The organism is Streptomyces sp. NPDC055239 (genome assembly GCF_053606205.1).
Genome location: NZ_JBSGRD010000001.1, coordinates 1,064,887 through 1,122,557, shown reverse-complemented (window position 1 = coordinate 1,122,557; position 57,671 = coordinate 1,064,887). Strand labels below are relative to the sequence as shown.

General features: G+C 69.9%; 44 protein-coding genes and 1 pseudogene (2 of these 45 only partly in view). 22 read left to right on the top strand and 23 right to left on the bottom strand.

All coding sequences use genetic code 11. The features are described 5' to 3' along the window. Positions 1 to 1,297: the 3' portion of an MFS transporter gene (locus ACWFRJ_RS04590; RefSeq protein WP_453524708.1), read on the top strand. 68 nt of this gene lie to the left of the window's left edge; 1,297 of the gene's 1,365 nt are visible here — the last part of the coding sequence; its start codon lies beyond the left edge, outside the window; the stop codon is at positions 1,295 to 1,297. Here the strand turns inward: ACWFRJ_RS04590 and ACWFRJ_RS04585 are convergent. Continuing rightward, positions 1,264 to 1,860: a TetR/AcrR family transcriptional regulator gene (locus tag ACWFRJ_RS04585; RefSeq protein ID WP_453524707.1), complete on the bottom strand. Its 597-nt coding sequence runs from the start codon at positions 1,858 to 1,860 to the stop codon at positions 1,264 to 1,266. The two genes, ACWFRJ_RS04590 and ACWFRJ_RS04585, sit on opposite strands and share 34 nt — an antisense overlap. 195 nt (positions 1,861 to 2,055) lie before the next feature. On the opposite strand from ACWFRJ_RS04585, the gene ACWFRJ_RS04580 reads away from it, so the two are divergent. After that, positions 2,056 to 3,633 carry a class I adenylate-forming enzyme family protein gene (locus ACWFRJ_RS04580; protein ID WP_453524706.1) on the top strand — a complete coding sequence of 526 codons (1,578 nt, stop codon included), beginning with the start codon at positions 2,056 to 2,058 and terminating at the stop codon, positions 3,631 to 3,633. A 41-nt stretch (positions 3,634 to 3,674) separates the two neighbouring features. After that, positions 3,675 to 4,871 carry an acyl-CoA dehydrogenase family protein gene (locus tag ACWFRJ_RS04575; RefSeq protein ID WP_453524705.1) on the top strand — a complete coding sequence of 399 codons (1,197 nt, stop codon included), beginning with the start codon at positions 3,675 to 3,677 and terminating at the stop codon, positions 4,869 to 4,871. On the opposite strand, the gene dctA is transcribed toward ACWFRJ_RS04575, so the two are convergent. The 4 genes from dctA to ACWFRJ_RS04555 form a co-directional block, all read right to left on the bottom strand. Further along, positions 4,810 to 6,252 (bottom strand): C4-dicarboxylate transporter DctA, encoded by a 1,443-nt coding sequence (gene dctA, locus ACWFRJ_RS04570; RefSeq protein ID WP_453524704.1) that lies wholly within the window; start codon positions 6,250 to 6,252, stop codon positions 4,810 to 4,812. The two genes, ACWFRJ_RS04575 and dctA, sit on opposite strands and share 62 nt — an antisense overlap. 110 nt (positions 6,253 to 6,362) lie before the next feature. Then, positions 6,363 to 7,418, bottom strand: a complete 1,056-nt coding sequence (locus tag ACWFRJ_RS04565; protein WP_453524703.1) for a tartrate dehydrogenase — start codon at positions 7,416 to 7,418, stop codon at positions 6,363 to 6,365. A gap of 84 nt (positions 7,419 to 7,502) precedes the next feature. Then, positions 7,503 to 8,387 carry a LysR family transcriptional regulator gene (locus tag ACWFRJ_RS04560; RefSeq protein ID WP_453524702.1) on the bottom strand — a complete coding sequence of 295 codons (885 nt, stop codon included), beginning with the start codon at positions 8,385 to 8,387 and terminating at the stop codon, positions 7,503 to 7,505. Between the two features lie 100 nt (positions 8,388 to 8,487). Continuing rightward, positions 8,488 to 9,852 (bottom strand): FAD-dependent oxidoreductase, encoded by a 1,365-nt coding sequence (locus tag ACWFRJ_RS04555; protein ID WP_453524701.1) that lies wholly within the window; start codon positions 9,850 to 9,852, stop codon positions 8,488 to 8,490. Positions 9,853 to 10,185: 333 nt separating this feature from the next. Here ACWFRJ_RS04555 and ACWFRJ_RS04550 point away from each other — a divergent pair, with 333 nt between their 5' ends. Both ACWFRJ_RS04550 and ACWFRJ_RS04545 read left to right on the top strand, forming a co-directional pair. Further along, positions 10,186 to 11,154 (top strand): SMP-30/gluconolactonase/LRE family protein, encoded by a 969-nt coding sequence (locus tag ACWFRJ_RS04550; RefSeq protein WP_453524700.1) that lies wholly within the window; start codon positions 10,186 to 10,188, stop codon positions 11,152 to 11,154. A gap of 108 nt (positions 11,155 to 11,262) precedes the next feature. Then, entirely contained in the window at positions 11,263 to 12,717 is a 1,455-nt protein-coding gene (locus ACWFRJ_RS04545; protein WP_453524699.1) for a glyceraldehyde-3-phosphate dehydrogenase, read from the top strand. A 65-nt stretch (positions 12,718 to 12,782) separates the two neighbouring features. Here ACWFRJ_RS04545 and ACWFRJ_RS04540 read toward each other — a convergent pair whose 3' ends face one another. The 4 genes from ACWFRJ_RS04540 to ACWFRJ_RS04525 all read right to left on the bottom strand — a co-directional run bounded on the left by ACWFRJ_RS04540 (position 12,783) and on the right by ACWFRJ_RS04525 (position 20,343). Beyond that, positions 12,783 to 14,060: a PucR family transcriptional regulator gene (locus ACWFRJ_RS04540; protein WP_453524698.1), complete on the bottom strand. Its 1,278-nt coding sequence runs from the start codon at positions 14,058 to 14,060 to the stop codon at positions 12,783 to 12,785. 75 nt (positions 14,061 to 14,135) lie between these two features. Continuing rightward, the gene (locus ACWFRJ_RS04535) at positions 14,136 to 16,742 is read right to left on the bottom strand and encodes a LuxR C-terminal-related transcriptional regulator (protein ID WP_453524697.1); all 2,607 of its coding nucleotides are present in this window, start codon (positions 16,740 to 16,742) and stop codon (positions 14,136 to 14,138) included. A 199-nt stretch (positions 16,743 to 16,941) separates the two neighbouring features. Beyond that, positions 16,942 to 17,838, bottom strand: a complete 897-nt coding sequence (gene bdeA / locus ACWFRJ_RS04530) for a bis(hydroxyethyl) terephthalate hydrolase (RefSeq protein ID WP_453524696.1) — start codon at positions 17,836 to 17,838, stop codon at positions 16,942 to 16,944. Positions 17,839 to 18,000: 162 nt separating this feature from the next. Beyond that, a complete protein-coding gene (locus tag ACWFRJ_RS04525) occupies positions 18,001 to 20,343 on the bottom strand; it encodes a collagenase (RefSeq protein WP_453524695.1) in 2,343 nt (780 codons plus the stop codon). Positions 20,344 to 20,651: 308 nt separating this feature from the next. Here ACWFRJ_RS04525 and ACWFRJ_RS04520 point away from each other — a divergent pair, with 308 nt between their 5' ends. From ACWFRJ_RS04520 to ACWFRJ_RS04510, 3 genes are all read left to right on the top strand, one after another. After that, positions 20,652 to 21,323, top strand: coding sequence for a GntR family transcriptional regulator (locus ACWFRJ_RS04520; RefSeq protein WP_453524694.1), 672 nt, complete (start codon positions 20,652 to 20,654; stop codon positions 21,321 to 21,323). Positions 21,324 to 21,435: 112 nt separating this feature from the next. Next, positions 21,436 to 24,135, top strand: coding sequence for a discoidin domain-containing protein (locus ACWFRJ_RS04515; RefSeq protein ID WP_453524693.1), 2,700 nt, complete (start codon positions 21,436 to 21,438; stop codon positions 24,133 to 24,135). Positions 24,136 to 24,215: 80 nt separating this feature from the next. After that, positions 24,216 to 24,998, top strand: coding sequence for a class I SAM-dependent methyltransferase (locus ACWFRJ_RS04510; RefSeq protein WP_453525065.1), 783 nt, complete (start codon positions 24,216 to 24,218; stop codon positions 24,996 to 24,998). Here the strand turns inward: ACWFRJ_RS04510 and ACWFRJ_RS04505 are convergent. From ACWFRJ_RS04505 to ACWFRJ_RS04470, 8 genes are read right to left on the bottom strand one after another with little or no spacing between them, the layout of a single operon-like run. Continuing rightward, a complete protein-coding gene (locus tag ACWFRJ_RS04505; protein WP_453524692.1) occupies positions 24,955 to 26,769 on the bottom strand; it encodes a hypothetical protein in 1,815 nt (604 codons plus the stop codon). The two genes, ACWFRJ_RS04510 and ACWFRJ_RS04505, sit on opposite strands and share 44 nt — an antisense overlap. After that, positions 26,766 to 27,371 (bottom strand): hypothetical protein, encoded by a 606-nt coding sequence (locus ACWFRJ_RS04500; RefSeq protein WP_453524691.1) that lies wholly within the window; start codon positions 27,369 to 27,371, stop codon positions 26,766 to 26,768. Before ACWFRJ_RS04500 ends, ACWFRJ_RS04505 begins: the two co-directional genes overlap by 4 nt. Further along, positions 27,368 to 28,243 carry a carbohydrate ABC transporter permease gene (locus ACWFRJ_RS04495; RefSeq protein ID WP_453524690.1) on the bottom strand — a complete coding sequence of 292 codons (876 nt, stop codon included), beginning with the start codon at positions 28,241 to 28,243 and terminating at the stop codon, positions 27,368 to 27,370. The genes ACWFRJ_RS04500 and ACWFRJ_RS04495 overlap by 4 nt, the downstream gene beginning before the upstream one ends. Continuing rightward, the gene (locus ACWFRJ_RS04490) at positions 28,240 to 29,199 is read right to left on the bottom strand and encodes a carbohydrate ABC transporter permease (protein WP_453524689.1); all 960 of its coding nucleotides are present in this window, start codon (positions 29,197 to 29,199) and stop codon (positions 28,240 to 28,242) included. Before ACWFRJ_RS04490 ends, ACWFRJ_RS04495 begins: the two co-directional genes overlap by 4 nt. After that, a complete protein-coding gene (locus tag ACWFRJ_RS04485; protein ID WP_453524688.1) occupies positions 29,196 to 30,479 on the bottom strand; it encodes an ABC transporter substrate-binding protein in 1,284 nt (427 codons plus the stop codon). The genes ACWFRJ_RS04490 and ACWFRJ_RS04485 overlap by 4 nt, the downstream gene beginning before the upstream one ends. Before the next feature lie 60 nt (positions 30,480 to 30,539). After that, positions 30,540 to 31,286, bottom strand: a complete 747-nt coding sequence (locus ACWFRJ_RS04480) for a cupin (RefSeq protein ID WP_453524687.1) — start codon at positions 31,284 to 31,286, stop codon at positions 30,540 to 30,542. Further along, positions 31,280 to 32,203, bottom strand: a complete 924-nt coding sequence (locus tag ACWFRJ_RS04475; protein ID WP_453524686.1) for a DUF6807 domain-containing protein — start codon at positions 32,201 to 32,203, stop codon at positions 31,280 to 31,282. The genes ACWFRJ_RS04480 and ACWFRJ_RS04475 overlap by 7 nt, the downstream gene beginning before the upstream one ends. Further along, positions 32,200 to 33,318 (bottom strand): Gfo/Idh/MocA family protein, encoded by a 1,119-nt coding sequence (locus ACWFRJ_RS04470; protein ID WP_453524685.1) that lies wholly within the window; start codon positions 33,316 to 33,318, stop codon positions 32,200 to 32,202. The genes ACWFRJ_RS04475 and ACWFRJ_RS04470 overlap by 4 nt, the downstream gene beginning before the upstream one ends. Before the next feature lie 330 nt (positions 33,319 to 33,648). Here ACWFRJ_RS04470 and ACWFRJ_RS04465 point away from each other — a divergent pair, with 330 nt between their 5' ends. The 4 genes from ACWFRJ_RS04465 to ACWFRJ_RS04450 all read left to right on the top strand — a co-directional run bounded on the left by ACWFRJ_RS04465 (position 33,649) and on the right by ACWFRJ_RS04450 (position 36,756). Continuing rightward, positions 33,649 to 34,992, top strand: a complete 1,344-nt coding sequence (locus ACWFRJ_RS04465; protein WP_453524684.1) for a Gfo/Idh/MocA family protein — start codon at positions 33,649 to 33,651, stop codon at positions 34,990 to 34,992. Positions 34,993 to 35,030: 38 nt separating this feature from the next. Continuing rightward, positions 35,031 to 35,642: a DUF1152 domain-containing protein gene (locus ACWFRJ_RS04460; RefSeq protein ID WP_453525064.1), complete on the top strand. Its 612-nt coding sequence runs from the start codon at positions 35,031 to 35,033 to the stop codon at positions 35,640 to 35,642. Positions 35,643 to 35,796: 154 nt separating this feature from the next. Continuing rightward, positions 35,797 to 36,240 (top strand): HEAT repeat domain-containing protein, encoded by a 444-nt coding sequence (locus ACWFRJ_RS04455; RefSeq protein ID WP_453524683.1) that lies wholly within the window; start codon positions 35,797 to 35,799, stop codon positions 36,238 to 36,240. Between the two features lie 123 nt (positions 36,241 to 36,363). Beyond that, the gene (locus tag ACWFRJ_RS04450; protein ID WP_453524682.1) at positions 36,364 to 36,756 is read left to right on the top strand and encodes a hypothetical protein; all 393 of its coding nucleotides are present in this window, start codon (positions 36,364 to 36,366) and stop codon (positions 36,754 to 36,756) included. A gap of 62 nt (positions 36,757 to 36,818) precedes the next feature. Here ACWFRJ_RS04450 and katG read toward each other — a convergent pair whose 3' ends face one another. Continuing rightward, positions 36,819 to 39,032: a catalase/peroxidase HPI gene (katG, locus tag ACWFRJ_RS04445; protein ID WP_453524681.1), complete on the bottom strand. Its 2,214-nt coding sequence runs from the start codon at positions 39,030 to 39,032 to the stop codon at positions 36,819 to 36,821. Between the two features lie 350 nt (positions 39,033 to 39,382). Between katG and ACWFRJ_RS04440 the strand changes: the two genes are divergently transcribed. Together ACWFRJ_RS04440 and ACWFRJ_RS04435 are read left to right on the top strand one after the other, a co-directional pair. After that, positions 39,383 to 39,799: a Fur family transcriptional regulator gene (locus tag ACWFRJ_RS04440; RefSeq protein ID WP_453524680.1), complete on the top strand. Its 417-nt coding sequence runs from the start codon at positions 39,383 to 39,385 to the stop codon at positions 39,797 to 39,799. Positions 39,800 to 39,860: 61 nt separating this feature from the next. Beyond that, positions 39,861 to 40,292: a VOC family protein gene (locus ACWFRJ_RS04435; protein WP_453524679.1), complete on the top strand. Its 432-nt coding sequence runs from the start codon at positions 39,861 to 39,863 to the stop codon at positions 40,290 to 40,292. A gap of 45 nt (positions 40,293 to 40,337) precedes the next feature. On the opposite strand, the gene ACWFRJ_RS04430 is transcribed toward ACWFRJ_RS04435, so the two are convergent. Next, positions 40,338 to 42,065, bottom strand: coding sequence for an acyl-CoA dehydrogenase family protein (locus ACWFRJ_RS04430; RefSeq protein ID WP_453524678.1), 1,728 nt, complete (start codon positions 42,063 to 42,065; stop codon positions 40,338 to 40,340). Between the two features lie 80 nt (positions 42,066 to 42,145). Beyond that, complete coding sequence (locus ACWFRJ_RS04425; protein ID WP_453524677.1) at positions 42,146 to 42,733, bottom strand: PadR family transcriptional regulator; 588 nt, start codon at positions 42,731 to 42,733, stop codon at positions 42,146 to 42,148. Positions 42,734 to 43,246: 513 nt separating this feature from the next. Here ACWFRJ_RS04425 and ACWFRJ_RS04420 point away from each other — a divergent pair. The 4 genes from ACWFRJ_RS04420 to ACWFRJ_RS04405 all read left to right on the top strand — a co-directional run bounded on the left by ACWFRJ_RS04420 (position 43,247) and on the right by ACWFRJ_RS04405 (position 46,950). Then, positions 43,247 to 44,851: a PP2C family protein-serine/threonine phosphatase gene (locus ACWFRJ_RS04420; RefSeq protein ID WP_453524676.1), complete on the top strand. Its 1,605-nt coding sequence runs from the start codon at positions 43,247 to 43,249 to the stop codon at positions 44,849 to 44,851. Next, entirely contained in the window at positions 44,848 to 45,942 is a 1,095-nt protein-coding gene (locus ACWFRJ_RS04415; RefSeq protein WP_453524675.1) for a cobalamin B12-binding domain-containing protein, read from the top strand. Before ACWFRJ_RS04420 ends, ACWFRJ_RS04415 begins: the two co-directional genes overlap by 4 nt. Beyond that, positions 45,939 to 46,325, top strand: a complete 387-nt coding sequence (locus ACWFRJ_RS04410; protein WP_453524674.1) for an STAS domain-containing protein — start codon at positions 45,939 to 45,941, stop codon at positions 46,323 to 46,325. Before ACWFRJ_RS04415 ends, ACWFRJ_RS04410 begins: the two co-directional genes overlap by 4 nt. A gap of 109 nt (positions 46,326 to 46,434) precedes the next feature. Next, entirely contained in the window at positions 46,435 to 46,950 is a 516-nt protein-coding gene (locus ACWFRJ_RS04405) for a MarR family winged helix-turn-helix transcriptional regulator (protein WP_453524673.1), read from the top strand. A gap of 42 nt (positions 46,951 to 46,992) precedes the next feature. Here ACWFRJ_RS04405 and ACWFRJ_RS04400 read toward each other — a convergent pair whose 3' ends face one another. After that, complete coding sequence (locus ACWFRJ_RS04400; RefSeq protein ID WP_453524672.1) at positions 46,993 to 48,714, bottom strand: phosphatidylglycerol lysyltransferase domain-containing protein; 1,722 nt, start codon at positions 48,712 to 48,714, stop codon at positions 46,993 to 46,995. A 166-nt stretch (positions 48,715 to 48,880) separates the two neighbouring features. Between ACWFRJ_RS04400 and ACWFRJ_RS04395 the strand changes: the two genes are divergently transcribed. The 4 genes and pseudogenes from ACWFRJ_RS04395 to ACWFRJ_RS04380 all read left to right on the top strand — a co-directional run bounded on the left by ACWFRJ_RS04395 (position 48,881) and on the right by ACWFRJ_RS04380 (position 54,020). Continuing rightward, the gene (locus tag ACWFRJ_RS04395) at positions 48,881 to 50,113 is read left to right on the top strand and encodes an alpha/beta hydrolase (RefSeq protein WP_453524671.1); all 1,233 of its coding nucleotides are present in this window, start codon (positions 48,881 to 48,883) and stop codon (positions 50,111 to 50,113) included. Positions 50,114 to 50,385: 272 nt separating this feature from the next. Beyond that, positions 50,386 to 52,101, top strand: coding sequence for a glycosyltransferase family 2 protein (locus ACWFRJ_RS04390; RefSeq protein WP_453524670.1), 1,716 nt, complete (start codon positions 50,386 to 50,388; stop codon positions 52,099 to 52,101). Positions 52,102 to 52,164: 63 nt separating this feature from the next. Beyond that, a pseudogene (locus ACWFRJ_RS04385) lies at positions 52,165 to 52,510 on the top strand (hypothetical protein). After that, complete coding sequence (locus tag ACWFRJ_RS04380) at positions 52,491 to 54,020, top strand: hypothetical protein (protein ID WP_453524669.1); 1,530 nt, start codon at positions 52,491 to 52,493, stop codon at positions 54,018 to 54,020. The pseudogene ACWFRJ_RS04385 and the gene ACWFRJ_RS04380 overlap by 20 nt, the downstream one beginning before the upstream one ends. Before the next feature lie 12 nt (positions 54,021 to 54,032). On the opposite strand, the gene ACWFRJ_RS04375 is transcribed toward ACWFRJ_RS04380, so the two are convergent. Together ACWFRJ_RS04375 and ACWFRJ_RS04370 are read right to left on the bottom strand one after the other, a co-directional pair. Beyond that, a complete protein-coding gene (locus ACWFRJ_RS04375; RefSeq protein ID WP_453524668.1) occupies positions 54,033 to 55,712 on the bottom strand; it encodes a glycosyltransferase family 2 protein in 1,680 nt (559 codons plus the stop codon). Between the two features lie 64 nt (positions 55,713 to 55,776). Continuing rightward, a protein-coding gene (locus ACWFRJ_RS04370) for a bifunctional glycosyltransferase/CDP-glycerol:glycerophosphate glycerophosphotransferase (protein WP_453524667.1) crosses the window boundary here: on the bottom strand, positions 55,777 to 57,671 show its 3' portion. 334 nt of this gene lie beyond the right edge of the window; 1,895 of the gene's 2,229 nt are visible here — the last part of the coding sequence; the start codon falls outside the window, past its right edge; the stop codon is at positions 55,777 to 55,779.

Below are 57,671 nucleotides of genomic sequence, written 5' to 3'. Positions count from 1 at the left end.
GCGCGCGTGGCTGATCACCGCGATGATCGTCGTGTTCATGCTGATCAACTACGCCGACAAGTCAGTCCTGGGGCTCGCGGCCGTCCCGATCATGGACGAGCTGGACATCAGCAACAGCACGTACGGCTTGATCTCCAGCTCGTTCTCCTTCCTGTTCAGCCTCTCCGGGCTCGTCGTCGGATTCGTCTCGTCACGCATCTCGAGCCGGGCGCTCCTCTTCACCATGTCTCTGCTGTGGGCGGTGGCCCAACTGCCCGTGCTGATCGTGGCGACGGTGCCGACGCTGATCGCGGGGCGGATGCTCCTTGGAGCGGCCGAGGGACCTGCCGCCTCGATGTCCATGCACGCGCTCTACAAGTGGTTCCCCTTCGACCGGCGTGGGCTGCCGTCGGCGCTGCAGATCAGCGGCGCCGCCCTGGGCACCCTCATCGCGGCGCCCGTCGTCACCTGGCTCATCACGGCCTTCGGCTGGCGCTCGGCCTTCGCGGCCCTCGCGCTGACCAGCCTGGCGTGGAGCCTGATCTGGTGGAGGGTGGGGCACGACGGTCCGTACGGGCAGGCGCGCCCCAGCTCCGGCTCCGGCACGAGCGCCCCGCAGCCGCCCGAACCCCGGCTCCCCTACCGGAAACTGCTCCTGAACGGCACGGTCATCGGGAGCATCGCCGGCGCTTTCGGCGCCTCATGGGCACTGGCCCTCAGCCATGCCTGGCTGCCCGCGTACTTCAGGACGCAGCTCGACATGACACCTGGTGGCGCGGCGACGGTCATCAGCGGTATATCCGCCTTCAGTTTCGTGCTGCTCCTCGCGGTCTCGCCGTTCGCCGACGCGCTGCGCAGGCGGGGCGTGTCCAGCCGGTGGGCGAACGGCGCGCCGCAGGGGATCGCGGTCGTCGTCGCCGGGCTCGCCATGGCGAGCTTCTCCTTCGTGGGGGACGGCTGGCTCCAAGTCCTGCTGATCGCGGTGGCGTTCGGGGGGAACGCCGTCGTCTTTCCCCTGCACTACATGACGACCGCCGCCGTCGTCCCGGCCCACCAGCGCGGAGCGCTCTTCGGCATCGTCGCCGCGACGGGGACACTGCCCGGACTCGTCGCCCCCTATCTCACCGGGCGCCTGCTCGACACGGCGGACTCTCAGAGCGCGGGGTATACCGGTTCGTTCCTGCTCTCCGCGGGAGTCATGCTCCTGGCCGGGCTTACGGCACTGGTGTACATACGGCCGGAGCGCGACGCCCGGCGGCTCGGCCTCACCCCCGACGAGCCCGCTCAGACCGGCGCGTCGAAACCGCTGGCCCAGTAGCGGCCGCGCAGGGCCAGGTCGAGCAGCTGGCGCACGACTTCCTCGGCAGGCATCGGCGGCGTCTCCTGCTCGGCCCACCACCGCAGCACGGTGACCTGCTCGCCCACCCAGACGCGGGCGAGGAGGTCGGCGTCGATGCGCGGCTCGACGCCGTTGCGATCGGCGCGGGCGCGGAACTCATCGGCGGTGGCCCGCGCGCAGGCGTCCACGAACATCTGCAGCGGTTTGCCGTCGCCTTCGCCGCGCAGCACGATCCGGTACAGATCGCGCTCCTCGCGGGCGTGCCGCAGCATCTCGAGGACCGGCTTACCGGTGAAGCCGACGGTGCTGTCGGCGATGGTCGGGCGCAACCGCTCGGCGAGATCGGCGAGCAGGTCGGACGTCACGCGCGCGAAGAGGTCCTCCTTGTCCTTGAAGTGCGCGTAGAAGGTCGCGCGTGCCACGTCGGCGCGCTCGGTGATGTCCTCCACGGTCAGCGCGGTGAAGCCGCGCTCCAGGACGAGCTCCACCAGCGCCGAGCCGAGAGCCCGCCGTGACCGTCGCGTACGCCTGTCCTCGGCCATCAGTGGCCCTCCTCGCCCGCAGTCGTGATTGCCGGCCCAGTCTAGAAGACTCTTGACAGTTCAGAGGTTACTGAACAAGCTGTCTGTTATTGAGCAACTTGTTTATTTTTACTCATGCTTTCGTGCTCTGCTCTGCTCCGCCCTTCTCTCCCCTCCCCTCCCCGCCCCGCCCCTGCACCGCTCCGGAGAACCGTGATGAACCTCGGCACCTATCTGACCCGCAGCGCCAGCTACTGGCCGCAGGCGACGGCCCTCGTCTGCGGTGACCGCTCGTGGACCTTCGACCGGCTGAACACCACGACCAACCGTCTGGCCTCCGCGCTGATCGCCCGCGGCCTGCGCCCCGGCGACGCGGTGGCCTCGCTCGCCTGGAACCGGGGTGAGCTGGTGGAGGTCGAGTTCGCCCTCTACAAGGCGGGGTTGATGCGCGCACCGATCAATGCCCGCCTGGGTCGCGGGGAGATCGCGCACATCCTGCGGTACGCCCCCGTGCGCGCCCTCGTCTTCGACGCGGCGCACCGCGAGGACGCCCTCGCAGCGATCGCCGAGGCCGGAACCGACTGCCTGCCGGTACCGCTCGACGCCCCGTCCGTCGCCTCGCCCGAGAAGGACACGGCGGCGGTCCCCTACGAAACACTCCTCGCCGAGGGCCGCGAGGAACCGGTCGCCATCGACATCGACGAGCACGCCCCCTGCGTCCTGAACTTCACCTCCGGCTCCACCGGCGCCCTGAAAGCCGCCGTGCAGACGGTCGGCAACCGGCTCGCGAACATGCGCAAGCAGCTGATGAGCGACGAGTCACGCCCACGGCCCGGCACCCGCTACCTCGCCTGCGGCCCCATCACCCACGCCACCGGCATGGGGCTGCTCGCCGGGGTGTTCGGCGGCTCCACCACGTACGTCCTGCCCACCTGGAGCCCCGAGGCCTTCGTGGAGGCGGTGGAGAAGGAGCGCATCACCGCGACGTTCCTCGTGCCCGCCATGCTCAACATGGTCCTGGCTCACCCCGGTGCCGCATCGCGCGACCTTTCGTCACTGACCAGCGTACGGATCGGTGGCGCGCCCATCTCGCCCCAGCGCCTGCGCGACGCCGTGGAGTTCTTCGGCCCCGTCGTCGCCCAGGGATACGGCCTGGGCGAGACGACCAGCGTGGTCGCAGGACTGAGCAGCGAGGAGATCGCCCACGCGGTCAAGGAGGACCCGGAGCTTCTGCAGTCCTGCGGCCGGGCCTCGTACGACACCGAGATCCGCGTCGTCGACGAGAGCGGCCGTGAGCGTGCTCCGCGCGAGATCGGCGAGGTCATCGTGCGCGGACCCGACTGCGTACGGGAGTACTGGCAGGAGCCGCAGCTGTCCGCCGAGACCTTCCGCGACGGCTGGGTGCACACCGGCGACCTGGCATGGATGCGTGAGGACGGCTATCTCTTCCTCGTCGACCGCATGAAAGACATGATCATTTCCGGCGGGTTCAACATCTACTGCACCGAGGTCGAGTCCGCCCTCTACGAGCACCCCGCCGTACGGGAAGCCTGTGTGGTCGGCGTGCCGGACGAGACGTGGGGCGAGGCCGTCAAGGCCGTCGTCGTGGCGGAGCCCGGCGCCACCGTCGGCGCGGACCAGCTCATCGCCTTCTGCGCCGAGCGCCTGGACCGCCTCAAGAAGCCGCGCTCCGTGGACTTCGTCGCCGAACTCCCCCACAACCGGAACGGAAAGCTCGACCGCAAGGCCGTGCGCGAACCGTTCTGGGCCGACGCCGTCCGCCGCGTGAACTGATCCATCCGCCCCCGCAGCACCCGAACGAGGAACCGTCCGACATGACCTTCTCCCTGCGCCCCACGTACGACGACCCTTACCTCGCTGACCTGGTCGAGAGGCTGCGCGACTACCTCGACGGCGAACTCGCCGACCACGAACAAGAGCGCGGCCTCACCCACGAGAGCCGCCTCACCCGCGCCGATCTCGAACCGATCTGGCGCCGCAGCCGCGAACTGGGCTTCTACGGCATCCACCTGCCCGAGGAGTACGGCGGCCAGAACCTGACGTACACCCAACTCGCGGCGCTCAAGGAGGAGGTCGGCGCGAGTGGCCGCGTCCTCGCCCACAGCGTTCTGGGCGACATGGGAGGGCCGCTTCGCGCGGGCGACATCCTCAAGCACGCCACCGACCACCAGCTCGCCAAGTACCTGCTGCCCCTGGTCCGCGGCGAGCGCGCCTGCTGTTTCTCCCTCACGGAGACCGACGCCGGATCCGATGTGCGCTCCATGCGCACCACCGCCGTCCGTGACGGTGACGGCTTCCGGCTGACCGGCCACAAGGTGTTCTCGTCGGCCGGGCCGTTCGCCGACTTCGCCATCGTGGTCGCCCGCATGGCAGGGACCGGGGAGCAGGAGGGAGAGAAGCCTCAGTTCTCCGCCTTCCTCGTCGACCTGGACAGCCCCGGCTGCCGTGTCGAGGACGGCGCGACCCCGATGTCAGGCGAGCACATCGAGAGCGACATCGTCCTGGAGGACTGCCAGGTCCCCGCCGCCAACCTCCTGGGTGAGGAGGACAAGGGCATGCGCATCGCGCTCGGCCGCGTCACCACCAACCGGCTGCTGCACTGTCCCACCGTCATCGGCGCGACGCGCCGCGCCCTCGACCTGACCCTGGACCGCACCCGCCACCGCAAGGTCGCGGGCGGCAAGCCCCTGCTCGCACTGCAGGCCATCCAGCACAAGGTCGCCGACATGGCCACGGAGTTCTACGCGGCCCGCTCCATGACGTACGCGGCCCTCGCGGCGCTCGACAAGGGCGAGGAGGCGCACGCCGAAGCGTTCATGTGCAAGCTCTTCGTCGCCGAGTCCGCCTTCCGGATCCTCGACCAAGCCGTACAGATCCACGGCAAGGAAGGTCTCACCCAGGGCAACGAGATCGAGTTCCTGTTCCGCAAGATCCGCATGTTCCGCGTCCTCACCGGGACGTCGGAGATCCAGCGCAACGGCATCGCGAAGCTGCTGGCGTTCCAGGCCTGAGCTGCGGCTGCTCCGTTGCCGCGTCGGGCCCGGGGCCGGGCCCAGGGTCGGACTCGGTGTCCGGCTCGGGGGTTCCTGTGCGCAGTACGCGGTTGACGCGTGCCGTGTCCAGGACGCGTTCCCAGCGGGCGACGACGAGGGTGGCGACGCTGTTGCCCGCGAGGTTGGTCAGGGCACGGCACTCGGACATGAACTTGTCGATGCCGAAGATGAGCATGATGCCCGCGGCGGGGACGGTGCCGACGGTGGAGAGGGTGGCGGCCAGGGCGATGAACCCGGCGCCGGTGATGCCTCCGGAGCCTTTCGAGGTCAGGATCATGACGGCGAGCAGGCCGAGTTGCTGCCCGATGGTCAGGGGTGTGTCGGTGGCCTGGGCGATGTAGACGGCGGCCAGGGACAGGTAGAGGGAGCTGCCGTCGAGGTTGAAGGAGTATCCGGTCGGCACGGTCAGGCCGACGATGTCGCGCCGGACGCCGAGTCCTTCGAGTTTGGACATCACGCGGGGCAGGACGCTCTCGGAGGACGAGGTGCCCAGGACGATGAGGAACTCTTCGCGCAGGTAGCGAAGGAGCCGGAAGACGTTGATCTTCAGCAGGGCGAGGACGCCGCCGAGGATGACGACGACGAAGAACAGCGAGGTCCCGTAGAAGAGCCCGATGAGCTGTCCGAGGCTGGTGAGGGTCGAGATCCCGTACTTGCCGATGGTGTAGGCCATGGCACCGAAGGCACCGACGGGTGCGGCGAGCATGATGTAGTGCAGGATCTTGAAGACGACGGTGCTGAGGCGATTGATGCCGTCGACGAGCGGGGCGCCCACGGGGCCCACCGCTTTCAGTGCGACGCCGAACAGGACGGCGAAGAAGATGACTTGGAGGATGTTGCCCTCGGCGAACGCTCCGACCGCGCTGGACGGCACGATGTCGGTGAGGAAGTGCCACCAGCTCTGGTTCTCGCCGTCCTTGACGTACTGAGCGGCGTCGCCCGACAGGTGGAGGTCGCCCGGGTGGGCGTGGACCCCGGCGCCGGGCTGGAACACGTTGACCGCGACAAGGCCGACGGCGAGGGCGGCCAGTGTTCCCGCCTGGAAGTAGACGAGTGATTTCAGGCCGACCCTGCCGACGCGTCGCAGGCTGTCGACACCGCCGATGCCCGCCACGATCGTCAGGAAGACGATCGGCGTGATCAGCATCTTGATGGCGGAGACGAAGGTGGTGCCGACCGGTTCGAGGGCGACGCCCGCGGCGGGCCAGAGCCAGCCGGTCAGGATGCCCGCGACGATCGCGGCCAGGACCCAGAAGTACAGCTGTTTGTACCAGGGCTTGGGCGTGGACGGTGGCGTGGCCGGGGACGCGCTTGCAGTGGTGGACGCGGTTGCTGCCATGGCGTTACTCCTCGTTGAGGAACGTGGATGCAACCGGGGCGGGGTCGTCCGTACAGGCGCGTCACACCCCCGGCCCGGCGCGTATCAGAGGCGCGTATCAGAGGCGCGTGTCAGAGGAGTTCGATGAGCTTCTCGGTGAACTCGGTCGTGGTGGCGCTGCCGCCGAGGTCGGGGGTGCGCAGGTCGGTCTTGGCGAGCACCGCGGCGATGGCGTCGGTGACGTCCGTGGCCGCTTCGGCGTGGCCGAGGTGATCCAGCATCATGGCGGCCGACCAGATCGCCCCGAGGGGGTTGGCGATGCCTCGGCCCGCGATGTCGGGGGCCGAGCCGTGGACGGGCTCGAACATCGAGGGGTGTTCCCGCTCCGGGTTGAGGTTGGCGGCCGGGGCGATCCCGATGGAACCGGCCACTGCGGCGGCCAGGTCGCTGAGGATGTCGCCGAAGAGGTTGGAGGCGACCACCACGTCGAAGCGGGCCGGGTCGAGGACGAACTTGGCGGCCAGCGCGTCGATGTGCTCCTGGTCCCAGGTCACCTGCGGATGGGCGGCGCCGCGCTCGGCGACCAGCTCGTCCCAGAACGGCAGGGTGTGCACGATGCCGTTGGACTTGGTGGCCGAGGTGAGCCTTCCCGCACGCTGCGCGGCAAGATCGAAGGCGTAGTCGAGGACGCGAGTCACTCCGGCCCGGGTGAACACCGACTCCTGCACGGCCATCTCTTCCGGAAATCCCCGGTTGAGCCGGCCACCGATCTCGCTGTACTCGCCCTCGACGTTCTCGCGGACCACGACGAAGTCCACCTCGCCGGGTGCGGCGGCTCGCAGCGGACTGTCGACGCCTTCGAAGACGCGGATCGGGCGGAGGTTGACGTACTGGCGAAAGCTCCGCCGGATCGGGATCAGCAGTCCCCACAGGGAGATGTGGTCGGGCACGCCCGGGTAGCCGACCGCGCCGAGCAGGATGGCGTCCTTGTCGCGCAACTGGTCGATGCCGTCCTCGGGCATCATCGCGCCCTCGCTGACGTACCGCTCGCACGACCAGTCGTAGGAGGTGTACGAGAAGCCGAAGCCGTGACGGGCGCCGACGGCGTCCAGGACCTGCTGAGCGGGTGGCAGGACCTCGGCCCCGATGCCGTCGCCGGGGATGAGTGCGATGTGGTGGTGGGTCATGGCCCGATTGCAGCAATCAGGCCGTGGAACCGTCCAAGACGCTCTGCCGATCTGCCTTATAAGGGATGCCTATTAGGCCGTTCATCACTGCTCTACGACGGCAAGCGCGCAGGTCAGAAAGGCTCTGGCTGCCGGGGCCTGCTCCGCGCGACGGCTGACCAGAGCGACGTGCAGGGTCGTCATCGGCTCGATGTCGAGGACCAGCGCACCGGCGCGCTCGGCCATCGTGCGCCAGGACTCGGTGACCACGGCGAGCCCGGCGCCCGCGAGCACCAGCGGCAGGATCGCCACCCGGTGCTCGGTCTCCGCCGCGATCGTGAAGTCGATCCCCCGCTCGCGAAGCCCGTCGACGTACGCGCGCATCCCGGTGCCCCGCTGCCCGACGATGAGGCGCTGCCCGGCCAGTTCCTCGCAGGCGACCGGCCGACCGGCGGGGAACGGCCCGTCGGGAGGGGTGACGAGGACGAAACGCTGCTCCCCGGCGGCGTGCGAGATCACCTCTTTGTCGGTGAGCGGACCCGACGTCGCGAGGAGCCCCAGCTCCGCGGCGCCGGTCCGCACCATGTCGACGACGTCGCGCGAGGTGAAGGCGGCCCGGATGTTCACCGACACCCCGGGGTACCGGCCGCTGAACGCACTGATCATCGTGGTCAGCGGCTCCACCGCCTGGGACGGCATGGCGGCGATGTCGAGGCGCCCCTCACGGAGTTCGTGGACCGCGGCGACGCTGGCGCGGGCCGTCTCCAGGCTGCGCACGGCCGCCCGGGCAGGTTCGATCAGCGCCGTACCGGCCTCCGTCAGCAGAGCCCGGCGACCGATCCGGTGGAACAGGCTGCTGCCCAGGTCCCGCTCCAACGCCTGTACGGCCTGGGACAGCGAGGGCTGTGAGAGGTAGAGGGCCGACGCCGCCCGGTTGAAACCCCCGTGATCGACGATCGCGAGGAAGTACTCCAGCTGACGAACATCCATGCGTACATCTTCACGTCTGCGTGACCGTCGTGGCTGCGGGAGACCGCTGGGACGCCGGCCATGGTGACCGGCGTCGGCCCACCTGGGCGTCGGCCGGGGCCTAGGCGCCGCTCGCGTTGAGCATGTCCTCGCGCTCGACGATCTTCACGCGCTCGCGCTCCTCCGTCTTGCCGAGGGCCTTCTCGGCGGCGTCGAGGCGGTACCAGCCCTCCCACGTGGTGAAGCGGACGTTCTGCTCGCCGAGGAAGGCGTTCACGGCCTCCGGCTCGGGGGCGGTGGGCGCGTGCAGACGGGCGTTCGCGTGGTCGTCGAGGAGGCTGGCGACCGTCTCGTTGGCGTCGCCCTTGGTGTGCCCGATCAGGCCGACGGGTCCGCGGCGGATCCAGCCGGTGACGTACGTCGACTGCAGGTGCTCGCCGGTCTCCTCGATGACCCGGCCGCCCTTGTCCGGCACCGTGCCCGAAGCGACGTCCCAGGGGAGCTTGGGCAGCTCGTCGGAGAGGTAGCCGACGGCGCGGTAGACGGCGCCGAGGTCCCAGTCCTTGAACTCGCCGGTGCCCTTGACGTTGCCGGTGCCGTCGAGGGCGGTGCGCTCGGTGCGCAGGCCGACGACGCGGCCGTCCTCGCCCAGGATCTCGGTCGGCGACTCGAAGAAGTGCAGGAACAGCTTGTGCTGCCGGTCACCGGCGTCGCGGATGGCCCAGTTCTCAAGGGTCTTGGCGACCATGTCGGCCTGCTTGTTGCCGCGCCGGGTCGCGATCGAGCCGTCGTCGTAGTCGATGTCCTCGGGGTCGACGATGACCTCGATGTTCGGGGAGTGGTCGAGCTCCCGCAGCTCCATCGGGCTGAACTTGGCCTGCGCGGGGCCGCGGCGCCCGAAGACGTGGACCTCGAGCGCCTTGTTGGCCTTGAGCCCCTCGTGGACGTTGGCCGGGATCTCCGTCGGCAGGAGCTCTTCCGCCGTCTTGGCCAGGATGCGCGCCACGTCGAGCGCCACGTTGCCGACGCCGAGGACGGCGACCTTCTCCGCGTCGAGCGGCCAGGTGCGCGGCACGTCCGGGTGCCCGTCGTACCAGGAGACGAAGTCCGCCGCGCCGTACGAGCCGTCGAGGTCGATGCCGGGGATGTCGAGGGCACGGTCGGCCGTCGCGCCGGTGGAGAAGATCACCGCGTCGTAGAAGCTGCGCAGGTCGTCGAGGTCGATGTCCCGCGGGTAGTCGACATTGCCGAAGAAGCGGATCTGCGGCTTGTCGAGGACCTGGTGCAGGGCCGTGACGATGCCCTTGATCCGGGGGTGGTCGGGGGCGACGCCGTAACGGATGAGGCCGAACGGCGCGGGCATCCGCTCGAAGAGGTCGATCGACACACCGGGCTCGACCGCCACTGCGGATTTCAGCAGCGCATCGGCGGCGTAGATGCCGGCCGGACCGGCTCCGACAACAGCTACCCGCAGAGGGCGAGACATGATCAGGTTTCCCTTCGAGCGAAGACATGGGGCTCGTCGGGAAGCCTAAACTAAGGCAATCCTAAGTTAGTACCCGGCCTTGACCTATGACCTCATAAGGCCAGCTTATGGGATCAAGTAGGCAGGGTTTGAGTCGGGTCGGGCGTCGCCGCGATTCCCGGCGCATGGAGATGCGGGCGGGGCGCGAGGGAACTCGAGCATGCGCCGTCGCGTTGTCAACTCACCGAGCTCGCAACCGAGTTGATGCCGAGAGCACCCAGCGCCACCCAGTCCCTCGACTCCCCTTCCGCTCGCATTTCGCTCACATTCCGCTCTTCACGGAGGTCCGGAACCATGAACCGTAGTTACTTAAATCACTCCCAGCCCTCCCGGCGCACCCTCCTCGGCGGTGCCACCGTCGCAGCCCTCGCGCTGGCGACCGGAAACAGCACGGCTCACGCCGCCACGGCCCCACAGGGCGCCACGTGGCCGACCGAGTTCCCGCTCCCCGACGGTTTTCTTCCCGAGGGAATCGCCATCGGGAACAAGCCGTACGCCTACATGGGCTCGCGCGCCAACGGCGCCATCCACCGCACCGACCTGCGCACCGGCCGGGGTGAGCTCTTCCACGAGGGCGCCACCGGATGGGTGACGGTCGGCCTGAAGGTCGACGACGACGGTCTGCTCTACGTCGCCGGGAACACCGGAGTCGCGCGGGTCCTCGACACCCGCAGCGGCAAGCTCGTGGCCACGTACCGACTGACGGAAGCCACCGGCCACTTCATCAACGACGTCTTTCTGCTCGGCGACCGCGCCTGGTTCACCGACTCGCGCGACAGCACGTTGTACAGCGTGCCGCGCGGCAGCGACGGCCACAGAGGCAAGGTGCGCGCGCTGCCACTCGGCGGGGACTGGGTGCAGACGCCGGACGTGAACAACGCCAACGGAATCGTCGACACCCCCGACGGCCGGGGTCTCATCGTCGTGAGCAGCACACCGGGCAAGCTCTACCGCGTGCGTCGCGAGACCGGACACGCCACCGAGATCACGCTGATCGGCGCGGACGACGTGGTCAACGGCGACGGCCTCTTCCGTATCGGCCGCACTCTGTACGTCGTACAGAACCGGCTGAACCGCATCAGCGTGTTCCACCTCGACGCCGGGGCGGGCACCGCCACCCTGCGCCGCACGATCACCGACCCCCGCTTCGACATCCCCACCACCGCGGCCCGCTGGCGCGATCGCCTCTACCTCGTCAATGCCCGCTTCAGCAGCCCGCAGGAGCCCACGACGACGTTCAACGCCGTCGCCGTTCCCCTTTGAGCCGTTCCCCTTTGATACGAGGCCGGACGGCGCCCGGCGGCACCGATTGAAAGATCAAAGTGGCATCGGGTTAGCATATGAGCGCCGCCTAGCTCGAAAGATAAACCTGTGACTGTCAATGACGACTCGTTCACCAACTGGAAGAACCGCGAGGAGATCGCGGAGTCGATGATCCCCATCATCGGGAAGCTGCACCGGGAGCGGGACGTGACCGTCCTGCTCCACAGCCGCTCCTTGGTGAACAAGTCGGTGGTCAGCCTCCTCAAGACCCACCGGTTCGCCCGGCAGATAGCCGGCGCGGAGCTCTCCGTCACCGAGACGCTGCCGTTCCTTCAGGCCCTCACCACGCTCGATCTCGGCCCGTCCCAGATCGACATCGGCATGCTCGCCGCGACGCACAAGGCCGACGAACGCGGTCTGTCGGTGGCGGAGTTCACCGCCGAGGCCGTCTCCGGCGCCACCGGCGAGAACAAGATCGAGTGCCGCGAGGGACGCGATGTCGTCCTCTACGGCTTCGGCCGCATCGGCCGTCTCGTCGCCCGCCTGCTCATCGAGAAGGCGGGCTCCGGAAACGGCCTTCGGCTGCGCGCCGTCGTCGTCCGTCAGAGCGGCGGGCGGGCCGTCGAGGACTTGGTCAAGCGCGCCTCGCTGCTGCGCCGTGACTCCATCCACGGCCAGTTCCAGGGCACGATCACCGTCGACGAGGCGAACAGCACGATCATCGCCAACGGCAACGTGATCAAGGTGATCTACGCCAACGACCCCTCCGAGGTCGACTACACGGCGTACGGCATCAAGGACGCCATCCTCATCGACAACACGGGCAAGTGGCGCGACCGCGAGGGGCTCTCCAAGCACCTGCGCCCCGGTGTCGACAAGGTCGTCCTGACCGCGCCCGGCAAGGGCGATGTCCCGAACATCGTGCACGGCGTCAACCACGACATGATCAAGCCGGACGAGCAGATCCTGTCCTGCGCCTCCTGCACCACCAACGCCATCGTCCCGCCGCTCAAGGCGATGGCGGACGAGTACGGCGTCGTGCGCGGTCACGTGGAGACCGTCCACTCGTTCACGAACGACCAGAACCTCCTGGACAACTTCCACAAGGGCGACCGTCGCGGCCGCTCGGCGCCGCTCAACATGGTCATCACCGAGACCGGTGCCGCATCGGCCGTCGCCAAGGCGCTGCCCGACCTCGAGGCTCCCATCACCGGCAGCTCGATCCGCGTCCCGGTGCCGGACGTCTCGATCGCGATCCTCAGCCTGCGGCTCGGCCGCGAGACCAACCGCGAGGAAGTCCTCGACTACCTCCGCAACGTGTCGCTGACCTCGCCGCTCAAGCGGCAGATCGACTTCACCACCGCCCCCGACGCGGTGTCGAGCGACTTCATCGGCTCGCGCCACGCCTCGATCATCGACGCGGGTCCCACCAGGGTCGACGGCGACAACGCGATTCTCTACCTCTGGTACGACAACGAGTTCGGCTACTCGTGCCAGGTCATCCGCGTCGTCCAGCACGTCTCCGGCGTGGAGTACCCGACGTACCCGGTGCCGGTGCTCTGATCCCGGCGAGGAGGGCGGGGGCGGTCGAATGCCGATGGGCGTCCGACCGCCCCCGCCCTCTGTCGTCATCCCCCTCCGAGAAGCCTCCGGGCGCCGAGGGCCAGCGAGATCTCCACCACGTCGCCGACGCGCGTGAGGCTGCGGCCCGTCAACTGCTCCACGCGCCGCAGCCGGTTGAGGACGGTGTTGCGGTGACAGTAGAGGCGGGCGCCCGCGCGCTGCGCGGAGCCGTCGGTCTCCAGCCAGACGGCGAGCGTGTCCAGGAGAAGATCACGGTCGGCGGGGTCGAGGGAGTGCAGCGGGCCGAGGACCCGCTCGGCGAGCGCCTCCGCGAGTTCGGGCGACGAGACCACCAGGGCATCGGGCAGACGTTCGTCCAAAAGGACGGTGCCGCCGCTGCGGGGGCAGGCGCGCAGCGCCGTGTCGGCGAGACGGCGGGCGTGCGGGACGGCGGCGAGGCCCTCCACGGGTGAGCCGATGCCGGCGCGGGCTCCGGCGGGCAGGGAGAGAGCGGCGCCGAGAGCGGACAGTTCGGCCGCCGGGTCGCCGTCGGCGTCGCCGAGCAGCACCAGGGCATACTGGACCCCGGGAGCGGAGTGGCGCAGCATCCGCGTTCCCGTCGGCAGAGTGAGGTGGCTGCCGACGTCGTCCTCCCCCGCCAGGGCGATCACGGCGTACCACCCGTCCTCGGGCAGAGCCAGGACGTCGGCGGCGGTGGGCAGGTCGGTGAGGCGGGCGCTTCCGTCGAGGAGGCTCGCGGTCAGCAGCCGCAGCCGGTTCTCGTGCTGCCAGGCCATGCGGCGCTCGGTGCGGCGGTAGGCGTCGGCGACCACGCCGCAGTGCTCGTCGACGAAGTTCCATACGTCCGTGGCGACATGGATGAGCAGGCCCATGTCGTCGGGGTTGCCGCGCGAGACCTCCTCCACGAGGCCCTGCCACACCATCGCCCCGCCGAGCCGGAAGGCGTGCAGCAACGCGTCGAGGGGCAGGCCCCGTTCGGCACGTACCCCGGCGATCTGGATGGACGTGCGGTGGGCGTCCTCCCTGGTCTCCCCGGGCTGGAGGAGCGAGGTGACGCTGCACCGCAGCGAGCGGTGCACCTCCTGCCACACCTCGGTGGGGCGGGCCTCGATGTCCGGCCGGTAGGCGGGCTCCTGTTCGCGCAGTGTCGCCACGAGCCGGTCGGTCATCGAGGCCAGGTCTCGCAGCAGGGCGCGGGTCGCCCGGTGCAGCACGGCGACGGCATCGGCGTCGAGGAGGGAGCGCGAGCCCGGCGCGAGCGGGGTGATGGCGGGCACTTCGTGCAGGGGCCCGGCCACCCGTGACCGCAGGACGTGTGGCATGGGGCCTCCCCGGGGAGTGTGCGCACAGCAGGATCTTCTCTGACGCCCGAGAATGGCATACCGCCCAGTCGGTACCTAGAGGTGTGCGGCAATCTCCACATCACGGTCCGGCAACCCGCCGTCACCGGCGAGCAGTCGCGACAGCTCGACCCGGGAGCGTACGCCCAGCGCGGCGAACACATTGCGCAGGTGGTGGTCGACGGTGCGGTGGCTCACCGAGAGGCACACCGCCACCTCGCGGTTGGTGGCTCCCTCCGCCACATGACGGGCGATACGTTGCTGCTGCGGGGTAAGTGCCGCGAGCGGCCCGGGTCCAGGCTCCCCCGCCACCGCCTCGCCCGCGGCGCGGAGTTCACCGCGGCTGCGGTCCGCCCAGGCGCGCGCCCCGCACCGCTCGAAGCCGACGAGGGCGTCCCGCAGCGGACCGCGTGCCTCACGGGTGCGGCGCCTGCGGCGCAGCCACTGGCCGTAGAGGAGCTGCGTACGGGCGCGTTCGAACTCGCCGGGCGTACGGTCGTGGTGCGCGAGGGCGTTCTCGTACGCGGCGGCCGTCTGCTGCGGTGGGGCGAGGAGGGCGCGGCAGCGGGCCAGTTGGGCGGGGGCGAGCCGGTCCGCGGTGGATCCGGCCCAGCGGGTGAACTCCGCTGTGGCGCTCTGGGCTTCCGCCGTACGTCCGGCCTGGACGGCCGCTTCCACGAAGCAGGGGACGGCCAGCATCCGGACGGCGAAGTGCCCGCGCCGTGGGCCCGGGGCAACCAGAGGAGCAAGCCGGGCGGCCGCGTCCGCCGGACGGCCCGCGGCGAGATCAGCTCGGGCGACGGCCCAGACGGCGAGCGTGGCGGCCTGGGTGAGCCCGTGTGGTCCTGCGCCCGCCGCCGCGGCTGCCGCGTGCGCCGAGCATGCTTCCGCGTCGCCCTCCACGGATGCGGCGAGGGCGAGTACGGCGTGCAGGGAGACCGCGACATTGGGCTGGCCGATGCGCTGTGCGGCCCTGAGCCCTTCGAGGGCGTGCGCCCTGGCCCTGGTGTGACGGCCCGCGCGCAGTTCTCCGTAGGCCAGATGTTCCAGTGCGCGCGGCAGCAGGACCTCGGGGCCATAGGCACGTACGGCCGCGAGCGCTCGGGCGCCCGCCCGGCAGGCGCTCTCGACCTCGCCGACGACCAGAGCCGCGGATCCGGCCCGCAGCAGCCCGGCCGGTTCACCCGTCGCGGGTACGTCGTCGACGCAGCGACGCAGCAGGGCGTGCCCCTCGGCGGTGCGGCCCGCGAGGACGGCACACATCCCGGCGCGGTAGGCCTCGAGGGACGGGTCGTCGGCGCAGGCGGGTAATCGCGCCATCGCCTCTTGGTAGGCCGCGACGTCGCCCATCGCCCAGGCCGCCTCCGCGGCTCCGATCAACGCGTGGCGTGCAGGTTCCGGCGGGAGCAGCACGGCGGCGGTGAGCAGGGCCTCCCTGGCGTCGGCGGCAGGGCCGTCGGAGAGGGCGAGCAGTCCGCGCACCCGGTGCACGCCGCCGTGGGCGGGGACGGCAGCGGTGCGGGCCAGGAGGGCGCGGGCCCGTACGGGGTCCCCTGCGAGGCGGGATGCCTCAGCCGCGTCGGCGAGGCGGTCGGTGCGCAGTGTCGCGTCGGCGGTGAGCTCCGCGGCACGGGCCAGGGCGGTGGAACGCTCGGCGTGCGGGCGGGGTGCGGTCGCCGCGTCGGCGAGGGCTCCGGCGAGCCGTGCGTCGTGGTCCCCTGCCGCGCAGGCGAGTTGGATCAGGCGGGAGAGGCGGTCGCGGCAGACCGCGGCGAGGCGGGCGTGGGTGGCTCTGCGGCGGGCGAGCGGCGTACGGCGCAGTACCGCGCGGCGCAGGAGCGGGTGAGTGAAGTGGATGCGGCCGCCCGCTCCGACGACCGCACCGGCCGCTTCTGCGGGCGCAAGGCCCGAGGGGTCGCCGCCGGCCCGCAGCAGCAGGGCGAGGTCCGCGCCCGCGCCGTCGGGCTCGTGCTCCCCGGCCGCCGCTGCGAGCAACAGCAACGAGCGCGCGGCGCCGGGCAGTTCGTCGATGTGGACGGCGTAGTCGTCGAGGAGGTCTTCTCCGCCGGGCAGGGGGTCGGGCAGCGGGGTGCGTCCGGCCAGTTGGTCGGGGGTGAGGGCCTCGACGAGCGCGGTGAGCAGACGCGGGTTCCCCGCGGCCTCGCGGATCAGCCAGGCGCCGACGACGGGATCGGCGGAGTGTTGGGTGAGACCGTCGAGCAGGGCGACGGCTGCGTCATCGCCGAGCGGGCTCAGGCGCAGGGCGGACAGCCCGCTCAACTCCTCTAGTGCTGAACGGTGTTCGGCAAGGGTGAGCAGTACGGCGACGGGTCTCTCGGCGGGCAGCTGGCGGAGCTCCGCCAAGAGTGCGGCCCGGGACACGGGGTGCCAGGTGTGTACGTCGTCGATGCAGACCAGTAGCGGACCCTCGTGCGGCAGCGCTGCCGGGGCGACTGCCCGCACCGACGGGACCGGGGCACAGATCGCCCGCGCGTGCTCCACGAGTGCGGTGCGGCCGAGGCCGGGCTGCCCGGAGAGGGCGAGCACACCGCCGCGACCGGCGTGCAAGCGTCCCACCAGGGATTCCACGGCGGCGATCTCCTCGCTGCGGCCGTGGAGCTCGGGGGGCCTGAGCGCGCCGGGTACGGTCGTCGAAAGGGTCACGCCCGCACGTTACTTCCGCGTAACACAGCCCGGAAGCCCCGCGTCCGCAGGGCTGGGCACGCCACCAACGGCCGCCGCATCGTGGTGTGCGCGGGCACAGTCTGTGCGTGGGCACAGTCGGGGTCGGCGCGGGACACGCGTCGTCCGCCGCCGGTTGCCCGGCGGCGGACGAAGGCCCCCCAGTGACGGAGCGTCAGGATCAGGAAGTGTGCGGGCAGTTGCCCCGGTACTCCTCGATCGTGAGGCTCGGCTTCGGCAGCGGGCAGAGGAACTGCTCGTAGCGGGTGTCGTTGTCGATGAACCGCTTCAGCCAGGAAATGCTGTACTTCGCGATCGTCGTGTTGGACGAGTTCGGCGTGAAGTGAGTGGCTCCGTTGAGCTCCAGGTACGCCTTGTCCAGGGAGCTCGGCAGCGACTCGTAGAACGGCTCGGAGTGGGTGGCGACAGGGGCGACGGTGTCACCGTCCGCGCCGACGACGAGGGTCGGTGTCTTCACCTCGGGCCAGGTCTTGTCGGTGTTCCAGCCCGTCAGCGGGATCGCCGCCTTCAGGGACGTACGGCTCTTGGCGGCCTCCAGGGTGCCGCCGCCGCCCATCGAGTGCCCCATCACACCGAGCCGGGAGGTGTCGATGCGGCTCTTCACTGAACTCGTCTTCGTCAGATAGTCGAGCGCGGAGAGGAGCTGGCGCCCGCGGCTGTCGGGCTGGTCGACCGTGGTGAGGGTGTCGATGGTGAAGACCACGAAGCCCTGGGACGCGAGTCGCGGACCGAGCCAGGCGATGCTCGACTGGTACGCGGTGAAACCCGGGGAGATGACGACCGCGCCGAAGGTGCCGTCGGCGGTGGATGAGGGGTAGTAGACGGTGCCGCCGCCGAAGCCGGACACGCTCAGCGAGGAGACGCTGGTCTGCGAGACGGCGTAGGAGCCGCGCGTGGCCTCGATGCTGGAGACGGTCGGCGCTGGGCCACGCTCGTACGGGTTGTCGGCGGCGGCCTGGGCGCCCGGTGCGAGACCGGTGCCGAGGAGGCCGGCGGTGGCGACCGCGGCGGCCAGAGCTGCCCGCACCACAGGGCGGGAGAAGACGTGCAGGCGCACGGAGGGGTCCTCTCTGTCGTGGCGGGGCCACACAGGAGGAGGGAGATACGCCCGGGTGGAGACCGCCGTGTTCGTTGGCGGTCCCCACCGTGGCGGTGCTGACGGGGTGTCGACATCGGCGAAATCACCGGTGTCGTGCGGACGTCGTCCTCCTCATGCCCGTCATCCGCGCAGCGGGCCCTCGCAGGTGTAGTCCGACGTTCCGGCGCGTCCGCCGGTCCAGATGTCCACCTCGCCGAAGGCGCAGTTCATGTCGGTGAGGTTGTTGTCGCCGCCCGACGTGCGGTCGAGGATGTAGGTGTCGACGGTCTCGGACATGTCCTTGAAGACGAGGTCGGGGTCTGCCGCGTCGCTGAGGTTCGCGGTGATCCGGCCCGTGCACACGAACCGCGGGCGTGCGGGGGCGCTGGTGGCACGGCAGTCGGGCGTGATGCCGGTCCTCGCGGTGAACGAGGAGCGGACCTGGGCGGCGGTGCTGTCGTGCAGCCGGTCGAGAGGGACGTACTTGGTGTCGGGGACGAACAGGTCGTCCACGTGCGCGATCTGCTTGTCGAGGAAGGCGTCGTAGGCGCTCTGCAGTCCACCGTCCCGGCCGAGGCGGTCGCGCCAGGCGTCGAACGCGCCCGGGTCGTCGGAACGCAGGTAGCGGTACATCTCCTTGAGCAGCGCGGGGCGTTCGGTCCACAGGAACTCGAAGAACGTGCCCGCGTAGTCGTAGAAACGGAAGCCGTCACCGTCGTAGGTGGCGTGCAGCAGCTCGTTCACGCTCATGCGCGGCCCGCCGCCCGCGGTGTCGTCGATGATGCCCTGGATCAGGGACTTGCGGACCTTGATGCCGTCGTCGCGCGTGGCACCGTCGAAGAACTCAGCCGTGCCCTCGTCCATCGCGGTCGTCCGGTCGCCCTCGTACCAGCGTCCCTCGCCGAAGAAGCCGGGCACCGCCCAGCGGCCGTTGAGGTAGTGCGTGTACTCGTGGCGGAACAGCTCTTCGAGCGTCAGCGTGGAGTCCTGGGGAACGCGCCGCTGGTAGGTGTAGAAGGTCGCGCCCTGCTCGATGTAGACGCCGCCGTTGTCGGTGCCCATGCCGGTGAGCAGCGGATGGAAGTTCTCGTAGTCGGCGCGCGAGGCGTACAGGACGGTGTTCAGGGTGGTGTTGGGGTCGCCGCCGAGCGGCTCCTGGGTGCCGACGACGCGGTGGAACTGCGCCTTGACCTGCTTGCTCGCGTAGTAGAGCTGGTCGACCGTGTCACGGTCCAGGGCGGTACGCACCTTCATGCCGCCCTCGTCGTACGCGTACGTCTGCGGGAAAAGACGGCGCTCGATGTCGTCCCTGCACACCTTGTACGGCTTGCAGGCGTCGAACTCGATGAGCCAGGTGACGACCTTCGCCCATGGAGCGCTGCCGTCGCCGAAGATGCGGGCCGTGGTGTCCAGGAGCGGGCCGAGCCCCGTGACGATCTCCGTGCGCAGGGCGTCGATCTGGCCCATCCGGCCGTACTCGCTCACCGCGTCGCGCACCACCCAGGCATTGGGCTTGCCCTTGAGGTGGGCGTACCCGCCGAACGCCTTGAATGCGGCGCGGTAGGAGGCGTCGGCGGCCACGGCGGCGCGGAAGGCGGTGTCCTGGTTGCCGGGGTAGACGCCGAGATAGTTCAGGGAGAGCGCGGCGAGGGCGGCACCGGCCCAGCTGGTGTCCTGGGCTGTGTCGGGGTGGGCCGCGTCCATGGTGGCCAGAACCCGCTTGACGAGAGGGAGTTGGTGTTGACGAAGCCCCGTCGCGCTGGCCGCGGTCAGCGCCTCGCGGAGCGTCTCGGCGTTGGAGCGGGTGACGTCGAAGGCGCGGGCGGTCCTGCCGAAGGCATCCACGGCCTGTCGCATGGCGGCCAGGGTCGCCGGGTCGGTGATGTCGACCTCGTCGTGCGAGAAGCCCTGGTAGGAGACGGCATGCAGGTACGTGAACATCTCGAGGAGGTGGCTGCCGTTGGTGCCGTCGTGGGATGCGGCGAGCTGGGTGATGCGCTGGGAGACGGCCTGGATGTGTGCCCGCGACATCACGGGGGCGAGGCGCTGGTCCCAGGTCCAGATGAGGCCACGTAAACAGCCGTCGGCGGTGACAGCGGGGTCGGCGAGGAACGCGGTGAACTGCGCGGGCGACAGGCCGGTGACGCCGTCGAGCGTGCACGGCACCATCACCTTGCCGACTCTGGCGCGGGGCACGTCCGACGTGGCCTTCTTCCTGTCCGTACGGGCGCCGGGGACGCGGCCGCCGGTGAGCCCGCCGGGGGCGGGGAGCTGCCGCGCGGCGGGCTTCGGGGCGCTGGCGCGGCGGTCGACCCGGTCGAACGGGTTCGGCGCCTCGGGTCCTGGCGCGGCGGGTGAGGAGGCGGCCGGAGGCCGGGCGGCATCGGGGGCTTCCGCGCGCGCGGCCGGTGCGACCGTGGCGCACAAGGTCACGGATATCGCCGCGGCGAGAACGGATCTGCGCAGAGTTCGGGGCTGGTGCACGACAGGCTCCTGGAATGTGGGAGGTGCGCGGAGAGCGTCGGATCTCAACTGCCGGTCAGGCAGCGGCACTTGCGCGATCGGAGCCCTGCGCCATGTGATGCGTAACGTAGTAATGTGAAATGGTACTGACAACCCCTCAGACGTCGGACGGCGCACAACTCCCCTACGTCCCTTGCTCGTTCACCCAGCTCGCAGGCATCGAGCGCACACAGAATCCAGGGGCGGGAAACACGTGACCTTGTACGCTGGTGAACCACTCGGGGCGGGCGCGCGGGCCACGACCTTCGGGCCACGAAGGGATCACCACCATGGGTCACCTCTCTCAGCGCACCCTCGTCACTCCCCGGGAGCGACTGCGCGACCAGGTCGCCCACCACCTGCGGGCTGCGCTGATATCCGGCGAGCTCCGGCCCGGCGAGGTCTACTCGGCGCCCGTGCTCGCCGAGGACTTCGGGATCTCCGCGACGCCGGTGCGCGAGGCCATGCTCGACCTGGCCAGCGAGGGCCTGGTGGAACCGGTCCGCAACAAGGGCTTCCGTGTCACCGAGGTCAACGAACGCGATCTCGACCAGTACACCGAGATCCGCACCCTCATCGAAGTGCCCATGGTCGGCCGCATCACCCGGTCCGCCTCAAGCGCGGAGCTGGAGCGCCTGCGCCCCGTGGCCGACGAGATCGTCCGCGCGGCCCGCGACCACGACCTCATCGGCTATCTCGAGGCCGACCGGCAGTTCCACCTCTCTCTGCTGGCGCTCGGCGGCAACGACCGGCTCGTCGAGACCGTCGGCGACCTACGCAAGCGCTCCCGCCTGTACGGACTGACGGCGCTGGACGAGCGCGGCCGGCTGATCCCGTCGGCGCAGGAGCACATCGAGTTGCTCGACCTGATGGTGGCGGGCGACGCCGAAGGGGCGGAAAGGTGCATGGCCCGCCATCTCGGACACGTCCGCTCGCTCTGGGCGCGCGGCGACAAGGAGTAGGGCCTACTGGCAGGTTCGTTTGATTCTTCAACGCACCGTGCGATTCATTGACGCGGACCGTTCACATCTTTATGGTCGCCTGACCTTCCCGGCGACCCCGCAACGGAGCACAATGAGGTCCCTCCCCCGCACGGTCCGGTTCATCGCGCCCTTCCTCGTGGGTGTGCTTGCGGCGACCGTTCCCCCCACCGCGGCGGCCGGCACCGCGACACCGAGTACCGAAGCGCCGACGACACCCGCGTCCTCAGGTGACGGCTGGACGATGACGTCCACCCGCATCGACGCGAAGGACACGTACCACGCCTTCGTCGGCAACGGCTATCTCGGCCAGCGCGTCGCCCCCAACGGAACCGGCTACGCCGCCTCCGACGCCAAGACAGGATGGCCGCTGTTCACCCCCCGCTACGACGGCTCCTTCGTCTCCGGGCTCTACGCCCACAACAAGGACACCACCGAGAACCGCCAGGTCGCCGCGGCCATCCCCACCTGGTCGCCGCTCACGGTGTCCACCGGCGGGCATGATTCCGAGACGTTCACCTCCGCGACACCGGCCTCCCGGATCTCGCACTACCGGCAGAGCCTGGACCTGCGCCGCGGCCTGGTGCGCACCGAGCTCACCTGGACGGCGAAGGACGGCCGGGCCACCGATCTCGTCTACGACGTCCTCGCCGACCGCGACAACCCTCACGTCGGCGCCGTACGACTGCGCATGACTCCGCACTGGGACGGCGACGCGAGGGTCACCGACCGCATCGACGGACGCGGCGCGCGACGCGTCTCCCCCACCGCGGAAGGCACCCGCTCCGACCAGGGGACCATGGCCGTGGGTTTCCGCACGCAGGGTACGAAGACCGAAGGGACGGTCGCGTCGACACTCCGTGCAGGGCACGGAGTGCGTACGAGAAATGAACAAGCTTCAGCTCCCGCCCGCAAGTTGAGCGCCCATCAGTCCGTCGGTGTCCCCGTCCGGTCCGGGCAGACCTACGAACTCACCAAGTACGTGGGCGTCGACACCGCGCTGACCTCCCGCTCCCCCGAGCGCGACGCCGTGGCGGCCTCTCAGGGCGCGGCCGGGCGCGGCTGGGACGCACTGTTCAGCGGGCACACCGCCGCCTGGCGCAAGCTGTGGCGCAGCGACATCGAGGTGCCCGGCCGCAGTGACCTGCAGTCGTGGGTGCGGTCCGCGCAGTACGGGCTCCTCTCCAGCACCCGCACCGGCTCGGCCAACAGCATCTCCCCCACCGGCCTGAGCAGCGACAACTACGCCGGGCTCGTCTTCTGGGACGCGGAGACCTGGATGTACCCGGCGCTGCTCGCCGCCCACCCGAACCTCGCCAAGTCCGTGGTCGAGTACCGCTATCGCACCCGGGACGCCGCCCGCGCCAACGCGAAGAAGCTCGGCCACCGCGGCCTCTTCTACCCCTGGACCAGCGCGAGCAAGGGCGACCTCACGTCCGAGTGCCACAGCGTCGACCCGCCGCACTGCCGCACCCAGAACCACCTGCAGAGCGACGTCGCCCTGGCCGCCTGGCAGTACTACCTCGCGACCAAGGACACGCACTGGCTGCGCACCCGCGGCTGGCCGGTGATCCAGGGGATCGCCGAGTTCTGGGCCGACCGCGCCACGCGCAACACCGACGGCAGCTACTCCATCAAGGACGTCGCAGGGCCCGACGAGTACAGCAACGGCGTCGACGACGGCGTCTTCACCAACGCGGGCGCCGCCACCACTCTGCGCACCGCCGCCCGCGCCGCGAAGATCCTCGGCAAGGACGCCCCGGCCAGCTGGGGCACCGTCGCCGACAAGCTGCGTATCCCCTACGACAAGAAGAAGCAGGTCTTCCAGCAGTACGACGGCTACAAGGGCTCGGTCATCAAGCAGGCGGACACCGTGCTCCTGATGTACCCGCTGGAGTGGCCGATGTCGAAGAAGGCCGCCACCAACACCCTCGACTACTACGCGGCCCGCACCGACCCCGACGGCCCCGCCATGACCGACTCGGTGCACGCCGTCGACGCCGCCTCCATCGGTGAGGCCGGCTGCTCCGCGTACACCTACCTGGAGCGTTCCATCCGGCCCTTCGTACGCGGCCCGTTCAACCTCTTCTCCGAGGCGCGCGGCGACAAGGCGGGGGCCACCGACCCGCTGTCGGGCTCCCCGGCGCAGAACTTCACGACCGGCCAGGGCGGCTTTCTCCAGGTGTTCACCCATGGCCTGACCGGGCAGCGGCCGCGCGAGAACAGCGTGCACCTCGACCCGATGCTGCCGCCGCAACTGTCCGAGGGCGTCAAGCTGAACGGGCAGCACTGGCAGGGCCGTACGTACGACATCGCCATCGGCGCGCACGGGACCACCGTGCGTCTCACCCACGGCGAGCCCTTCGAGATCGACACCCCGCAGGGCAAGCAGATCGTCAGCCAGGGCGCACCCGCGCACCTCAAGACCCGCCGCCCTGACCTCGAGCCCACCGACAACCTCGCCAGGTGCCGTACGGCGAAGGCGACTTCGGAGCAGCCCGGCCAGTACGCGGGCGCCGCGTTCGACGGCAGCACCGCCACCGCCTGGGTCTCCGACGCCACCCGCGCAACCCTCACCACGGACCTCGGCAAGGTCTCCCGCATCTCCAGGATCACCCCGCGCTGGACGGACGTGAAGCCGACGAAGCACACCGTGCAGACGTCGCTCGACGGGCGGCACTGGAGCAAGGCCTCACCGGACGGAGACACGACAGCCCGCTATGTCCGGGTGAAGATCACCTCCAAGAGCGCGAAGAAGCCCGCGGGCATCCAGGAGTTGACCGTCAACCGATAGATCGCGGTCGCGGCGGGAGCGGCGGTGGAGGACGGAAAATGAGTGCCTCCACCGCCGCTCCCGTTGTTAGCCTGCCGGGCGTGGCAGACGAGGCGTACGCGAATCCCAGACTGGCAGTGCTCTACGACCCGCTCGACGCGGATCGCAGCGATCTGGACGTATACGCCGACATAGCAGCGGAACTGAAAGCACGTCACGTACTCGACGTGGGCTGCGGCACGGGTACGTTCGCGCTGCTGCTCGCCGGGCGCGGGCTGCGGGTGACCGGCGTCGATCCGGCCGCCGCCTCCCTCTCTGTCGCGCGCTCCAAGCCCGCCAGCGAGCGCGTCCAGTGGATCCACGGCGACGCGACCACGCTTCCCGGGACGCAGGTCGACCTCGTCACCATGACCGCCAACGTGGCACAGGCCATCGCCGACCCGACGCTGTGGGAAGACAGCCTGCGCGGTATTCACGCAGCCCTGCGGCCGGGCGGCCACCTCGTCTTCGAGACCCGCGTCCCGGCCCGGCGGGCCTGGGAGGGGTGGAACCGCGCCGCGACCCACCGCACGGTCACCGTCGAGGGCGTCGGGGACATCGAGACATGGGTGGACGTCACCGACGTGAGCCTGCCGCTGGTGTCGTTCCGCCACACCTACATCCTCGCCGCGACGGGCGAGACCCTCACCTCCGACTCGACCCTGCGCTTCCGCGAGCGCGAGGAAGTGACCGCCTCGCTCGCCGCGCACGGTTACGTCGTGGACGAGATCCGCGACGCCCCGGACCGCCCCGGCATGGAGTTCGTCTTCTTCGCCCGCCGCCCGGAGCCCGGCGAGCGCGTCAGCGCAGCTTCATCCGGTACGTCAGCGGCGAACGACCGGTGACCAGGACCCGGATTCCGTCCGGGGTGAGGGAGCCGTTCATCCAGGTGTAGCGCTCCCCCGGCTCGACCACAGGAGGCTGTTTGCCGCCCTTGCCGTTCCCGGGTCCGAAGGTGATCCGGTCGTCGCCGACCGTGTAGCTGGCCTCGCCGCTGACCAGCTGATAGGTGTCCTTGGCCCCGGCGACCGCCTCCAGGCCGTCGCCCGACAGTTCCCCGCCCCGTCGGAAGGACAGCTCAAGGGCGAGAGGCACCGCGGACTCCGACACGTCGAAGGCGAGCTCCCAGCCGCCGCCTTCCGTCTCGCGCACCAGGATCTCGGTGCGCAGCGCCCGGTACTCCTTGGGCCGGTGCGGGAAGTCCATCGCCGACCAGAAGCGCCCGTCGTCGGTGAGCGGATAGAGCCCGTCCTTGCGCCGGTGGCGGCGCGGCAGCGGTTGGTGGAACGCGGCGCGGACCTCCGCGTGCAGCCGCCACGCGTCGCCCCGCCGATCGAGGCCCTCGGACCGGAAGGGGCCGAGCGAGAAGAACTGCGGGGCGAGCCGCAGCGAGTCGAGGATGGCGGCGCCCTTGCGCATCTTGAAGAACGTGGGGTTGGTGGACAGGCCCGACGAGATGGCGTGCTGCTCCGGCAGGTCCGTGCCGCCGTAGATAGTTGCTGTCCGCTCGCCGCGGCGCACCCGCACGAGGCGGCAGCTTTCGTCGTGGTGCTCGAAGTCGGTCGGCAGTGGTTTCGCCGACGGCAGCTCACGAGCGAGCTCGGGGCGGTCGAGGACCTCGGCGAGCCGGTCGCCCAGCGGGGTTTCCCCGAAGGTCTGACCGGTTCCGCGCTCCCGCAGCAGCGCGGCGACCGCCGCGAACGTTCCGTTGCCGTCGCGGATCGCCAGCTCCCGGTACTGGAGCCAGAACTCCGGCAGATAGCGCAGTGTCGCCTGGTCCTGGCGCCGCGAATGGACGGACTCCACCTCGCCGTTGGGCTCGGTCACGTACAGCGAGGCGGTGAGGTTGTCGCGGACGTGTGCGTACAGGTCGCGCCGGTCGTGGAAGCGGGCGATGGTCAGCAGGGCGGGGTTGGTCACCACCGCCGAGTAGGTGGGACTGCGCTCGCTGTACTCGCCGCCGGAGAGCTGGTCGATGCCCTCCGCGAGCCAGGCGTCGATGCGCCGGGGGTACGAGGGGTCGGGCCAGCGCCGGTGGATGCGGGAGAGCGCCGAGCACACGAGCCAGCGGTGGTTGGCGGTGTGCACACCGCCGTTCGCGAGGCCCGGTCCTGCCTTGCGCAGGATCCGCTCGACCGTGGCCCGCAGCTTCGAGGTGGCCCGTTCACCGTCCTTGTCGAGCAGGGCGTACGCGATGTTGAGGTCGACGATGGAGAAGGCGGTGTCGGGCGGTGAGTGGACGGCGCCCTGGTCCCACAGGCCGTCGTCGAACTGTTCGTCGGCGAGCGCGTCCGCGAGTTCTTGCAGCGGGCCCAGGAGCGCGCCGTCGTGGTGGTGTGCCGACGCGGCGTGCACGTAGACGGAGGTGAGCGTGCGCAGGCTGCGGGCGGCGGCGCGGGCCTTGCCCTGGTCGTGCAGCTCGGTGATGTTGCCGCCGTACCCGTCGAGGACAGCGGCGGCGCGCGCGTCGGCGGCCGTGGTGAGGAAGGCGACGAAGTCCTCGTCCCGCCGGGGTTGTACGGATCCGGCGCCTTCCGCCGCGGCCGCCGTCTGACCGGAGATGCCGCCGATCCCCGTGGCGGTAGCGGTGGCGATGAAGGTTCTGCGGGCTATCACGCGGGCTCCCCCTGGGGCATGCGTACGTGGCGTACCTCGATGGCGGTGAGTGCCATGGCCAGCGGACCCGGCACGAGGAACGCGAGCGGCAGCATCATCCAGGCGCACAGCGCGGACGACGCGAGGGCGAGCAGGACCAGGGCGCTGCCGCCCACGTCCCGCGCCGAGTCACCGGCCGCAGCACGCACCGCGGCCCGCCAGTCGCCGATCGATTCGGGGCGGGCGCAGGCACGCAGGCCCACGACCACGGCGCACGCTCCGATCACCGCGGCCGTCACGGCGAAGATGCGGGCACCCGGCAGCCCCGCCCCCGCAAGCGCCAGATCCGCGGCGAACAGCAGCACCCCGGCGAGCGCGACCGCTCCCGCGACGAGGTCACCGGCACGGAATCGTTCCCGTAGAAGCGCCACGTACCGCCCCGCCGTGACGGGCTTGTCGTCCCTGGTGCCGCGCACGAGGGCGCAGGCCGTGGAGAGCGCCGCCGGAGCGGTGATCAGCGGCAGACAGGCGAGCGCCGTGACCACACCCAGGGCAAGGACATCGGCGAACAGCGTCATCCGCGGCCCGAATATCTCGCCCGTCTCGCGGATCCGGGCGCTCATCCCTTGACCCCCGAGTTGGCCATGCCCTCGACCAGGAAGCGCTGGAAGGCGAGGAAGAACAGCACGATCGGCAGGAGCGCGATCACCGACATGGCGAACATCGGACCGAACGCCGACTGGCTCGACGCATCCACGAACGACCGCAGGGCAAGGGTCAGCGTGAACTTCTCCGGTGAGAAGAGATAGATCAGCTGAGTGAAGAAGTCGTTCCAGGTCCAGATGAAGGTGAAGATCGCGGTGGTGATCAGCGCGGGCCTGGTGAGCGGCAGGACGACCAGGAAGAAGCTACGGAACGGGCCGCAGCCGTCGATCCTCGCGGCCTCCTCCAGCTCACGCGGAAGGCCGCGCATGAACTGCACGATGAGGAAGACGAAAAAGGCCTCGGTGGCGAGGAACTTCGGCAGGATCAGCGGCCAGTAGGTGTTCACCATGCCCAGCTGGTTGAAGATGATGTACTGCGGGATCAGGACGGCGTGGTGCGGCAGCATGATCGTCGCGATCATGAAGGCGAAGAGCGGCCCGCGGAAGCGGAAGCGCAGCCGGGCGAACGCGTACGCGGCGAGGGAGCAGCTCAGTACGTTGCCGATGACCGCGCCGCCCGCGATCAGCAGGGAGTTGGAGAGCAGCCGTCCGACGGACACGTCGTCCACGCCGTCGAGGGCGGTCGTGTAGTTCGACCACTCCAACTTGCTCGGCAGCAGGTTCAGGCTCGCGATCACCTCGTCCGCGGGCTTGACCGACGTGGCGACGAGCCAGGCCAGCGGATACAGCATCACCAGGAGCGCGGCCAGGCACCCGACGTGCAGTGCCACCCGGCGCCAGGGAAAGGGCCGACGGCCCACGGTGCTCGCGTTGTCGGCGGTGGTGGTCATCGCTCCCCCTCGTTCGCGTAGAAGACCCAGGAGCGCGAGGTGCGGAAGAGCACCGCGGTCACGGCTCCGATGGCGATCAGCAGGACCCAGGCCATGGCGGACGCGTAGCCCATGTGGGAGGCGACGAAGCCGCGGTCGTAGAGGTAGAGCGTGTAGAAGAGGGTGGAGTCGGCGGGCCCGCCCTTGCCGCCGCTGACCGCGAAGGCGGGGGTGAACACCTGGAAGGCCTGGATGGTCTGGAGCACCAGATTGAAGAAGAGCACCGGTGACAGCATCGGCAGCGTGATGGAGATGAACTGCCGCTTGCGGCTCGCTCCGTCCACCGCAGCGGCTTCGTAGAGCTCGGTGGGGATCTGCTGCAGACCGGCCAGGAAGATCACCATGGGGGCGCCGAACTGCCAGACCGTCAGGAGCGCCACGGCGAACAGTGCCCAGCCGGGCTTGTTGACCCAGCCACCGGTGTGGATGCCGATGTCCGAGAGGAGGTTGTCGACGGTGCCGCCGTCGTTGAACACCGCCCGCCACACCAGAGCGATCGACATGGAGGCGCCGAGCAGCGAAGGGGCGTAGAAGGCGGACCGGTGGAAGGACTTGCCGCGCCTCATGGACTTCAGGGCGAGGGCGACGGCGAGCGCGAGCGCCAGTTGCAGCGGCACGGCGATCACGACGTACGTCAGGGTCGCGCCGACCGAGCGCCAGTAGCGCGGGTCCTCGGTGAACATCTGGACGTAGTTGCGGAATCCCACCCAGCGCGGGGCGTTGAACAGGTCGTAGTCGGTGAAGGACAGATACAGCGAGACGGCCATCGGCAGGAGCGTCAGGACGACGGCGCCGAGCACCCAGGGCGAGAGGAACACCCAGGCGGCACCCTCTCGCCGGAGCCTGCCGCGCCGCTGCGGCGGTGGCTCGGGGCTCTTCGCGCGCGCGGCCTTCGCGGGTATGTCGGTCGTGGTCATGACCTCAGCTCCGCCTTCGCCTCGGTGATGAAGTCCTCCGCGGCCTCGCGGGGTGTCATCTGCTCGAACGACACCTGGTCGTAGTCACGCCCGAAGGTGCTCTGGAGGGCGTTGTCGCCGGAGGGCGGGGCCTGCGGCGGCGCTTCGAGCTTGCCGTCGACGGAGTCCTGGTAGTCGGCGACGGTCTTGTCGAAGTCCTTGAGGTCGGGGCCGATGTCGTCGCGGATCGGCTCGTTGACGGGGATGCCCCGGGAGGCGCCGAGGATCTTCGCCGCCTTCTCGTCGTTGATCATGAAGTCGATGAACTCGGCGGATTCCGCGGGGTGTTCGCTGCTGGCCGCCGCGCCCATGAACATCGAGGGCTTGAAGTACTGGCCAGGTGTGCCGTCCGTGCCCGACGGCATCGGGGCGAGCGTGAGGCCTTCGCCCACGATGGGCGTGAACCCGCTGGAGGGCGCGTCCCAGTTGAAGTCGGCAATGGCCTTGCCGCGGGCCAGCGGCTGGTTCTCCACCGATCCGTCGAGCTGCGTGGTCTGCTCGGCGGGCGAGACCGCGCCCTCCCGCCGCAGCTTGTCGGCGAAGGTCCACCAGCGGGTCAGGTCGTCGGCCGTGAAGCCGATTTCACGGTCCTTCGTGTAGAGGGCCTTGCCCTGGCCGCGCAGCCACACCTCGAAGCAGTCCTCGCTCTGTCCGGGGTCGATGGAGCCAGGCTTCCCGGTCTTCTTCGCCAGCTCCCGCATGGCGTCGGCCCAGTCGTCCCAGGTCCAGCCATTGCGCGGGAGCTTCACCCCGGCTTCCTTCCACTGCTTGGCGTCGTACACGACCGTTTCGGTGCCACGGCCCTGCGGGATCGCGTACTGGGTGCCGTCCACGACGCCGGTGGCGAGGAGACCGGGGTCGATGTCGTCGGTGCCCAGGGCGTTCTTCTGCTTCCCGAGGTCGAGGAGGATGCCGCCGGACGCGTACTGGTCGATCTGCCGGTAGTCGAGCTGCATCACGTCCGGTGCGTCGCCGCCCGCCGCCTGGGTGGCGAGCTTCTGCTTGTACGCCTCGTAGCCGGCGAACGAGGTCTGCACCGTGATCCCGGGGTGCTCCTTCTCGAACAGCGCGACAGCTTCCTGGGTACGGGCCGCCCGGTCGGGGTTGCCCCACCAGGTGTAGCGCAGAACGGTCTTGCCGCCGCCGCTCGATTCGTCCGAGCCGCCGCAGCCGGTGAGCAGCACGCTGAGCGTGAGCACCGCGGCCGTTGCGCAGGACCACTTTGTCCTGTTTCCGGGCATGCCGATGACACCTCTCCTCTCTGGTTCCTTGACGGGCGTTCTCTGTGACGAAGGGAGCGGTTACTCGCCTTGGTACGGGAGCGTGGTGCCCGGCAGTTCATACTCGTCGCGGCGCCCGCACATGCCGTAGCCGCCCCGGCGGGAAGGACGGCTGTCGTACGAGCCCGAGCCCGCGAGGTAGTCGGGGCTGCCGGATTCAAGGGCGTCGAGTTGCGCGCCGGTGCGCTCGGCGGTGGCGAGAGCGCCGGCCCGCCACAGCTCACGCCAGGTGGGGACCTTGTCCTTCACGAGGCGGGCCGCTGTCTGCTGGAATTCCAGGTAGGGGCCGTTGTCCCCGGCTTCGAGCGCCTCGCGCAGCGGCAGATACCCCTCGACGGCCAGGTCACGGCGCTTGCGGGCGGCGGCTTCCGCCTCCGGTCCTTCCTTCGCGGGGAGCTTCGCCGCGGCGGCGTACCGCTCGGGGTCGGCGAGCACGTCGGGCGGGAAGGTGAAGACGGCGTCCCCTGCCTCGGGCAGGCCGCTGTTCTGCATCAGGACCGTGATCCGCAGGTCGCCGCCCTGCACCATCCGGTGCACGGTGCCGGGCGTGAACCACGCGACCGAGCCCGCCTCAAGGGGGACCTCGCGGTAGCCGTCGGGGCTGAGCGTCTGGACGGCGCCGCGGCCACCGGTGACGACATACGCCTCCGTGCACACCAGGTGCAGATGGGGGCTGCCGCCGCACACGCCGTCGGCGGCCTCCCAGTCGTACGCGCTCAGGTGCGAGAGGCCGACGGCTCCCGGCAGCGGGTGCGGAAGACTCACCATGTCAGTCCCTTCAGGTGGGTGGCGACGCGGTCGCGGTCCCAGGCGCCGTCGGCGACCACGACGCGGTAGCGGTAGGTGAAGGACGCGCCGGGCGGCAGTGCGAACTCGTCGAAGAACGCCCAGGAGAAGGCGACGGTGGGGATGGGTTCGGAGCGTACGAACCAGTGCGATGCGTGGATCGCGCTCGCCTCGTCGAGGTTCTCGGGGGCGTGCGCGAAGACGAGCGTGGAGTGCGCGTCGATGTCGTCGTGCTCGGCGGTGAAGGCGAGCCAGGGGCCCTGGGTGCCCATGAGACCGGCCGCGTCCTTCTCGTCGTCGGGGCCGAAGGCGTCGCCGCCGGTGAAGTCACGCGGTCCGCGCCACTGCAGGCCCGTGTATCCGGCCATGTCGCGGCCCGCGGTGGTCGGCGAGCCGAAGCGCAGCGGTTCGTCGCGGATGTTGGTCAGGCGGATCGACCAGTCGAGGGCCCAGGATCCGGCCTCCTCGTCGACCGAGTGGACGGTGATGCCGCGCTCTTCCCTGGCCCACTCCTGGCCGCCGTTCTCGATCCAGGTGAGTTCCTCGGCGAGGGTGAGGCGGTCGTCCTCGACGTCCAGGACGGAGAAGCCGTCGTGGCGCATGGACCCGACGCGCTCCGGCAGGCGCAGATACCCCTCGCCGTGGACGTAGCTGTTGCCGCCCCAGAAGTTCTGCCCCGACAGATGGCTCGCGGTCATCTGGAGGCCCTTGTGCCAGCGGTGGTCGTTCGGCCGGTATCCCGACACCTGGTGCCCGGACAAGGTACGCAGGGGGTGGATGTAGGGCTTGCGGGCCTCGAAGGGGTCCGGGTCCGGTGCGTAGACGTAGCTGAGCAGTTCGACGTCGCCGGACCTGACCGTGATCCGCTCGCCGTGGGTGTGGGTGACCTGAATCGTCATCGCTGGGGGCTCCAGTCGGGGTGGCTGCCGTGCATGGCCGGGTAGTAGGGGTCACCGGCGGCGATCTCGCCCGCGAGCACCGGCTTTCCGGTGAACGCCGACTTGTAGAGCGCGGCGGCGAATTCGAGGGTGTGGCGGGCATCGGGGCCGCTGCCCGGCGGCCGTACGCCCTGCTCGTAGGCGTCGAGGAGGGCGCCGAGCTGGGCGGCGTGCGAGCTGGGTACGTCGGTGGCGGGGGTGCGCCAGGCTTCGGCGCGCGCTGCATCGACGTGCGGGGCCGGGGTGTAGGTCCAGTCGTCGTTGGTGTGCCGGTAGAGGTGGGTGAGTTCGACGGTCGCGTCGGCGCAGTCGACGCGGATGCGGCTGACCTCGTCCGGGGACAGGACGCTGTTGACGACGGTGGCGAGCGCGCCGTTCTCGAACCGTACGAGGGCGGTCGAGACGTCCTCGCTCTCGGTGTCGTGGACGAGGCGGGCCGCCATGGCGCGCACCTCGGTCCAGTCGCCGAGCAGATGCAGGAGCAAATCGAACTGGTGGATTCCGTGCCCCATGGTGGGGCCGCCGCCCTCGCTCTCCCACCGGCCGCGCCACGGCACCGCGTAGTAGTCGCTGTCCCGGTGCCAGGTGGTCTGGCAGTGCGCGACCCGGGGCGCGCCGAGCTCGCCGCTCGCGATCAGCTCGCGGGCGTGGACGGCGCCGGAGCCGTAGCGGTGCTGGAAGACGACCGAGGCGTACGTTCCCGAGGCCTCCTCGGCGGCGGCGATCTCGTCGTACTCGGCGAGCGAGAGGCACAGCGGCTTCTCGCAAAGGACCCACGCGCCCGCCTTCAGCGCGGCCACGGTCTGCGCCCGGTGCAGCGAAGGCGGGGTGCCGATCAGGACCAGGTCGGGGCGGACCGCGTCGAGCATGGCGTCGAAATCGGCGTAACCCTCGACATCCATGCCCATCGTCCCGGCCTCCGTGCGGAAGGCGGCGAGCCGGGCCGGGTCGACATCGACGGCGGCTCTCAGCTCGATCCGGTCGGAGTGGGCCCGCAGGGCGGGCAGGTGACTGCCGGTCACTATGCCGCCCGTGCCGACGACAGCAGCACGTAGACGGGCGGGGGTGGAGGACATACGGTCTCCTCGAACGAGCTTAGAAAGCGCTTGCACTGGGGCAGACCCTAGGCACCCCGGGAATGTCAGGACAAGACCTCGGAGCCGAAAACTGAATCGACTCAATATGTGGGCGGCGAGGTTTGCCCGTTCGCTGCCCGTCGCCCCCGCGCCGACCTGGGTCTTCGCCGTCGCCGGTGGAGATCCTCCAAGTCAGCGACGTGGCCGGCGCGTTCAGACCCTCTTGCAGAGCCAGGTCGCAGCTGCAACCGTTGCCCCGCGATCACCGCCTCCCCCCTGACGCCTCACTCCGGACATCCCGCACGCACCCACTCCCCGAACGGAATCCGCATGCCTCTCGACGCCGCGCGCCGTCGCCGCTGTGCCGTGGTGGGACTCGGCGCCCGCGCCCAGCTCTTCACCGAGGCGCTCGCCGGTCCCTACGCGGACCGGATCGACCTCGTCGGCTTCTGCGATGTCAACGCGCACCGCATGGCCGTCCACAACGACTGGATCGCGACCGCCCACCCCGGCCGCCCGCCCATACCCGCGTACTCCGCGGACGACTTCGAGGAGATGCTGCGCCGTGAGAGCGTCGACCTCGTCGTGGTCACCACCGTCGACCACCTGCACGACCACTACATCGTGCAGGCGCTAGAAGCGGGCTGCGACGTGGTCACCGAGAAGCCCATGACCACGAGCGCCGATCGCGCCCGCCGCATCCTCGACGCCCAACGCCGCACGGGCCGTGAGGTGCGGGTCGCCTTCAACTACCGCTACAACCCTGTGCATTCAGCGGTGCGCCAGCTCCTCGCGGACGGCGAGATCGGCGAGGTCGGCTCGGTGCACTTCGAGTGGCTGCTGGACCTGCGGCACGGCGCGGACTACTTCCGCCGCTGGCACCGCGACAAGGCCAACTCGGGCGGCCTGATGGTGCACAAGGCCACCCACCACTTCGACCTGGTCAACTGGTGGTTGGGCGCGCGGCCCGAGACCGTCTACGCGCAGGGCGGGCTCTTCTTCTACGGCGACGACGCGGGCAACCGGCGCGGCCTGGCCCGTGACTACACCCGCGCGCACGGCTCCGCCGCCGCCGCGGGCGACCCCTTCGCGATCCGCCTCGCCGACTCCTCCGTACTCAGCGCCCTGTACCTGGACGCGGAGGCGGAGGACGGCTATCACCGCGACCAGAACGTGTTCGGGCCCGGGGTGAGCATCGAGGACGACATGGCGGTCCTCGTGCGGTACTCCTCCGGCGCGACCCTCACCTACCACCTCACGGCGTACGCGCCCTGGGAGGGCTATCGCATCGCCTTCAACGGCAGCGAGGGCCGCGTCGAACTCCTCGTGGAGGAATCCACCTGGACACGCCCCGACGTGCGGAGCGACAGCGCGAGCGCGGTCATGCACGGTGCGGCGGTCGGCGACGAGGCGGGCCGTACCCAACTGCTGCTTCGCCGCTTCTGGGAGGAGCCGCGAGAAGTGAAGGTGCCCACAGGTGAGGGCGGGCACGGCGGCGGGGACGTACGCATGCTGGCCGATCTCTTCGGCGAGCGCGCGCCCGGCGATGCCGACTCCCTGGGCCGCGCGGCGGACGCCAGTGACGGAGCGCTCTCGCTGGCGACGGGCCTCGCCGCGAACCGCTCGTTCGCCACAGGGTTTCCGGTGGATGCCCGGAGCTTGATGGAGCGGTGAGCTGAGGGAACGGCCCAAGGAAGCGCGTCGATGTCCACATCCTGGCCCACGGCGGCGAAGCCACCCTGCGCAGCCCCCGTGCGGACGCCCTCACCCTGGCGGCCTGCGCCCGCATCGAGGTGCCCGTACGCCTCCTGGTGGCAGGCCCCGGCCTGGACGGCGAGCTCCCCGCGGACGTTCTGCGCCCCCGCCTCGGCCCCCTGATCACAGCCTTCGCACCCGAGCACACCCAAACCATCCTCCCGGTACTCACCTGGCACCCCTCCGAGGCAACAGCCTTGCTCACCGCCACCGCGCTGGGCGCCCGAGGCCTGTGCGAGATCCGTGACGCCGGACTCCCGGTCCCACTCACCGCCGAAGGCTCCACCGTCCGCCAGGTCGACCTGGCGGGGGCGTTCGCCGCCAACCGCCTCGCCCAAGCCTTGGCCGCCACGACCACGCTCGACGAAGCCGAGACACGCTGCCGCACCGTCTGCGGCACTTCCGAGATCGACTACGAACGCGCGAAGGCACAACGACGCCGCGCGCTCCGGCCACCTCTTGGCATCTGTGTGGGAGCTGCACCACACAGGGGGAGTTGCAGGATGCGCAGGTACGGCCAACACGGCCCTGACCTGCGCGGAGCCGGGCTACAGGGGGTACCGCTCTAGCGGGAAGACCAGTAGGTACGCCGCCTGCAAGCCGAAAGGGAGAGCTATTCCCAGCTTGCATCTACCGCTGTAGAGCTGGCACGGGCATCATCGCCGATCTGGATGATGAACTTTCCTTGACGTCTGACCTGGACATCGTGGCTTACTGGCTGGCATGGCTGACCGTTTCCCTGAGATCACCTCCGTGGAGGAGTTCATCCGGCTGCGGGAGAGCGAGGACCCGGCGGAGTACAACCGCTCGGCGTGGGCAACCATGCCGCTGCCCGTCTGGTGGGACCTTGTGCGCAACCATCCCGACATGCGTTTCTGGGCCGCGCACAACAGGACGGTGCCGTCGGAGATCCTGACCGAGCTGATCAAGGATCCGGACTGGCGAGTCCGAGACCGGGTGGCCAGAAAGCGCCGTTGCCCGCCCGAGTTGCTGGAGCAGCTGGTCGACGATCCGGATGACGCTGTGCGGAGGCTCGTCGCAGGCCACCCTCACGCCTCGCGGTCGGCAGTGGCGCGTTTGGTTGATGACCCGTGGCCAGTCATTGCGCAAGAAGCCCGCGCCCGGCTGGCCAACTGGCCGTCTGTGCAGCCGCCCGGGCCTTCCTGACGCAGCGATCACCCAGTCTTCCGGCGGTTGCGTTCACCGGACTTGCGGACCACCACCGGTGGACTGGCGGTCTGGACCGGGAGGAGTCCCGGCACGGTTCCGCAAGAGCCATACAGTGTCGGCATGTTTGAGACGATCCGTTGGCGCTGCTACGCGCATGTAAACGACCGCCGTGGTGCCGAGCGCGTGATCGACCGCATCGGAGAGCTGTTGCCGCACACCATCGAGATCGAAAGTTACGAGCGGTACTGGAAGTTCCCAGAACTGGCCGAGCTGCGGTTCGTCTCTCCCCTCCGTTGCAGCACCCCGGAAGACGCACTCCTGACCACCCTTCAGTGGGCATGGAAGATCGCGACGCCCTGGAGCCTCAACGGCCCAGAGCCAGGGGTACGTCATGAGTTCGAGGGCACCGCGTCCTCTGACGTCGGAGCCAATTTCAGTGTCGCCGGCATCGAGTGGATGGAGTTCACCACCACTGATCGCCAAGAGAAACCCTCTGTGGACAGAGCGGGTTGACATCCAAAAAAGATGTCCGGGGCGGCCCGCGCGGGCCGCCCCGGACATCGCGATCAGAGAACTCAGACCAGGTCGAACCGGTCCAGGTTCATGACCTTGTCCCATGCCGCGACGAAGTCCTTGACGAACTTCTCCTTGGCGTCGTCGCTCGCATAGACCTCGGCGAGCGCACGCAGCTCGGAGTTCGAGCCGAAGACCAGGTCGGCGCGGGTGCCGGTCCACTTGACCGCGCCGCTCGCGTCACGGCCCTCGAACTCGTCCTGCGCCGCGGACGTCGACTTCCAGGTCGTGCCCATGTCGAGCAGATTGACGAAGAAGTCGTTCGACAGGGTGCCCGGCTTGTCCGTGAACACGCCGTGCTTCGACCCGGCGTGGTTGGTGCCAAGGACGCGCAGACCGCCGACGAGGACCGTCAGCTCGGGCGCGCTCAGGGTCAGCAGGTTCGCCTTGTCGATCAGCAGGAACTCGGCCGGCAGACGGTTGCCCTTGCCGACGAAGTTACGGAAGCCGTCGTTGGTCGGCTCGAGCGCGGCGAACGACTCGACGTCCGTCTGCTCCTGTGCGGCGTCGACACGGCCCGGCGTGAACGGCACCTCGACCTGGACACCCGCGTCCTTGGCCGCCTTCTCGACCGCCGCGGAGCCGCCGAGGACGACCAGGTCCGCCAGCGAGACCTTCTTGGCACCGGAGTTGAAGGACGACTGGATGCCTTCCAGCGTGCGAAGGACCTGCGCGAGGGCGTCCGGGTTGTTCACCTCCCAGCTTCGCTGCGGCTCCAGGCGGATACGACCGCCGTTGGCGCCACCGCGCTTGTCGCTGCCGCGGAAGGAGGACGCCGCGGCCCAGGCAGCGGAGACCAGCTGCTCGGTGGTGAGGTCCGAGCCGAGGATCTGCTCCTTGAGCGATGCGATGTCCGAGGTGTCGACCGGCTCGCCTTCGGCTGCCGGCAGCGGGTCCTGCCACAGCAGCACCTCGTCGGGCACCTCCGGGCCGAGGTAGCGCACGATCGGGCCCATGTCACGGTGCGTCAGCTTGTACCAGGCACGGGCGAACGCGTCCGCGAACTGGTCCGGGTTCTCGTAGAAACGCCGCGAGATCTGCTCGTAGACCGGGTCGAAGCGCAGCGACAGGTCGGTGGTGAGCATCATCGGGAGGCGCTTCTTCGACGCGTCGAAGGCGTCGGGGATGATCGCCTCGGCGTTCGTCGCCACCCACTGGTTCGCACCCGCCGGGCTCTGGGTGAGCTCGTAGTCGTACTCGAAGAGGTGCTCGAAGAAGTCGTGGCCCCACTGCGCGGGGGTGGTGGTCCAGATGACCTCGAGACCGCTGGTGATGGCGTCGGCGCCCACACCGGTGCCGTGGGAGTTCTTCCAGCCGAAGCCCTGCTGCTCCATGGACGCGGCCTCGGGGTCGTCTCCGACGCTCTCGCTCGGCCCTGCGCCGTGGGTCTTGCCGAAGGTGTGACCACCGGCGATCAGCGCGACGGTCTCCTCGTCGTTCATCGCCATGCGGCGGAACGTCTCACGGATGTCGCGGGCCGCGGCGACCGGGTCCGGGTTGCCGTTGGGACCCTCGGGGTTGACGTAGATGAGACCCATCTGGACCGCGCCGAGCGGGTTCTCCAGCTCGCGGTCGCCGGTGTAGCGCTCGTCGTCGAGCCAGGTGGTCTCGGGGCCCCAGTAGACGTCCTCGTCAGGCTCCCAGACATCGGCGCGGCCGCCGGCGAAGCCGAAGGTCTCGAAGCCCATCGTCTCCAGGGCGACGTTTCCGGTGAGGACCATGAGGTCGGCCCAGGAGAGGTTCTGGCCGTACTTCTTCTTCACCGGCCACAGCAGTCGGCGGGCCTTGTCGAGGCTGACATTGTCCGGCCAGCTGTTGAGCGGCGCGAAGCGCTGCTGGCCGGCGCCGGCACCGCCGCGGCCGTCGCTGATGCGGTAGGTGCCCGCGCTGTGCCAGGCCATGCGGATCATCAGCGGGCCGTAGTTGCCGAAGTCTGCGGGCCACCAGTCCTGCGAGGTGGTGAGGACCTCTGCGATGTCCCGTTTCACGGTCGGCAGGTCGAGGGTGTTGAACGCCTCGGCGTAGTCGAATTCCTCGCCCAGGGGGTTGGCCACGGCGGGGTTCTTGGCGAGGATCTTCAGGTTGAGCCGCTCCGGCCACCACTGGCGGTTTCCACCGCCCTGGGTCGGGTGCGGCGCGCGACCGTGCACGACCGGGCAGCCGCCAGTCTCTTCCGGCTTCGGGTCTGTGACGATCGCGTCATGGTTCTCAGTCATGGGAATCCTTCCGGACGGGGCGGATCACGGTGCTCAGGAACTGCGAACGGCAGAGCAGTCGGGGGCGACGGGGGCGCGGCAGCAGGCAGAATTCTCCAGCGGAGCAGGTTCCTGGATCAGTTCCAGGCCGAGGGCGCCCGCCTGCTCGACGGACTGCTTCTCCGCGAGCGGGGTACCGGATGCCGGGCCGAACGGACCCGCCTCCTGAAGTCACGCGCTGTTCCCTGCTGTTGCCCTGTCCCTTGGCCGTCGGCCGGAACTGATCCTACGATGGACGAAGTCCAAGTCAATACGACAGACGGGTCCGTACGAATTCAGTCGTCAGACACAGCACAGATAGGCTGGTAGGCATGAGCGATCTTCTGCAACGGCTCCGCGGACGTGGCTGGAGGATGACCGCGCAGCGCCGGGTGGTCGCCGAGGTGTTCGACGGTGAACACGTCCACCTGACCGCTGACGAGGTGCTCGCGCGTGCCACTGCCCGGCTGCCGGAGATATCTCGCGCCACGGTCTACAACACCCTCGGTGAGCTGGTCTCCCTCGGCGAGGTGATAGAGGTGTCCACCGGCCGCGCGAAGCGGTACGACCCCAACGCCCATCACCCCCACCACCATTTGGTGTGCTCGGGCTGCGGCGCCATCAAGGACGTGCACCCCGGCGGCGACCCGCTCTCCGCGCTGCCCGCCTCCGAGCGGTTCGGCTTCACCGTCTCGGCAGCCGAGGTGACGTACCGGGGACTGTGCCCGGACTGCACCGCGTCCGCCTGAGCAACACGGCACGGTCCGGGCACCCGTCAGCAGTCCGGACACCCGTCACTGGAGGCACGCCATGACCGTTCTCAACTCCCCCGTCCCGCGGTTCCACCTGGCCGTGCCGGTCGACGACCTGGCCGCGGCCCGCCTCTTCTACGGCGAGGTGCTCGGCCTGGAGCAGGGCCGCAGCGCGGACACCTGGGTGGACTGGAATCTGCACGGCCACCAGCTCGTCACGCACTTGGCGCCGGAGCCCGCGCAGCGCCTGCACAACCCGGTCGACGGCCATGAGGTCCCCGTACCGCACTTCGGACTGATCCTGCCGGTCACGGAGTTCCAGAAGCTCGCCGAGCGGCTGCGTACGGCCGGCGTCGAGTTCGTCATCGAGCCGTACGTACGATTCGCGGGCCAACAGGGCGAGCAGTGGACGATGTTCCTCCTGGACCCGGCGGGCAACGCCCTGGAGTTCAAGGCGTTCGCCGACGACGACCAGGTCTTCGCCGCCTGACGCGCGCCCGCCGCCCCGCCGCCCCCGGCGCACGCTCCGAGGAGGCTACGGCGCCATCTCGTACTCCCCGGCCAGCGCCTCGACGCGCTCCCACACCCGCGCCGAGCGCGCGTCGTCGACGACCGGGCGCCGCACCGCGCCGAGCGCCCAGCTCTGCTGCTCCGACGTGGCGGAGTCCTTGCCGTGCAGCTCGACGGCGTGCGCGGAGAAGTCGCGTACGAGAACGGCGAACAGTTCGTCGAGCACGTCCCCGTCGAGACCGGTCAGGCGCGCCTGCTCCAGGATCAGCTGGCCGTGTACGACAAGGGCGAACAGCTGGCCGACGGAGAGGAGGAGGTCGAGGTCGCGGCTCTGCTCCTCGCCGGGTGCTGCCGTCTTGACGAACTCGCAGAGGGCGTCGGCCTGTTCGCGGAAGCGGGCGACGTTGGGCACGTCGGCGTGCGCGTCGTAGGCGGTGCGCCAGTCGTGGAAGCGTACGGAGCCAAGGCCGCGGGCCGGTCCCTGCCGGAAGAGGAACACGTCGTCGGCCGCGTCGAGCCGCGTCGGCACGGGCTCGTACTCGGCGGGGTTCAGCAGGTGGTTGCCCATGAACTTGAGGATCAGCGCGAGGTTGACGTGGACGGTGCCCTCCAGCTTCGGCAGGCCACGGATCTCGACGGCGGCCTGGGCGAAGTAGGTGTCCTTCTCGAAGCCCTTGGCGGCGATGACGTCCCACATCAGGTCGATGACCTTCTCGCCCTCCGTGGTCACCTTCATCTTCGTCATGGGGTTGAAGAGCAGGTAGCGGCGGTCGTCGGGGCCCGCGGAGCGGAAGTAGTCGACGGCACGGTCGCTGAACAGCTTCATGCCGACGAGACGGACGTACGCGTCGGTCAGCTCGCGGCGCACGTGCGGGAAGGCGGTGACGGGGCGGCCATAGAGGATGCGCCCGGTGGCGTGGGTGACGGCCTCGTACATCGCGTGCTCGCAGATGCCGATGGAGGCGGTGCAGAGGTTGAACTTGCCGACGTTGACGGTGTTGAGGGCGGCGTCGAAGGCGGCGCGGCCGGTGTGCAGCACGTCGTCGGGGCCGACCGGGTAGTTCTCCAGACGGAACTCGCTGACGTACTTCGACGAATCGACGACGTTCTTCACCAGATGGTACGACGAGTGTCGGCTGTCGGCGGCGAAGAAGACGTAGCCGTCGGGGCCCTCGACGTCGGTGCGGCGGCCGAAGACGGAGACGAGGCCTGCCGCGTTGCCGTTGCCGATGTAGTACTTGGAGCCGCTGGCCCGGAAGCCGCCGGCACCGTCACTGTCCGGCTCCAGGAGCATGTCCGTGGAGTAGATGTCGGCACCGTGGGTCTTCTCGGACAGGCCGAAGGCGAACACCTCACCCTGGGAGAGGAGGTCCGCCGCGCGGGTGCGGGCAGCCTCGTTCTCGCTCTGCCAGACCGGGCCGAGGCCGAGGACGGTGACCTGCCACGCGTACCAGTAGTCGAGTCCGTAGAAGCCGAAGATCTCGTTGAGGGCGGCGATCCGCGCGGTGTCCCAGCGCGCGTCCGGCTTCCCGTCGGCCGCGGCGGCCGGGGTGAGGAAGGTCGCGAAGAGCCCCTCCTTCGCGGAGAAGTCGAGGAAGTCCGCCAGCCAGGCGCGGGTGCGGTAGTCCTCGATCAACTGACGCTTGCCACGGGCCTCGAACCAGTCGACGGTGGCGCGCAGCAGCCTGCGGGTCTCGGGGTCGAAGTGCTTCGGGTCGTAGGTGCGCGGGTTGAACAGCAGCGGGTCGGCCATGGGTGTTCGCCTTTCCGGCTCGGGAGGTTGGGGAGGTTCGGCAGGTGAGGGGTGGTGGGGTGGAGGAGCGACGGGCCGGGTCAGGCCGCGGGGTCGAGCCGGTGCAGGGTGTCGAGCACGTCGTCGAGCCAGGCGAGCGTCATCCGTTCGTACGCGATGCCGCCGCGCAGCACGACATGCTGGAGCTCCCGCCCGGCATCAGGCATGGTGGGCGCATCCGCATCAGGCGTGGTGGGCCCATCCGCATCGGGCCCGGTGAAGTCACGCCGCTCCCCCGCCAGATAGCGCGCGAGGCGGTCGGCGTGCGCCTGGCGATGCCGCTCGACCTCGCGGATCAGCGCGCCCGGGTCGTCGAAGGCGGCACCGCGGATCTTCACGGCGAGCTCGTGCCGCACACTCTCGGGTTCGATCGGATCGTGCAGCCACTGCGAGAGCACGGTCCGCCCGAGGGCGGCGACGGAGTGCTCCTTCTTGTCAGGACGTGCCTGCTGCGGCACCTCGCGGACATCGATCCATCCGTCGTTCTCCATGCGTTTGAGCACGCGGTAGATCTGCTGGTGGGTGGCGGTCCAGAAGTAGCCGATGGACCGCTCGAACCGCCGGGCCAGCTCATATCCGGAGCCCGGCTGTTCCAGCAGCGAGACGAGGATCGCGTGCTCTAGCGCCATGCCCCGATCCTGCTATGCAACTCGTTGCATAAACAAGTGGGGCCGCCCTGGTGAGACACGGCTCACCCGGCGGCTGGGTACCGCCCTCTGCCGGTGACGCGACCGGCCCGGCGCTCCGCGGCTACCGGGCCGTCGTCGACACCATCAAGCTGGGCCGCTCCTTCGAGGTACCGCTCGACCTCACTCTCGAATCCCAGGACTCCGAGTCCGTCGAGCAGTTCGAACGGACCCTCGCCGAAGCCGATGCGGCCGACGAGCTGCGCGCCGAGGACCGGGTGCCCGTAGGGCGGGGCGCCCTGATGGGGTGTCCCGATTCACGCCCTCCAAACTCCCTTGCGGCAACACGATTCAGCGGGTGCAAGTGCCGGTTGCCAGGTGAGTGCGGCTTGAGGGATGGTTGCTCAAAGGCAACGTTCCTACTAGTCGATGAGGTGAGGGATTCGCGTAGCGAGTCCTCAATTTTTGGTCTCTCCCCCAGCGCAGATCGGCGCCGTCTCAGAGCACGGCTCACCGTTGAGCCGTGCTCCCTATCCCGTCCTCGTCGCTGACGTCGAAGGCACCATCGTGCTGCGCAGCGACGCGGCAGGTGCGCTCCTGCCCGGGGCCCTCCCCGGAAGCCTCCTCACTGATGTGGTCCCCACTTGGCTCTCCGCCGCGCATGACGCGCTGAGAGCACCTGGTCGGCGCGGCGGGCAAGCAGCGGACACACCGGTCTCGGGAACCGTCAGCGAGCGCAGGTTCGAGGCGCACTCCAGCGTGCAGGACGACGGCACCGTGGTGTGGTGGCTGGTCGACGACACCGATCACCAAGTGGTCCGTGAGGCTCTGCGGATGGAGCGTGAGCGCACCGAGTTCCTGGCCAAGGCGTCCAATCTGCTGCTCTCCTCGCTGAATCTGGAGCGCTGCATGGATGTGACCGCGCAGCTGGCGGCGGAGCACCTCGCCGATGCCGCGCTGGTCATCGCGCCCTCGCGCGGGCAGCGGCTGCCCGTGGTGACGTGCCGTCACGGCGCCGCACCCGTACGGTCCCAGGAGTCGGTCGATCCGGACGATGTGCCCGGTCTCGGCGAGGCGCTGCGCGGATTCCCGCCGGTGCCTTCACGGTGGATCGATCCCTCCGTCGCACCGGACTGGATGGTGCCCGAGGACTTCGGCCCTGTCGGCTCGATAGTGATCACCCCGCTGCCCGGTCACGGTGTCGCAGCCGGTGCGCTCGTCCTGCTGCGCCGCTCCGGCACGGCGGCGTTCACGGGCGGTGAGGAAGTCTTCGCCCGCCTTTTCGCCACACGTGCCGGAGCCGCCATGTCGGCCGCGCGTCTGTACGCGGAGCAGATCTCGATCACCGAGGTCCTGATGCGCGAGCTGCTTCCCCCCTCGCTGCACCAGATCTCCGGAGTGGACTTCGCCGGCGGCTACCGCCCCTCGGAGGACCATGAACGGATCGGAGGGGACTTCTACGACGTGCACCCCGCCGCCGTCGAGGGCGAAGCGTCGTTCGTGGCGCTCGGGGATGTCTGCGGCAAGGGTCTGGAAGCCGCCGTACTGACCGGCAAGATCCGCAACACCCTGCATGCCCTGCTCCCCCTGGCGGACGACCACCAGCAGATGATCAGCCTCCTGAACACCTCTCTGGTCAATTCCCATCACACCCGGTTCGCGACGCTGGTCCTTGCTTCCGCCGTGCGGGAGGGCAGCGGGGTGAGTCTGCGGCTGACCAGTGCCGGTCATCCGGCTCCGCTGATCGTCCGTGCGGATGGAGCGGTGGAGGAGGCCGAGACACGCGGCACGCTGGTGGGGGCGATTCCCGAAGCCCGTGCCCACACCGCTGCCGTCACGCTCGCGCCCGGGGAGTCCTGCGTCCTCTACACCGACGGGATCACCGAGGCCAAGGGCGGTCCGTTGGGCGGGGCGGAGTTCGGTGAGAAGCGGCTCCAGCGTGTCCTCACGGAGTGCGCGGGCATGCCGTCCGCGGGCATCGTGGAGCGTGTCCAGATGCTCGCGTCCCAGTGGGTCGGAAAGGGGCGGCACGACGACATGGCCGTCGTGGTGATCTCCGCGCCACGCACTCAGCATCTCAGTGCGGTGAACGGCCACACTCGGGGCAGGTACACCGCATGAAGACCCGTACTCCACCCCGGCCGGCGGTCGGCGAAACGGTCCGGCAACTGGCCGACGAGCTCTGGGAAGCCGTGTCCGCGGCCGATGAATACGCGGCCACCGACGTGGTGCTGCACGCCCTGGACGACGGCGTCGCGCCGGAGAGCGTGCTGCTCGACGTGATCGCGTCGGTGCAGGGCAAGGTCGGTGAGGAGTGGGCCGCGAACCGTCTCTCCGTGGCCCAGGAGCACGCGGCGACCGCCATCAACGAGCGGGCGGTGGCCGCGCTCTCCGTGCACCCGGCCGCACGCACCACCCCGGACCGGGGCAGGATCACGGTGGCCTGTGTGGACGGCGAATGGCACGCGTTGCCCGCGCGTCTGCTGGCCGAGGTCCTCAAGCTCCGCGGCTGGCACGTCGATTACCTCGGCGCGCAGGTACCCGCCCCGCACCTCATAGCCCACCTGCACCGCACCGACACCGACGTGGTCGCGCTCTCCAGCTCGATCGCGGCCCGGCTGCCCACCGCGCACGCCGCGATCACCGCCTGCCAGGCCGTCGGCGTACCCGTGCTCGCCGGTGGAGCCGCGTTCGGACCCGACGGCAGGTACGCCCGCCTGCTCGGTGCCGACGCCTGGGCTCCCGACGCCCGAACCGCGGCCGACCAGCTCGCCCGGACACCGCTGCCGCGCCCGCTCCCCGATCATCAGCCGATCGACGACCTGCCCCACCTGGAAGACCAGGAATACACCATGGTCTCCCACAGCAGGACCGCCCTCGTGCGCACCGTCTTCACCGCCCTCGAAGACGCGTTCCCCGCCATGCGCACGTACAGCGAAGCGCAGCGTGAACGCACCGCGGAAGACCTCGCGCACATCGTGGAATTCCTCGCCACCGCCCTCTACCTCGGCGACGAGGACCTCTTCGCCTGGTTCATCACCTGGACCGCCCAGATCCTCACCGCTCGCGGTGTGCCCGCGCACAGTCTGCCGCCGGCCCTGAGCATCCTGGCCCGCGAGCTCAAGGACTTCCCCAGAGCCACCCGGACCCTCGAACACGGCATCGACGCACTCACGCCGGATCACCCCCTCACCGCCGGAAAGCCCGCATGACCACCACGCCGCCCTCCCCTCTGCGCCTGACCACGGTCGACACCGAGGACACCGTCCGCATAGAGCTCCACGGCGATCTCGACTACGACAACGCCGACCATCTCCTGCGAGCCGTCACCGACAAGCTCGCCGAACACCCGCGCCTTGGCGACCTGCACCTGCACTGTGCGGGGCTCGACGTCATCGACTCCATGGGGCTCTCGATCCTGCTGATGGTCCACCGCAGGACCAGCGCTGCGGGCGTCCGGCTCCATCTGGACGACCGCACCGCGAAACTGGATCGGCTCCTGGCCCTCACCGGTACCCTGGACCATCTGACGGCGCCCCTCACCGGGCACCGTGAACTCCCCACTCGGCAGCACGGCAGAACCCCCGATGACTAGCGGGGAAGCGAGACCGGCCCGCCCCACCGGACCGCACCGCACCACCTGACGCCACTCCACTCCCCGACCAGGTGCGGGGAGTGGAGCCAGACATACTGACGGGGCGCACATGCCAGTACCAGACTCCACCTCACGCAGCTTCTCCCACGAGGCCACCCGGTCCGCCGGTGGGATCGTCGAACTCCTCGACGTGATGTGGGAACACGCCAGAGGATCAGCCACCATCGCCCCCGCCTCGACGTCGCAACTGCGCCTGATGTACGTCGTCGACCGCGATGAGGGGATCCGCATGCGGTCCCTGTGCAAACGGCTCGCCACTTCCCCTCCCTCCGTCACCCGCATGTGCGACCGCCTGCAGGCCATCGGCTTCCTGGAACGGCGACCGTGCCCCGGCAACGGACGGGAAGTCACTCTGCGGCTGACCCTCGCGGGCAGGACTCACCTGCAACGCATCCGCGAGCAGCGCGAGAAAACGCTGCACCACGCGATCAACGCCCTGCCCGCCGCCGATCGGCGCGCGCTGGCCAGAGGACTCGCAGGACTCCACACCCAGCTCACCACTGACGCCGACTCCCACGCCGATGCCGACGCCGACAGCAGACCCGGCTTCATCCCCGCGGCCTGACCCCGGCAGGACGTTCTCGATCAGCCCCCGGGACCAGAGGTCTCACCCCGATCCGGCAGCGCTGGGCAGTGGGTGTCGCGCCCACTGACGCAGCCGTTCCGCCGGTTGCGGCAGTACTACGAACGCTTCGGCCCGCATGCATGCCCAGCAGATGCGTGGGAGGTCGCGGGCAGCCGGGTATACGACGAAACGGGGCTGCCACCGCGGGTTGAACTTCGCGTTGAAGCGGTACAGCGACTCGATCTGGAACCAGCGGGACAGGAAGACGAGCAGTGCCCGCCACATGCGCAGCACCGGACCCGCGCCGAGCCGCTCGCCGCGAGCCAACGCCGCCCGGAACACGGCGAAGTTGAGGGAGACGCGGGTGACGCCGAGGCCGGGTGCGGCGCGCAGTGCGGTGACGATGAGGAGCTCGTTGAGGCCGGGTTCGGCGGTGCGGTCGCGGCGCATCAGATCGAGGGAGAGTCCGTCTTCGCCCCAGGGCACGAAGTGCAGCAGCGCGCGGACGTGCTGGGTGCCGCCCGCGTCCCTCTGGTGGGCGGTGACGACGACGCAGTCGCCGTCGGCCGGGTCGCCGAACCGGCCGAGTGCCATGGAGAATCCGCGTTCGGTGGCGCTCCCCCGCCAGGCCGCCGCGGCCTCCCGCAGTTGCCGCTTCTCCTCGTCGGCCAGATCGCGTACCCGTCGCACCCGGCATGAATAGCCGCTGCGCTCAATGCGGTTGATCATTTGGCGTACGTTGCGCATGGTGCGGCCTGCGAGGCTGAAGTCGGCGCAGTCGACGATCGCCTCGTCTCCCAGCTCCAGCGCCTTCAACCCGCCTTCACGGACCCAGATGTGCGCGCCAAGTTCGCTGCAGCCCATGACGGCCGGGGTCCATGCGTGCCGCGCGCACTGATCGAGGAACTCCTTGATGGCGCCGGGCCAGGCCTCCGGGTCACCGAGGGGGTCGCCGCCGGCGAGCGCGACACCGGAGACGACGCGGTAGGCGACGGCGGCCTTCCCGGTGTCCGAGAAGAGGACGGCCTTGTCGCGGCGGAGCGCGAAGTAGCCGAGCGAGTCTCGGCGCCCCTCCCGCGCCAGGAGGGCACGCAGCCGCACGTCGCCGTGCGCCGGGGCGAGCCGGACGGGCCGCAACGCCAGGTAGACGGTGGTCGAGGCGGTGAGCAGCCCGAGGGCGAGCAGCGACACGTTCACGATGTCACCGACCCGGTCACTGTCGTACGTCAGCGGGCCCGCCATCCCCATCAGGCCGTACACGACTTGTCGCAGCCGGTCGACGAAGGAGATGCCGTTATCCGTCTCGCTGTCGGCGCGCACGCCCACGATCAGCAGCCCCAGTCCGACGCTGATCGCGCTGAGCAGCAGCAGGTTGCCCAGTGCGCGGGTCCGGCCGCGCGGGTCGCTCAGTGCGTGGAACTCGCCCCGCAGCAGCACGAGACCCGCGCACAGCAGCGCCGAAACGGCCGCCGCGACGAACGCGTGATGGCGCACACCCTGCACCAGCGCGCTCACGGCGAGCAGGACGACGGCCCCCTCCCAGGCGCGCCGTTTGCGGCGCCGCAGTCCGCGCGCGAGCAGGACGAGAAGGACGCCCGTGACGAGGGAGGCGGCGCGTGCCAGATCGTCGGCGAGGCCGGGGACGTACGGCGCGATGCGCTCGATGCGGCTTTCGCGCACCTGCGGGGAGACGGCCGTGGCGATGTCGACGAGCCCGATGAGCAGGCAGGTGTGACCGGCCACAGCGGCGGGGCGAGGCTTCACAGCCGCTGAGCGTAGGCGGGCCGGTCGCTGCTGGAGTAAGAGCAGGGGAGGAGAAAGGTAAGAACGCGCGGCGGAGCAAACCCGCTTCGCGGTCCGGTCCTCTTTCCGGGAGGAAGCTGCCCCAGGAAGGCAGATGGCCTCGTCCCCGGCGAGAGGTGGAGCGACCATGGGTCTGACGAGTCGGGCACTGGAGTACACGACGGCACTGGCAGCGCTGGTCTGTGTGGGCCTCACGGTATGGGCATGGCCGCGGCTCGCCCGGCGCGGTCCGGTGGCCGTGCTCGGCAGGCTCGGAGTCATCGCAGCGACGCAGCTGGCGATCCTGACTGCGTGCGCGGTCATGGTGAACGCGAACTTCGAGTTCTACGGCACCTGGGACGAGCTGCTCGGGAATGTCTCCACGGCACCCGCGCGGATCGCGGACGCGGGTGGCGGGCCCAGTGTGTACGCGTCGCGCAGCGGCCTCGTACAGCCCACGGGATCGCAGGGCCTCGACCGGGTCAATGACCTGCCCGCCGGGCCGCCCACGAAGGTCGGCAGGGTCGAGTCGGTACGGATCATCGGACGGCGCTCGCGCGCCATCAACCCCGCGTTCGTGTATCTGCCGCCGCAGTACTTCCAGCGGCAGTACCACCGGCAGCGCTTCCCGGTGATCGTGGCGATCAGCGGCTACCCGGGCGGCATCATGAATCTCGCCCAGTTCCTCCATGTCCCCCAGACGGCAGCCCAACTGGAACGCTCGGGCCGACTGCAGCCGACGGTGGTGGTGATGGTGCGGCCGACGATCGCGCCGCCGCGCGACACGGAGTGCGTGGACGTGCCGGGCGGCCCGAAGGCGGAGACGTTCTTCACCAAGGACCTGCCCGAGGCGCTGAAGTCGGCGTACCGGGTCGGGCACGATCCCAGCGCGTGGGGAGCGCTCGGCTACTCGTCCGGGGGCTCCTGCGCCCTCCAACTCGCCCTGCGCAACCCGAAGGTGTACACGTCGGCGGCCGCACTGTCCCCCGACTACAAGATCACCGACGACCTGACGACGGGCAGCCTCTTCGGCGGCGGCCCGCGCGCGGCGCGCCGTGAACAGGGGCACGACCTGGTGTGGCGGCTGCGGCATCTGCCGGTGCCCCAGGTGTCGGTGCTCGTGGCGAGCAGCCGCCAGGGCGAGAAGGACTACGGCCCGACGCTGCAGTTCCTCAAGGCCGTGCGGTCGCCCATGACATCGGCGCGCGTCATCCTGCCGCGCGGCAGCCACCACTTCACGACATGGCGGCGGGAGATCGGCCCGGCGATGAACTGGATGGGCGGGCAGTTGACGTTCCCGCAGGACACGACGCCGACCCGGAAGCCGCACCGCACCGCACAGGCGGCCTCGCCCGGGGCGCGGCCCGCCCTCGGGCACTGAGCACCGACGCGTGGCCCCACGACCGCGTTCCTCACCGCGCTCTGGCTTCTCTCCTGTCGTGCTCTTACCTCGTGGGGCAACGCTGGGGCAGGTCCTGGCGAGCACCCCGGGCCGTCGGCGTACGGCGCCGTCCTGTCAGTCCACGGGGCTCGCGTCCTCCTGCACATCGGGATCCGTATGAAGCTCGCGTTCCTGTTACCCGCCCCTGGCGCCGACGGCTTGATCCGCACTCCCCCTCCCCCGCGCCGCGCAGTCGCTTCGGCGGTCTGCTGGTGACGCGGCAGGGTGGGGCGCGCGTCAGTGTGGTGGTGATCGTCTACAACGACGCGGAGCGCATTGCCCACGCGGTGCGTTCGGCGCTCGCTCAGGGCGAGCCGGTGGCCGAGGTCGTCGTCATCGACGACGCGTCGGTCGACGGAACCCGGGACGCGCTGCTCGTTTTCACCGAGGACGACCGGGTCCGCTTGGTGACCAGGGAGCACAACAGCGGCGGCTGCGGATCCCCGCGCAACGAGGGGATGACCACCGCGCGCTCCGAGTACCTGATGTTCCTCGACAGTGACGATGCCTTGCCCCCCGGCGCCCTCGACGCACTGCTCGTCGCCGCGGACGCTCATGGCGCGGACGTCGTGGCGGGCAGATGCCTGCGCCGTGAACTTCCCGACGGTCGCACCACGGTGTGGCAGCCGCAGCTCTTCGACCGGTCGGCAGGCGCCGAACTGCCCGGTCGGGTACTCGAAGGCATCGGGCAGCGGCCCGAACTGCTGTGGGACACGCTGTCGGTGAACAAGCTCTACCGCCGGGATTTCCTCGCCGCGCATGACGTCAGGTTTCCGGACGGCGCTTTTCACTACGAGGACTTCGTCTTCACCGCCCTGCTCTACGCCGCCGGGCCGCGGCTCGCGATCGTGGGCACCCCGGTCTACGTCTGGCACGTCCGCAGGCAGGCGTCGAGCCCGTCGGTCTCCTTGCGCCGCGCGACGATCTCCAACTGGGAGCAGCGGGTAGCTGCCCACCGGCAGGTCGTGGAGGTGTTGCAGAAGGCCGGCCACCCGGAGCTTGCGGCCGCCGCACAAGGCAAGTTCCTCGACTACGACGTGGCCATGTACACGAGGGAACTGCCGTTGCGCACCAAGGAGTACCGGCAGGACTGGTGGAGGGTGACCGGTGACTATCTCAGGACCTTCGACGCCGCCGGCTACGCCACGGCACGGGTGCCCTCCCAGTGGCTCGGCCGCGTACTTGAGGCACTGCCGGAGCCCGCGGAGACCGCCCGTCTGGTGGAGCTGGCAGCCCGGCCGCCACGCCTGGCACCGCCGTACAGCACCACCGGCGCCCTACCGGTGTTCGGACCGGGCGAGGCGTCCGTACCCCTGGAAGGACTCGACGCACTGGCCTCCCACGAACTGCCGATCGCGGTGGACGGGCTGGTCTCGACGGGTCGGATCACCCGGCTCGCCCTGCGGGTGCATGACCTGTACGGCAGGCTTGCCGCCCTCGGCCCGAAGACCGTACGCGTCATCCTTCGGGAACGGTCCGAAGCATGTGCCGATCACGTCACCGAGGTTCCTCTTGTCCCGGACGGGGACGGCTGGGCCGCGACGGTACAGCTGCATACCGGTGACCTGACCGGTCCGGCGGCCCTGATGGCCTGGGGCGTCAGAGCCGAAGTACGGTGCGCCGGAAACGAGGTCGTACCGGCCGAAGTGCGCGCACCGGGCGTCGAGCAGGCCTGCCGCCGGATCGTCGTACGTCTGGGACGCCCGCTGTTCGTGCAGGTGCACGTGACGCCGGGATCGGCCCTCACCTTGCGTGTGGTGGACGGTGCCCGTGGGCTGAGCCATCTCGTCAGGGGGCGAGTGCGCAGACTGACACGACGGTTCGGCCGGGCCGCATCGATGGTGGATGCCGCGATCCGTCACTCACCGAACTACCGGCGGCCACGGGCCGACCGGCCCGACCGACCTGACAGAAGAGAAGACAGCTGATGAGTGCGCCGACGCCCTCGCTCGCTTCCCGCGGTGTGGAGGGGAGTTCCGCTCACCGTGGTGATGCCGACATACGACGAGGCCGGAAGCCTCCCGAGGACGGCCCGGGCGCTGATGGCCCTGGAGCTGCCGGGGCTGCGACTGCTGGTGGTGGACGGCAGCCACCCCGTCGAGTACGTCCCACAGATGCTGGGTACGGCGCTCGCGACGGGCGCGGGATGCGTGGTCGGCACAGGTCGAGCTCAAGTACCAGGCGGTGCGGGCCGGTTACACCGCCGTCGAGATCCCCATCCACTTCGAGGAGCGTCAGGTCGGCGTTTCCAAGATGAGCGCCGCTGTCCAGCTCGAGTCGGCCCTTCTGCCGTGGCGGCCGCGGCTGAACTCGTCCCGTGCCCGCGGCAGTCGCTGAGGCCGCTTCCGCGCAGCCGAGCCGGTCGGGTGCGGGAGCCGCGTACCAGGTGGTCCAGGTCGCCGCGCTGCTGGTGGTCGTGGTGCTGGCCCTGATGACGGTACGACTTCCGTGGGCCGGGGACCTGGGCATTCACGCGGCGACCCTGGAGCGGCTGCGGCACGATCTGGCCAACCCCGGCGACCCGCTGGTGGACGCCGACACCAACAGCCCCTACTACTCACCGTGGATGGTGACGCTGGCGCTGATCGCCAGGGCCACGGGCGCGGGCACGTTCAGCATGCTGCACGGGGCCGCCGCCGTCGACCTGCTGCTTCTGGTCACCGGAGTCCGGCGTTTCGTCCGCACGTTCACCGCCCGTCGCTCGGCCGTACCGCTGGCGGTCCTCACCCTGACCCTGCTGTACGGCACGGAGCTGTTCACCTGGAGCGGCTTTCCCGGGCTGACCTCGCTGGCGCTGTGCCTCGCCTACCCCAGCACCTTCGCGCTGGGCGCGGCGTTCCACCTGTGGGCGCTGTTGCGCACCGCGCTCGCCCGTGACTGGCCGTGGGCCGCCTACGCGGCCCTGGGTGTGCTGCTCGCGGTGATCCTGCTCAGCCACCAGTTCACCGGGATGGTGACCGTCCTGGGGCTGGTCGCGATCCTGGCGGGCGCGCGGCCATGGCCCGCGCGCGTGGTGTGGTTCAAGGTGGGCGCGGCGGTACTCCTGGCGCTGGCGATCGTGCTGGCCTGGCCTTACTACTCGTTCTTCGCGCTGCTCGACGTCGGCGGCCTGGACGCGGTCCACAAGCCGCTCTACGGGCATCTCGTTCCGCGCTTCGGCCTGTTGGCCCTGGGTGTCGCCGCGCTCGCGGCGCGGTTCTGGCGTGACCGGCGCGATCCGCTGGTGGTTCTCTTCGTCCTCGGCATGCTCGTCTACGCGCTGGGCGGCGTCACCGGCCACTGGTCGTGGGGCCGAGTGCTGCCGGCGGTCTTTGTCTCGGCGCAGGTCGCGCTCGCGGTGGAGATCGCGGGCGAGGGCGGTCGCCTGGTGCGGCGGGTGCTGGCTCCGCTGACCGCGGCCGGTCTGCTGGTCGGCTGCTGGGGGCAGGCGGGTTCGCTCGGCTACGTGCTGCGCCCGGCCGCGATCCCCCGGGCCGTCCGCGCCGCCCCTCGGCAGGCCGCCTGGTCCGACTACTCCTGGATCAAGCCCTACGTCCGCTACGGCGATGTGATCCTGACCGACGACTACTTCCCGCTCCACCAGGCGCCCGCGTACGGCACGTACACCGTCGCCTCCGGCTACCCCGACTTCTTCCTGCCGGACGGAGCACGGCTCGCCCAGGACACCAAGCGCTACTTCGCCAGGATGACCTCGCGCACCGAACGCCTGGCGCTGCTGCGTGAGTACCACGTTCACTGGGTGATCCAGTACCCCACGGGCGGCGGTCTCTCCCCGCAGGACCCCGCGGTCCAGCAGGTTGCGACCAGCCCCGCAGGCGAGATCCTGCTCCGGGTCAGCGCGTACTGAGATGCGCGTGGGTCACTGCGCCAGGCCGCGGACCGGATCGCACGTCCGGCGCAGGCCGGGGCCCGCGAGGGTACGCAGCTTGGGCAGGTGCGGTTCCAGCTTCGCCAGCAGGCCCGTGCGCCCCCAGGTGACCTGGAGGCGGCCGCCTCCGTGGCCCTCGGGCTCGACGGTGACGTGGTGTTCGCCGATACCGCGGCGGTAGGTGATCTTCTCGCTCAGCCGGGGGAAGTCCAGCGGGGCGAGCAGGACGCCGGTGTTGCGCCGGCGGTGCTGCGTGATGACGAGCACCGGGTGGCGCCGCCCGGAGAATCCGTGCAGCGGGAGCGGGACCGCACCGAGGTCGATGGTGACGGTGCCCTCGAAGAGCCCTGGGCGGACCGGAACGAGCCGGAAGGATGTGCGAAGTCGCTTCTTGGCGGGCGCGAGGTGGACCGTCGCGACGACCGGGCCCATCGCCAATTGGTGACCGGGGTCGTAGGTGCGCACGTCCAGGGTGATGCGGGAGTCGGCGGCCGGGGCGACGCGGGTGATCTCGTGCCGCAGCAGGGCGTCGTGGAACGGCCGGGTACGCGACGCCAGATCGGTGATCTCCAGCTCGCGGGCGGAATCCGGGTCGGCCGGGACCAGCGGACCCCAGTAGACGCGCGTGGCCGCGTCCTGTGCGACCGCGCGGGGCCCGGCCCGCCGGTCCATGCCGCGCGCGGCCAGCTGCGCCTCCTCGTACCGCCCGTCGCGCACCAGTTGGATGACGACCCGATGGTCCCGCGGCAGGCGCTGGAACGCCTCGGGGGCGAGGGTGTCGAGGTACGGCGAGATCTGGTCGCGGAACTCCTTGATCCAGTCCTGCCGACGGTAGGGCAGGTCGCCGGTGTACATCCGCAGGTCGTGCTTGAGGAACTTGAAGTCCTTGTCGGGCTTGATCTCCTGGTGACCGCTTTCGGCCAGGAAGTCGTCGATGAGCTTGGCAACACCGACCCGGTCGCGGACGTTGTCTATGCGGTGGCGCTGGTTGGAGATGGACAGCGTGTCAGCGGCCTCGAACGGTGAGATGTACCAGCGGTAGACCGGGTCCGGGACAATGGTGAAGGCGCGGGCGAGGCAGTACGCCTTGGCCGAGAACAGCTGGTCTTCGTAGTGGATGCCGAGAGGGAAGCGCAGTGCGTGCCGGTCGATGAACTCCCGGCGGTACATCTTGTTGGTCGCCAGATGGTCGAAGAGCACACCTGGTTCGTGCTGGACGCCACGCACCGTACGCCGGTGCGCGAACAGGCGCGGGTGCCAGTGCGCAACGGACCCGGTGTCGGTGCGGACCCGCTCGACTGCGCCCATCGCGAAGTCGGCCTCGCTGTCGGCGCGCAGCGCGTCCAGGAGGATCTCGCAGGCCCGCTCGGGGAGTTCGTCGTCGCTGTCGAGGAACAGCAGGTACGGCGCTCTGGCCATTTCGATCGCCGCGTTGCGCGGGGCGCTGCACCCTCCGCTGTTCTGTGGCAGGCGGTGGTAGATGATGCGGTCGTCCCGCGCCACCAACTCCCTTGCCACCTGTGGCGTGTTGTCGGTGGAATGGTCGTCACTGATGATGATCTCGATGGTGCGCAGGCTCTGTCGACGTAATGACTCCACCGCGCGCGGCAGTCGCTCGGCGTCGTTGTACCCGATCACGGTGACGGTGACGTCGGGGGCTGCCTGGGCCATGGATCCTCCGGTGGGGACTTCTCGGCGCGTGAAGTCGTGGGTGAGTCTGATGGCGGGTCCTCACCTATGCGGGCGGTACGAGGGCGGCGGCCGTCTCGGGGTCCGGTGCGGGCACGCGTTGGTCGAGCGGAACGACCGGCGGGGCATGCGCCTGCCCGAGGAAGACGTGGCGCACGACCCGTTCCGCGGCGTGCCCGTCGTCGAACTCGCAGAAGGTGCGCCGGAATGCGGCCCGCCGGGCCGCCGCATCCTCGTCCCGCCAGCCGCCGCCCAGGAGGACCCGTTCGATCTCGTCCTGGTTCAGGGCCACCGCGCCGGGGGCTTGCTCGTTCAGGTCGAAGTAGACGCCGCGGGTGACGGAATAGGTCTCCCAGTCGTCGGCGAGGACCACGATCGGGCGGTCCAGGTTGGCGTAGTCGAACATCAGCGAGGAGTAGTCCGTGATCAGCGCGTCGGACGCCAGGCCCAACTCCTCGATGGAGTCGTACGTGGAGACGTCGATGATCAGTCCGCGCCGGTGCAGCTCCTCCAGCGGGGACAGGCCGCGGTCGTAGAAGTAGTGGCCGCGTACCAGCAGGACGAATCCGTCGCCGAGGGTCTTCGACAGCCGTTCCAGGTCGAGCCGCGGGGTCCACGTTGCTTCATAGTCCCGGTGCGTCGGCGCGTACAGCAGCGCTCGCCTGCCGGGCGCGACGCCGAGCCGCTCGCGGATGCGCAGCACGTCCTGGGCGGTCGCGGTGTAGTAGAGGTCGTTGCGCGGGTAGCCGTAGTCGAGCGAGGTGAACGGCACCGGATAGGCGCGCGTCCAGGTCTCGGTGGAGTGCCGGTTGGCGGAGACGCTGTAGTCCCAGCGGGAGCACCGCTCCAGCAGCGCCTCGTAGTCGACGCCTCGTGAGGTGGCCGGATAGGGGATCTGGTCGGTGCCCATCCGCTTCAGCGGAGTGCCGTGGTGGGTCTGCAGATGGATCTGGCCGGGCCGCTTGACCACCGAATCGGGGAAATTGACGTTGTTGACGAGGTACTTGGCGCGCGCCAGCACACTCCAGTACCTGCGCGACCCGGGCGCCACATGGTCGACCCCGGCAGGAACAAGAGGCACGTCGTCGCGCCTTACCACCCACACCTGACGTACCTGCGGGGCGAGTTCGACGAGCTTGGCGGAGATCGCGCCGGGACTGCAGGTGACGCCGCGGTCCCAGTACGCGGAGAAGACGGCGAGGTCCTCCTCGACCGGGTGGCGCAACTGCTCGCGGTACATGCCTTCCTTTGCCGCCTCAGCGGCCTTCTTCTTCGCCTTGACGGTGAAGGTGCGCACGCTGCGGCGCTTGCGGTTGGCGAGCTGCAATGCCCGGTAGCCGGCGTACGAGCCGCGCTCCAGCATCGCGTGGCGTACGCCGTTGAGGCCGGCGGGCCGCTGGTAGTCGGCGGGCTTGTAGCGCACGAAGTGCGCGCAGGCGCGGTGGAAGAACTCCGCCTGCTCCTGAGCGGACAACCCCGGCAGGGTGAGCACCTTCAGGTAGCGGCGCACCATGCCGCTGAAGACGATCCGGGCGCCCTCGGCCATCGGGGGATCCGACGAATCGAGCAGCTTCCACAGCGCCTCGTACTGCGGGAAGAGGCCGAACTGCCCTACCTCGCCCAGCGGTGCCGTGCGCCCGTTGCGGCGCAGGAGCACCGCGTCGATGAGCGCTATTCGCTCGGCGGCCAGCAGCGAGCCGATCGCCGGGAGTACTTCCGTGTACGTGTCCTGTCCGAACAACTCCAGGTGCGCGGCGTAGAAGTCGGCGCGCAGCACACGATTGGCGACCGTCGGTGTCAGGTGCAGCGTCTTCGGATGCGCCTCGACGGCGAAGACCTCACGGCCAGGGGAGATGAGCAACCGCCCGTCGCCGCTGCCGATCGCGGGCTGGGACCAGGTCGAACGCACATGGTCGAAGACGATCACATCCGGCCGTCCGG

Bases quoted from the DNA above. Each gene is read 5' to 3' on its own strand.
- ACWFRJ_RS04585 (WP_453524707.1), bottom strand. From the start codon at position 1,860: ATGGCCGAGGACAGGCGTACGCGACGGTCACGGCGGGCTCTCGGCTCG.
- ACWFRJ_RS04580 (WP_453524706.1), top strand. From the start codon at position 2,056: ATGAACCTCGGCACCTATCTGACCCGCAGCGCCAGCTACTGGCCGCAG.
- ACWFRJ_RS04575 (WP_453524705.1), top strand. From the start codon at position 3,675: ATGACCTTCTCCCTGCGCCCCACGTACGACGACCCTTACCTCGCTGAC.
- dctA (WP_453524704.1), bottom strand. From the start codon at position 6,252: ATGGCAGCAACCGCGTCCACCACTGCAAGCGCGTCCCCGGCCACGCCA.
- ACWFRJ_RS04565 (WP_453524703.1), bottom strand. From the start codon at position 7,418: ATGACCCACCACCACATCGCACTCATCCCCGGCGACGGCATCGGGGCC.
- ACWFRJ_RS04560 (WP_453524702.1), bottom strand. From the start codon at position 8,387: ATGGATGTTCGTCAGCTGGAGTACTTCCTCGCGATCGTCGATCACGGG.
- ACWFRJ_RS04555 (WP_453524701.1), bottom strand. From the start codon at position 9,852: ATGTCTCGCCCTCTGCGGGTAGCTGTTGTCGGAGCCGGTCCGGCCGGC.
- ACWFRJ_RS04550 (WP_453524700.1), top strand. From the start codon at position 10,186: ATGAACCGTAGTTACTTAAATCACTCCCAGCCCTCCCGGCGCACCCTC.
- ACWFRJ_RS04540 (WP_453524698.1), bottom strand. From the start codon at position 14,060: ATGCCACACGTCCTGCGGTCACGGGTGGCCGGGCCCCTGCACGAAGTG.
- ACWFRJ_RS04520 (WP_453524694.1), top strand. From the start codon at position 20,652: ATGGGTCACCTCTCTCAGCGCACCCTCGTCACTCCCCGGGAGCGACTG.
- ACWFRJ_RS04515 (WP_453524693.1), top strand. From the start codon at position 21,436: ATGAGGTCCCTCCCCCGCACGGTCCGGTTCATCGCGCCCTTCCTCGTG.
- ACWFRJ_RS04500 (WP_453524691.1), bottom strand. From the start codon at position 27,371: ATGAGCGCCCGGATCCGCGAGACGGGCGAGATATTCGGGCCGCGGATG.
- ACWFRJ_RS04495 (WP_453524690.1), bottom strand. From the start codon at position 28,243: ATGACCACCACCGCCGACAACGCGAGCACCGTGGGCCGTCGGCCCTTT.
- ACWFRJ_RS04490 (WP_453524689.1), bottom strand. From the start codon at position 29,199: ATGACCACGACCGACATACCCGCGAAGGCCGCGCGCGCGAAGAGCCCC.
- ACWFRJ_RS04485 (WP_453524688.1), bottom strand. From the start codon at position 30,479: ATGCCCGGAAACAGGACAAAGTGGTCCTGCGCAACGGCCGCGGTGCTC.
- ACWFRJ_RS04480 (WP_453524687.1), bottom strand. From the start codon at position 31,286: ATGGTGAGTCTTCCGCACCCGCTGCCGGGAGCCGTCGGCCTCTCGCAC.
- ACWFRJ_RS04475 (WP_453524686.1), bottom strand. From the start codon at position 32,203: ATGACGATTCAGGTCACCCACACCCACGGCGAGCGGATCACGGTCAGG.
- ACWFRJ_RS04470 (WP_453524685.1), bottom strand. From the start codon at position 33,318: ATGTCCTCCACCCCCGCCCGTCTACGTGCTGCTGTCGTCGGCACGGGC.
- ACWFRJ_RS04465 (WP_453524684.1), top strand. From the start codon at position 33,649: ATGCCTCTCGACGCCGCGCGCCGTCGCCGCTGTGCCGTGGTGGGACTC.
- ACWFRJ_RS04455 (WP_453524683.1), top strand. From the start codon at position 35,797: ATGGCTGACCGTTTCCCTGAGATCACCTCCGTGGAGGAGTTCATCCGG.
- ACWFRJ_RS04450 (WP_453524682.1), top strand. From the start codon at position 36,364: ATGTTTGAGACGATCCGTTGGCGCTGCTACGCGCATGTAAACGACCGC.
- katG (WP_453524681.1), bottom strand. From the start codon at position 39,032: ATGACTGAGAACCATGACGCGATCGTCACAGACCCGAAGCCGGAAGAG.
- ACWFRJ_RS04440 (WP_453524680.1), top strand. From the start codon at position 39,383: ATGAGCGATCTTCTGCAACGGCTCCGCGGACGTGGCTGGAGGATGACC.
- ACWFRJ_RS04435 (WP_453524679.1), top strand. From the start codon at position 39,861: ATGACCGTTCTCAACTCCCCCGTCCCGCGGTTCCACCTGGCCGTGCCG.
- ACWFRJ_RS04430 (WP_453524678.1), bottom strand. From the start codon at position 42,065: ATGGCCGACCCGCTGCTGTTCAACCCGCGCACCTACGACCCGAAGCAC.
- ACWFRJ_RS04425 (WP_453524677.1), bottom strand. From the start codon at position 42,733: ATGGCGCTAGAGCACGCGATCCTCGTCTCGCTGCTGGAACAGCCGGGC.
- ACWFRJ_RS04415 (WP_453524675.1), top strand. From the start codon at position 44,848: ATGAAGACCCGTACTCCACCCCGGCCGGCGGTCGGCGAAACGGTCCGG.
- ACWFRJ_RS04410 (WP_453524674.1), top strand. From the start codon at position 45,939: ATGACCACCACGCCGCCCTCCCCTCTGCGCCTGACCACGGTCGACACC.
- ACWFRJ_RS04405 (WP_453524673.1), top strand. From the start codon at position 46,435: ATGCCAGTACCAGACTCCACCTCACGCAGCTTCTCCCACGAGGCCACC.
- ACWFRJ_RS04395 (WP_453524671.1), top strand. From the start codon at position 48,881: ATGGGTCTGACGAGTCGGGCACTGGAGTACACGACGGCACTGGCAGCG.
- ACWFRJ_RS04375 (WP_453524668.1), bottom strand. From the start codon at position 55,712: ATGGCCCAGGCAGCCCCCGACGTCACCGTCACCGTGATCGGGTACAAC.